Origin of the sequence: Flavobacterium sp. A45 (assembly GCF_002001005.1) — a bacterium.
GTDB lineage: Bacteria > Bacteroidota > Bacteroidia > Flavobacteriales > Flavobacteriaceae > Flavobacterium.
Map to the genome: position 1 here is coordinate 1 of NZ_MUNX01000124.1, position 57,671 is coordinate 57,671.

45 protein-coding genes and 1 tRNA gene (1 of these 46 running past the window's edge) are annotated in these 57,671 nt (G+C 34.4%); 24 read left to right on the forward strand and 22 right to left on the reverse strand.

All coding sequences use genetic code 11. The features are described from left to right. Window positions 1-548: 548 nt before the first annotated feature. From B0E44_RS15110 to menD, 3 genes are all read right to left on the reverse strand, one after another. On the reverse strand, window positions 549-1,403 hold the full coding sequence (locus B0E44_RS15110; protein ID WP_077377067.1) for a S1 RNA-binding domain-containing protein: 855 nt from the start codon (window positions 1,401-1,403) through the stop codon (window positions 549-551). A 135-nt stretch (window positions 1,404-1,538) separates the two neighbouring features. Next, the gene (locus tag B0E44_RS15115; protein WP_077377070.1) at window positions 1,539-1,880 is read right to left on the reverse strand and encodes a DUF2853 family protein; all 342 of its coding nucleotides are present in this window, start codon (window positions 1,878-1,880) and stop codon (window positions 1,539-1,541) included. Between the two features lie 174 nt (window positions 1,881-2,054). Then, a complete protein-coding gene (gene menD / locus B0E44_RS15120; protein ID WP_077377073.1) occupies window positions 2,055-3,716 on the reverse strand; it encodes a 2-succinyl-5-enolpyruvyl-6-hydroxy-3-cyclohexene-1-carboxylic-acid synthase in 1,662 nt (553 codons plus the stop codon). 139 nt (window positions 3,717-3,855) lie between these two features. On the opposite strand from menD, the gene B0E44_RS15125 reads away from it, so the two are divergent. From B0E44_RS15125 to B0E44_RS15145, 4 genes are all read left to right on the forward strand, one after another. Next, window positions 3,856-4,353: a GNAT family N-acetyltransferase gene (locus B0E44_RS15125; RefSeq protein ID WP_077377076.1), complete on the forward strand. Its 498-nt coding sequence runs from the start codon at window positions 3,856-3,858 to the stop codon at window positions 4,351-4,353. Window positions 4,354-4,564: 211 nt separating this feature from the next. Continuing rightward, on the forward strand, window positions 4,565-5,512 hold the full coding sequence (locus tag B0E44_RS15130; protein WP_077377079.1) for a tRNA-dihydrouridine synthase: 948 nt from the start codon (window positions 4,565-4,567) through the stop codon (window positions 5,510-5,512). 941 nt (window positions 5,513-6,453) lie between these two features. Beyond that, a complete protein-coding gene (locus B0E44_RS15140; RefSeq protein ID WP_077377085.1) occupies window positions 6,454-6,984 on the forward strand; it encodes an RNA polymerase sigma factor in 531 nt (176 codons plus the stop codon). Next, the gene (locus tag B0E44_RS15145) at window positions 6,984-7,772 is read left to right on the forward strand and encodes an anti-sigma factor domain-containing protein (RefSeq protein WP_077377088.1); all 789 of its coding nucleotides are present in this window, start codon (window positions 6,984-6,986) and stop codon (window positions 7,770-7,772) included. Before B0E44_RS15140 ends, B0E44_RS15145 begins: the two co-directional genes overlap by 1 nt. 103 nt (window positions 7,773-7,875) lie before the next feature. On the opposite strand, the gene B0E44_RS15150 is transcribed toward B0E44_RS15145, so the two are convergent. Together B0E44_RS15150 and ccsA are read right to left on the reverse strand one after the other, a co-directional pair. Beyond that, a complete protein-coding gene (locus B0E44_RS15150) occupies window positions 7,876-8,421 on the reverse strand; it encodes a glutathione peroxidase (protein WP_077377091.1) in 546 nt (181 codons plus the stop codon). A 958-nt stretch (window positions 8,422-9,379) separates the two neighbouring features. Continuing rightward, window positions 9,380-12,589 (reverse strand): cytochrome c biogenesis protein CcsA, encoded by a 3,210-nt coding sequence (gene ccsA, locus B0E44_RS15155; RefSeq protein WP_077377094.1) that lies wholly within the window; start codon window positions 12,587-12,589, stop codon window positions 9,380-9,382. 197 nt (window positions 12,590-12,786) lie between these two features. Between ccsA and B0E44_RS15160 the strand changes: the two genes are divergently transcribed. From B0E44_RS15160 to B0E44_RS15190, 7 genes are all read left to right on the forward strand, one after another. After that, complete coding sequence (locus B0E44_RS15160) at window positions 12,787-13,548, forward strand: Rossmann-like and DUF2520 domain-containing protein (RefSeq protein ID WP_077377097.1); 762 nt, start codon at window positions 12,787-12,789, stop codon at window positions 13,546-13,548. Next, window positions 13,532-14,059, forward strand: a complete 528-nt coding sequence (locus B0E44_RS15165; protein WP_077377100.1) for an HAD family hydrolase — start codon at window positions 13,532-13,534, stop codon at window positions 14,057-14,059. Before B0E44_RS15160 ends, B0E44_RS15165 begins: the two co-directional genes overlap by 17 nt. Before the next feature lie 331 nt (window positions 14,060-14,390). Then, a complete protein-coding gene (locus tag B0E44_RS15170; protein WP_077377103.1) occupies window positions 14,391-15,317 on the forward strand; it encodes a geranylgeranylglycerol-phosphate geranylgeranyltransferase in 927 nt (308 codons plus the stop codon). Then, entirely contained in the window at window positions 15,310-15,891 is a 582-nt protein-coding gene (locus B0E44_RS15175; RefSeq protein WP_077377106.1) for a Maf-like protein, read from the forward strand. The genes B0E44_RS15170 and B0E44_RS15175 overlap by 8 nt, the downstream gene beginning before the upstream one ends. 3 nt (window positions 15,892-15,894) lie before the next feature. Next, window positions 15,895-16,428: a mechanosensitive ion channel family protein gene (locus B0E44_RS15180; protein WP_077377109.1), complete on the forward strand. Its 534-nt coding sequence runs from the start codon at window positions 15,895-15,897 to the stop codon at window positions 16,426-16,428. 58 nt (window positions 16,429-16,486) lie between these two features. Then, window positions 16,487-17,020, forward strand: coding sequence for a hypothetical protein (locus B0E44_RS15185; RefSeq protein ID WP_077377187.1), 534 nt, complete (start codon window positions 16,487-16,489; stop codon window positions 17,018-17,020). Between the two features lie 241 nt (window positions 17,021-17,261). Continuing rightward, window positions 17,262-18,908: an LVIVD repeat-containing protein gene (locus B0E44_RS15190; protein WP_077377112.1), complete on the forward strand. Its 1,647-nt coding sequence runs from the start codon at window positions 17,262-17,264 to the stop codon at window positions 18,906-18,908. Between the two features lie 70 nt (window positions 18,909-18,978). On the opposite strand, the gene B0E44_RS15195 is transcribed toward B0E44_RS15190, so the two are convergent. Then, on the reverse strand, window positions 18,979-19,932 hold the full coding sequence (locus B0E44_RS15195) for an alpha/beta hydrolase (RefSeq protein ID WP_217341311.1): 954 nt from the start codon (window positions 19,930-19,932) through the stop codon (window positions 18,979-18,981). 297 nt (window positions 19,933-20,229) lie between these two features. On the opposite strand from B0E44_RS15195, the gene B0E44_RS15200 reads away from it, so the two are divergent. The 3 genes from B0E44_RS15200 (at window position 20,230) to B0E44_RS15210 (ending at window position 25,799) form a co-directional block, all read left to right on the forward strand. After that, complete coding sequence (locus B0E44_RS15200) at window positions 20,230-22,761, forward strand: PIG-L family deacetylase (protein ID WP_077377119.1); 2,532 nt, start codon at window positions 20,230-20,232, stop codon at window positions 22,759-22,761. A 121-nt stretch (window positions 22,762-22,882) separates the two neighbouring features. Continuing rightward, window positions 22,883-24,625 (forward strand): sodium:solute symporter, encoded by a 1,743-nt coding sequence (locus tag B0E44_RS15205; protein ID WP_077377122.1) that lies wholly within the window; start codon window positions 22,883-22,885, stop codon window positions 24,623-24,625. 172 nt (window positions 24,626-24,797) lie between these two features. Then, window positions 24,798-25,799 carry a hypothetical protein gene (locus B0E44_RS15210; protein ID WP_077377125.1) on the forward strand — a complete coding sequence of 334 codons (1,002 nt, stop codon included), beginning with the start codon at window positions 24,798-24,800 and terminating at the stop codon, window positions 25,797-25,799. A gap of 129 nt (window positions 25,800-25,928) precedes the next feature. Here the strand turns inward: B0E44_RS15210 and B0E44_RS15215 are convergent, their stop codons facing one another. The 5 genes from B0E44_RS15215 to B0E44_RS15235 all read right to left on the reverse strand — a co-directional run bounded on the left by B0E44_RS15215 (window position 25,929) and on the right by B0E44_RS15235 (window position 29,673). Then, window positions 25,929-26,774 (reverse strand): DUF2911 domain-containing protein, encoded by an 846-nt coding sequence (locus B0E44_RS15215; RefSeq protein ID WP_077377128.1) that lies wholly within the window; start codon window positions 26,772-26,774, stop codon window positions 25,929-25,931. 75 nt (window positions 26,775-26,849) lie between these two features. Beyond that, a complete protein-coding gene (locus B0E44_RS15220) occupies window positions 26,850-27,503 on the reverse strand; it encodes an HAD family phosphatase (RefSeq protein ID WP_077377131.1) in 654 nt (217 codons plus the stop codon). 128 nt (window positions 27,504-27,631) lie between these two features. Then, window positions 27,632-28,357 carry a ThiF family adenylyltransferase gene (locus B0E44_RS15225; protein ID WP_077377134.1) on the reverse strand — a complete coding sequence of 242 codons (726 nt, stop codon included), beginning with the start codon at window positions 28,355-28,357 and terminating at the stop codon, window positions 27,632-27,634. Window positions 28,358-28,408: 51 nt separating this feature from the next. Then, window positions 28,409-29,071: a TatD family hydrolase gene (locus tag B0E44_RS15230; RefSeq protein ID WP_077377137.1), complete on the reverse strand. Its 663-nt coding sequence runs from the start codon at window positions 29,069-29,071 to the stop codon at window positions 28,409-28,411. Further along, the gene (locus B0E44_RS15235) at window positions 29,071-29,673 is read right to left on the reverse strand and encodes a DUF1684 domain-containing protein (protein WP_077377140.1); all 603 of its coding nucleotides are present in this window, start codon (window positions 29,671-29,673) and stop codon (window positions 29,071-29,073) included. The genes B0E44_RS15230 and B0E44_RS15235 overlap by 1 nt, the downstream gene beginning before the upstream one ends. Before the next feature lie 245 nt (window positions 29,674-29,918). On the opposite strand from B0E44_RS15235, the gene B0E44_RS15240 reads away from it, so the two are divergent. The 3 genes from B0E44_RS15240 (at window position 29,919) to B0E44_RS15250 (ending at window position 33,774) form a co-directional block, all read left to right on the forward strand. Next, window positions 29,919-31,130 (forward strand): MFS transporter, encoded by a 1,212-nt coding sequence (locus B0E44_RS15240; protein ID WP_077377142.1) that lies wholly within the window; start codon window positions 29,919-29,921, stop codon window positions 31,128-31,130. A gap of 313 nt (window positions 31,131-31,443) precedes the next feature. Next, a complete protein-coding gene (locus tag B0E44_RS15245) occupies window positions 31,444-31,806 on the forward strand; it encodes a BlaI/MecI/CopY family transcriptional regulator (RefSeq protein ID WP_077377145.1) in 363 nt (120 codons plus the stop codon). 81 nt (window positions 31,807-31,887) lie between these two features. Further along, entirely contained in the window at window positions 31,888-33,774 is a 1,887-nt protein-coding gene (locus B0E44_RS15250; RefSeq protein WP_077377148.1) for a M56 family metallopeptidase, read from the forward strand. A gap of 63 nt (window positions 33,775-33,837) precedes the next feature. Here the strand turns inward: B0E44_RS15250 and B0E44_RS15255 are convergent, their stop codons facing one another. After that, window positions 33,838-35,187 carry a M28 family metallopeptidase gene (locus B0E44_RS15255; RefSeq protein ID WP_077377151.1) on the reverse strand — a complete coding sequence of 450 codons (1,350 nt, stop codon included), beginning with the start codon at window positions 35,185-35,187 and terminating at the stop codon, window positions 33,838-33,840. 242 nt (window positions 35,188-35,429) lie between these two features. On the opposite strand from B0E44_RS15255, the gene B0E44_RS15260 reads away from it, so the two are divergent. After that, window positions 35,430-35,570 carry an SsrA-binding protein gene (locus B0E44_RS15260; protein WP_077377190.1) on the forward strand — a complete coding sequence of 47 codons (141 nt, stop codon included), beginning with the start codon at window positions 35,430-35,432 and terminating at the stop codon, window positions 35,568-35,570. Window positions 35,571-35,693: 123 nt separating this feature from the next. On the opposite strand, the gene B0E44_RS15265 is transcribed toward B0E44_RS15260, so the two are convergent. Then, complete coding sequence (locus B0E44_RS15265; RefSeq protein WP_077377154.1) at window positions 35,694-36,206, reverse strand: adenine phosphoribosyltransferase; 513 nt, start codon at window positions 36,204-36,206, stop codon at window positions 35,694-35,696. Window positions 36,207-36,276: 70 nt separating this feature from the next. Here B0E44_RS15265 and B0E44_RS15270 point away from each other — a divergent pair. Then, window positions 36,277-36,350: transfer RNA gene (locus B0E44_RS15270), tRNA-Arg, on the forward strand. A 59-nt stretch (window positions 36,351-36,409) separates the two neighbouring features. On the opposite strand, the gene B0E44_RS18880 is transcribed toward B0E44_RS15270, so the two are convergent. Further along, complete coding sequence (locus B0E44_RS18880; RefSeq protein WP_165688816.1) at window positions 36,410-36,577, reverse strand: hypothetical protein; 168 nt, start codon at window positions 36,575-36,577, stop codon at window positions 36,410-36,412. A gap of 118 nt (window positions 36,578-36,695) precedes the next feature. Then, window positions 36,696-36,989, reverse strand: coding sequence for a hypothetical protein (locus tag B0E44_RS15275; protein ID WP_077377157.1), 294 nt, complete (start codon window positions 36,987-36,989; stop codon window positions 36,696-36,698). A gap of 452 nt (window positions 36,990-37,441) precedes the next feature. On the opposite strand from B0E44_RS15275, the gene B0E44_RS15280 reads away from it, so the two are divergent. Then, window positions 37,442-39,688, forward strand: coding sequence for a tetratricopeptide repeat protein (locus B0E44_RS15280; RefSeq protein ID WP_217341312.1), 2,247 nt, complete (start codon window positions 37,442-37,444; stop codon window positions 39,686-39,688). A 150-nt stretch (window positions 39,689-39,838) separates the two neighbouring features. Here B0E44_RS15280 and B0E44_RS15285 read toward each other — a convergent pair whose 3' ends face one another. The 4 genes from B0E44_RS15285 to B0E44_RS15300 form a co-directional block, all read right to left on the reverse strand. Further along, entirely contained in the window at window positions 39,839-42,706 is a 2,868-nt protein-coding gene (locus B0E44_RS15285; protein WP_124019353.1) for a glycosyl hydrolase 115 family protein, read from the reverse strand. 29 nt (window positions 42,707-42,735) lie between these two features. Next, on the reverse strand, window positions 42,736-43,902 hold the full coding sequence (gene uxuA / locus B0E44_RS15290) for a mannonate dehydratase (RefSeq protein ID WP_124019354.1): 1,167 nt from the start codon (window positions 43,900-43,902) through the stop codon (window positions 42,736-42,738). A gap of 19 nt (window positions 43,903-43,921) precedes the next feature. Next, window positions 43,922-44,659, reverse strand: a complete 738-nt coding sequence (locus B0E44_RS15295; RefSeq protein WP_077377160.1) for an SDR family NAD(P)-dependent oxidoreductase — start codon at window positions 44,657-44,659, stop codon at window positions 43,922-43,924. Window positions 44,660-44,933: 274 nt separating this feature from the next. Then, a complete protein-coding gene (locus B0E44_RS15300) occupies window positions 44,934-47,054 on the reverse strand; it encodes an alpha-glucuronidase family glycosyl hydrolase (protein WP_077377163.1) in 2,121 nt (706 codons plus the stop codon). A gap of 385 nt (window positions 47,055-47,439) precedes the next feature. On the opposite strand from B0E44_RS15300, the gene uxaC reads away from it, so the two are divergent. From uxaC to B0E44_RS15320, 4 genes are read left to right on the forward strand one after another with little or no spacing between them, the layout of a single operon-like run. Further along, a complete protein-coding gene (gene uxaC, locus B0E44_RS15305) occupies window positions 47,440-48,858 on the forward strand; it encodes a glucuronate isomerase (RefSeq protein ID WP_077377166.1) in 1,419 nt (472 codons plus the stop codon). An 11-nt stretch (window positions 48,859-48,869) separates the two neighbouring features. Continuing rightward, on the forward strand, window positions 48,870-49,880 hold the full coding sequence (locus B0E44_RS15310; RefSeq protein ID WP_077377169.1) for a sugar kinase: 1,011 nt from the start codon (window positions 48,870-48,872) through the stop codon (window positions 49,878-49,880). A gap of 49 nt (window positions 49,881-49,929) precedes the next feature. Beyond that, window positions 49,930-50,604 carry a bifunctional 4-hydroxy-2-oxoglutarate aldolase/2-dehydro-3-deoxy-phosphogluconate aldolase gene (locus B0E44_RS15315; RefSeq protein WP_077377172.1) on the forward strand — a complete coding sequence of 225 codons (675 nt, stop codon included), beginning with the start codon at window positions 49,930-49,932 and terminating at the stop codon, window positions 50,602-50,604. A gap of 37 nt (window positions 50,605-50,641) precedes the next feature. Then, a complete protein-coding gene (locus tag B0E44_RS15320; RefSeq protein ID WP_077377175.1) occupies window positions 50,642-51,943 on the forward strand; it encodes an MFS transporter in 1,302 nt (433 codons plus the stop codon). Window positions 51,944-52,003: 60 nt separating this feature from the next. On the opposite strand, the gene B0E44_RS15325 is transcribed toward B0E44_RS15320, so the two are convergent. The 3 genes from B0E44_RS15325 to B0E44_RS15335 form a co-directional block, all read right to left on the reverse strand. Then, window positions 52,004-53,044, reverse strand: coding sequence for a LacI family DNA-binding transcriptional regulator (locus B0E44_RS15325; protein WP_077377178.1), 1,041 nt, complete (start codon window positions 53,042-53,044; stop codon window positions 52,004-52,006). Between the two features lie 291 nt (window positions 53,045-53,335). Continuing rightward, window positions 53,336-55,282: a RagB/SusD family nutrient uptake outer membrane protein gene (locus tag B0E44_RS15330; protein ID WP_077377181.1), complete on the reverse strand. Its 1,947-nt coding sequence runs from the start codon at window positions 55,280-55,282 to the stop codon at window positions 53,336-53,338. An 11-nt stretch (window positions 55,283-55,293) separates the two neighbouring features. Beyond that, window positions 55,294-57,671, reverse strand: partial view of a TonB-dependent receptor gene (locus B0E44_RS15335; protein ID WP_077377184.1) — the 3' portion only. It continues 721 nt past the right edge of the window; the window shows 2,378 of its 3,099 coding nt (coding positions 722-3,099); its start codon lies off the right edge, out of view — the gene reads right to left on this strand; the stop codon is at window positions 55,294-55,296.

Sequence of the window (57,671 nt, forward strand, 5' to 3'; positions counted from 1 at the left end):
TCATAATTCTATAGTAAAACCAACGTTAGTTATTAATTCAGATTAGCAATGAGTTATTCACTGATTTATTAACCTAAAAAATGATTTTTTTGAGTGAATTTGAAATTATTGTCGCTTCCGTTTTTATGGTTTTAAATTATATAATTTATTCGAAAACCATTTTAAAACACAAGCTAATAGATAAGATATTTGCAGAAAATGGTAATTGACAAAAAGTAACACCTAAAGGTTAAGTAAAAGATTTACAATCCCGCTACTTTACACAAGTACAATAACAGATGGTAATCTTTAAATATATAATCAACCAATGGTTTTATTGTGAAATTTATATGTTACTACAAAAAGTAAATGTTTTAATTTATAGACAAACCATTTAATAAAGTAATTTACGCTTTGTAATTACTTGTATTACATATACGTTAAGTATATAAAGTGCTTGAATATACTTTTGAAAATGTTCGAAAATGTTTTATTTTTGTTTATATCTATAGGGTACAAACAAAAATAAAAAGAGAAAGGCTAATCAAAATGATTAGCCTTTCTTTTTTTTATTCCTTGACCAAATAGATTCCGTCTTCTTTAATCTCTATTAATTTTTCTTTGTACAAAGCCCCGATGGCTTTTTTAAAGGTTTTCTTGCTCATCTTTAAAACCGTTTTAATGTCTTCTGGATGCGAATTATCCGTTAGACGCAAAAAACCTCTACTAGCTCTTAATTCGTCCAGAATTTTTTCTGCATTAGGCTCTATGCTTTGATACCCCTGAATTTGCAAGGAAACATCTATCTTGTTGTCAGGTCTAATGTTCTTGATATAACCTCGCATACGATCTCCTGTACGGATTGCATCGTCATAAACTTCATCTTTATACAACAATCCTTTGTGTTGTTCATTGATGATTACATTGATTCCCAATTCTGTAATATGAGAAACAATAAGTTCCACTTCTTCTCCTTTTTCAACAGTAAGGTGATCGTTTTTCAAAAATTGGTTCAATTTACTGGACGCCACCAAACGATTGGTTTTTTCATCCATATAAAGATACACAAGGTAGCGTTTTCCTTTTTCCATAGGACGAGCCTGCTCTTTGAAAGGAACCAAAATATCTTTCTCCATTCCCCAATCCATAAAAGCACCAATCTGATTGATATAATTCACACGCAAAAGAGCAAATTCATTCAGCAAAATATAAGGCTCCAAAGTTGTTGCTACTGGACGTTCTTCGTGATCCAAGTACACAAAAACAATAAGCTCCTCGCCTATTTCAAATTCATTGGGTACATATTTATTGGGCAAAAGTATATCGTGTATTCCTTCTGGGTCTTTTTCTGGGTTACCCAAAAACAAACCCACTTTGGTATCACGCAATATTGTAAGCGTATTGTATTTTCCTATTTCAATCATTTTTATTGAGATTCTAAGTTGTATTTCCAACTAAGTTTAAGCCACAAAGGTACAAACTTTGAAAATGGGAATATAAAAACATTATCAATAAAAAAAGCGTCTTTGTGAGACGCTTATTAAATGCTTGGTAAATTTTTAATTATAAGCACTTTCTCTTCCAAAATGCAGCGCCAATAAATAATAAACCACCGCTCTATATTTACTTTTATTTGATGTTCCATATTTTTCCAAAACAGCTTCAATTCCTTTTAGAAGTTCTGGACCATCCTTTAAACCTAATTTCTTGATTAAAAAATTATTTTTTACGGTCGTAATTTCGGTTTGCTGAGTTCCGGCTATAATGGAAGAATCTGGATTATATATAGACGGGCCGCAACCTGTCGTCACTTTTGTCAATAAATCCATATCTGGAGTAATCCCACATTTCTCTTTCAAATCGGCTGCATATTTTAAAATCAACACGTCTTTTGCACTCATAAAAAATATATTTAAGGTTTTACTTTCTTTTATAACATCCTCAAATTTAGTAATTTATTATTAAAGTGTGCGATTTTTATTCAATATTTATTCATTAAATTTTGGCAACCAAATTAAAATTTAATATTATAGCGGAAATCCTTTCTCCCGCTTATTTAAGTCCCAATAACACAATCAGATCAGCTCTTTAAAATATTGCAATAAGATGGCATCATTATCCAATGTTGGTGTAAAAACTTCCAAGATACTTGGTTTATCATTTTGGCCATACAAAGAATTTAATCCTTTTAGTAAACTAACTTCATCATTGGCAGTAAAATAATCCAACCCATACATTTTGGCAAGATGTTCTGCTGTCAAATTATGGAACGTTTCGAAGAAAGTATTAAAAACTGGAGTTTCTGAGTGACCTGGCAAAATTCTAAAAATCCCCCCTCCTCCATTATTGATCAAAATGATTTTGAAATCTTTGGGAATATAATTGTTCCAAAGCGCATTACTGTCGTATAAAAATCCGATATCTCCAGTAATAAAAACCGTCGGTTTGGTATTACCAATAGCCGCACCAATTGCCGTCGAAGTACTTCCATCAATACCGCTAGTCCCTCTATTACAAAATACGTCGATCGATGGATATATCGGAATTAATTGGGCATATCGAATGGCCGAACTGTTACTTATCTGCAATTGGCTATTTTGCGGAAGACTCTCAATGACTTTCTCAAAAACCTTAAAATCCGTAAAGGGTATTTTGGAAAGATAGCTGTCGTGTTTTTCTTTGCGGAGTTTTCTAAGAACATCCAATTGAGAAAAATAACTACTTTCAACTTTTGCAGTTAATGGTAAAAAAGCTTTGAAGAAATTATTGGGATCAACCTCAAAATGTTTCGTCAAGCAACCAAAAGTATCATACGCTCTCAATGTATCAATATGCCAGTGGTGTTCGGGCTGGTACTTTCTCAAGAAAGCTTTAATACGTTTGGAAACTACCATTCCGCCAAAAGTGATTAAAATGCCTGGACGGTAAGCTTCAAAATCTTCAGCCGTAAAAGGTGTGATTATAGTATCTATACTGGTAATGAAGCTTTCGTGGGACACATTCGAAGTATTTTCGGTCATAACCGCTACTGATTCTTTTTGGGCTAAAGCTTCAATAGTGGCTTTAGAAATTGAATTAGGATCATTAACACCTATCAAAACCAATTTTCGGGTTGATTTGTTCCAAATATTCGCATATTGTTTTAACTCTTCTAGATCAACAGTCTGCGGTTCATTTGCGGAAGCAATAACCAAACTATTGACACTTAACTCCGAAACTGTTTCGTACAAAGGCTCTTCAAAAGGTGCGTTGATATGAACTGGTCCTTTTTTGCTAATCGCGGTATTAATAGCTTCATTTATTTTCAAGTCATTCTCCTCCGAAACTTCCTCTAATAAATTAGCATTGTACAAAGAATGATTGGCAAAAACGTTTTCTTGGCGAATGGTTTGTCCATCACCAATATCAATTTTACTCTGCGGTCTGTCTGCCGAAATCACAATGAGCGGAATCTGGCTATAGAACGCTTCCGCAAAAGCAGGATAATAGTTCAATAATGCCGAACCGGAAGTACAAACCAAAACGGTAGGTTTACGAGTTTGCTGGGCGATTCCCAACGCAAAAAAAGCCGCAGCACGCTCATCGGCAATACTGTAACACTGAAAAGCGGGATTACTGGCAAATCCAATGGTCAAAGGTGCGTTTCTTGAACCTGGAGAGATAATGATGTTGGTGATTCCTTTTGCTAAAAAAATTTGAAGTATGCTTTGTGCTAAAGGTATTTTAGGGTATGTCATTTAAAAGGTTTAAAAGTTTAACGTTTAAAAGTTTAAAAAACAAAACTTCTAAAATTGTTTTGCAAAGTTACAAAGTTGCCAAGCCATTTCTGCTGATTTTGGTCAGATTTTCATAATTTTGGTCAACAAATAATTACAGATGAAAATCAAATTAAGACCTTATCAAACCGAGGACACTCAAGCTATTTTAGACATTATCAATTATAATATTCTAAATTCGACTGCCTTATACGATTATAACATTCGGACTTACGAACAGCAAAAAGCAATTTTAGAAGAAAAAATCAACAAACATTTCCCCGTAATTGTTGCTGTAGAGGATGGAAAAGTGGTTGGTTTTGGGATGTACAGCGAATTCAGATTCCGAGAAGCATACAAATATACTGTCGAACATTCTGTTTATGTGGAAAATGCCCATCACGGAAAAGGAATCGGAAAACTATTGCTGTATGAATTAATCCAATTGGCAAAACAGCAAAATCTCCATACAATGATTGCCGTAATAGACGCCGAAAATCAAAGCAGTATAGATTTTCATGAAAAATTTGGTTTCAAAACCGTGGGAATTATCAAAGAATCTGGCTATAAATTTGACCGGTGGCTGCATTCGGTTTTTATGCAATTGATATTGGAATAAAACTTAATATATAAGTCTAAAAAAGTAAACACAAATTTTCATGAATTGCCACGAATTAATTCGTGAAATTATTACACGATGCAAATTACCGCATTGATTCGTGTAAATTAGTGCAATTCGTGTTCAAACTTAACCTCCACATCTCAAAACATAATTACGCTAACAAAACATTACCACATAAAGAATAGTATCTTTGCATTTTACAAATACTATGAGTTTCACACTGCTTTCTTCCCCTTTGCAAGGATTTACCGATTTTCGTTTTAGAAATGCCCAAAATAAATATTTTGGAGGAATAGACACTTTTTATTCTCCATACATCCGTTTGAACGGAAAATTGGTCATAAAATCATCTTACGAACGTGATTTGCTTCCCGAAAATAATTCTGAATTGGAAGTAATTCCACAGGTGATTACCAATGATGCAGAGGAGTTTTTATTTGTTGCCAAGTATGTGCAACAATTGGGTTATAAAGAACTGAACTGGAATCTGGGCTGTCCGTATCCAATGGTTACCAAATCCGGCATGGGATCCGGTCTTATCAGCAATACCGAAAAAATAAATCATATCCTGGACAGAGCACATTCTGAAACCGATATTATTGTTTCTATGAAAATGCGTTTGGGCTACGACACCACCGAAGAAATTCTCGATGTTCTACCTATTTTAGACCAATACCCAATTAAAAATATTGCCATTCATGCCCGCATCGGGAAACAGCTTTATAAAGGCGGTGTTCACTTAGATGCTTTTCAGCAATGCATTGACAATACTAAACACAAATTATATTATAACGGAGATATCACTTCGGTTACTAAATTTAAGGAAATGCAGGAACGTTTCCCTTCAATTGACCATTGGATGATAGGAAGAGGCTTGATTGCCGATCCTTTTTTGCCAAGTATGATCAAAAGCAATACTACAGAATATCCTAAAAACAAAATGGAATTGTTCAGTGCTTTTCATGATACACTTTATGAAGGATACAGCGAATCTTTGTCTGGACAGACCCATATTCTATTGAAAATGCATCATTTATGGGAATACTTTTCGGTCATATTTTCCAATCCGCACAAAGTCCATAAAAATATTAAAAAATCCAAAAGCATCAAGAATTACGAAGCAACCGTTAAGGAAGTAATCGCTAAAGAGAAGTAACCTACTTTTTTTAGTGTGTCTACTTTACAGTGTTCCGCACAAAACAAAAAAAAAAAGGAGCCTGTCGCTAGCAAAAACAGACTCCACAACAAACAAATTAAATTATAAAATTTAAAAGTTATCGATAATTAATCCTTTTGGGCAAAAAGGGGGTTGGGCGTAAAATGAATTTCTTCAACTGAGGTGAGTTCATTTTGTAATCTAAATTTGGTGCAGATTCATACAAAAAAATTCCTTTTTTAGTTTGAAAACCAATACAATCTACAGTATTATTTTTTTGCAAACATAATACCCTTACTTTTGAAAAATTTCTTTTCCCGTGTAATCGAAATAACTTCATTTGTAATTATAAACTCGATCTTTTTAAACACCAAAACTATTAACTATACTCGTTTTTTTATGTCAAAACACCCAATTTATTAGTATTCGCATGACTTTGAGTTGTGGTATTTAGCACATACGCATTTCAATTGGGTGTCCGTACACATCAATAATTTTCTCTTTACGGTTTAATCACAAACTTACAAGCTCATTAAAGCTGTTGTTATAATCCAGTCTTTACTGCTTTCCTTTCTGAAAGGTTTAGGGAAATAAAATGGACTATTTTATATTGTTTTTGGTATTAAATACTTGCCAAGCGCATTTTTGTATTAGGCTAAGAGAATTCTACAACCAAATGCCTTTTACTTACTTCTTAGGGAAGTCCAAATTTTGTTTTTTTCATTTTATTATAATTTAAAAGGTTACTAAGACATTTACGCAATTGGATTGCTTTTGGTTTCAAAAAAATTAAAAAAAACACAATTACCACAAATAGCTGATTTACAATATTTTAAATATTAAATCATAAAAAAAATACCTTTCTTCATTTCAATACATTTGAAAAATGTCAGTAATTAAGATGAATTGTATATGTTTGTACGACACTAATCCAAGCCATCATGACCCAAGAAGAGTTATTAGTTTTAATTTATGAAAAGGACGAAAAAGCTTTTACACATCTATACGATATGTATTCTAAAAGTTTGTTTGCTGTCATCAATACTTTAGTCAAAAATAGAGAAGAATCCGAAGATGTTTTACAAGAAGTTTTTGTAAAAATTTGGAAAAACATTGATTCCTATCACGAAAGCAAAGGGCGTTTTTATACCTGGATTGTCAATATTGCCCGCAATACTTCTATAGATAAATTACGGTCTAAGAATTTCAATAACAGTCAAAAAAACCTTTCTTCCGATAATTTCGTAAATCTATTAGACGACAGCAACAAGCTATCACATAAAATTGATGCTATTGGAATTCAGGAATTTGTAAAAAAACTGAAACCCAAGTGTATTCAAATTATCGATTTGCTATTCTTTAAAGGATATACACAGCAGGAAGCATCAGAAGAATTGGCTATTCCATTGGGAACTGTCAAAACGCAAAACAGAAATTGTATTAACGATTTACGTCTTTATTTAAAATTATAATGGATACAAAACAATACATAGACTCCGGAATTTTAGAACTTTATGTTTATGGTTTACTCAGTGAAACCGAAAACTTAGAGATTTCGGCTTTGGCAAAAGAACACAGTGAAATAAATGACGAAATTATTTCGATAGAGAAAGCTATTGTTGCTTTATCTTCAACTTTTTCTCCATTTCATTCGGTAGCCAATTATGAAAAAATTAAAGCCAAATTAGAGCTGAAACACGGGAAAGTAATTGATATCAAGCCAGAAAAATCAAGATATTCATACATTGGCTGGGCTGCTGCTTTAATTTTATTAATGGGAATTGGATACCAATACCAACAGCTTAATAAAACTAATAATCAAGTTGTTGAAATAAGTTCAGAAAAAGAAAATCTGATCAAAACAGTAGATTCATTAGGTATAAAAAACAAAACTATCGAAACGAGTCTGGCTGTTATTCGTGATCCAAAAAACACGGTGATAACATTAGGAGGACAAGCTGTCTCCCCTACTTCATCTGCAAAGATATATTGGAACAAAGAAACCAAGGTTGTTTATGTAGATGCTTCTGGATTACCTAAACCACCAAAAGGAAAAGTATACCAAGTTTGGGCATTAAAATTAGCACCTGTCCTAACACCTACAAGTATTGGTTTATTAGCAAATTTTGATGCCAATGACCAAAAATTATTCGCGGTTAGCGACACTGGTTATGCAGAAGCTTTCGGAATAACATTGGAACCAGAAGGTGGAAGCACTTCACCTACAATGGAACAATTGTACACATTAGGAAAAGTTTAAATTAAGACTTTCTTTTGGTAAGCTAATTTTGCTATTTTCATCACACAAAAAAAGAGTTTGCTTAGCAAACTCTTTTTTTTTTTAACTGATTAGATACTGAAATCTATGCCTTAATCCAATTTACCACTTCTGGATCAGTTGGTAATGTTTTTGGCGAAATTACTTTTTCCAATTCTCCTTTTTCATTGATAAGGTATTTTTGAAAATTCCATTTTACCTCTGAATCTTCCAGTCCGTTTTTAGATTTTTGGGTCAAAAATTGGTAAATGGTGCACATATCATCTCCTTTTACCGAAACTTTATCCATCATAGGAAAGGTAACTCCATAATTCAATTGACAGAAAGTTGCAATTTCTTCATTAGTTCCGGGTTCCTGCGAAGCAAAATTATTGGCTGGAAAACCAACAATCACAAAACCTTTGGCTGAATATTCTTTATACAAAGCCTCTAAATCCTTGTATTGGGGTGTTAATCCACATTTTGAAGCGGTATTTACAATCATTATTTTCTTGCCCTTTAGAGTAGCAAAATCAAAAGTTTTTCCGGATAAATCTTCTACTTTAAATTGATAAATGTTTTGTTTCACCTGTGCTTGAATTTGGATACTAAAAAGGAACATTGCGCAGATCGCGATTACTATTTTTTTCATAGGGTCTATTTTTTTATAAAATTAAACAAAAATCTTGTTCCCCGAGTAATATTATCAGATAACTCTAAAAAGAAAAAACGCTCCAAAGAGCGTTTTTTCTAACTAAATAACAACCAAAACTTTTAGATTCCCCAATCTAAACTAACTATAAATCTAACTAACCAAATAGATTCAAAAACAAATAATCAAACACCATGCCAAAACGCAATAAAAAACAGATTAAGTGTATATTTTAGCACAATACATACACTTAATATTACAAAAAAACATATATAAGAATATGCCTTTTTACTCCAATCAATATTCCAGCAAATGAAATATAGATTTTACATCTTTTTCAAACATCGAATATTCCTAATAGATTTATCATTACAACAAAAAAAGATGCCCCATAAGGAGCATCTTTATAACTAATTGCAACCGATAATTTTTTTATAGATATTTCCGCTTTTACTAACTTACTAGTCTAACCTACAAAACCTTAGAGTAATTAAACCTAATTAAATCATCAATTATTTAGACTTTCAAACACTGTGCCAACATTCTTTTAAAAACAAATTAAATCGCTTAAAAACAACATTATATACAAAAAATAAGTTTTATAATACTTTAAAAAAAAGTAAACTGAAATCTACAACTTAATTTATTCTATAAAAAAAAGATGCCCCAAAAGGAGCATCTTTCTAACTAATTGTAATTGATAATTCTAAAGACATTTAAGTGTAAACCAACCTACCAACCTAATTTACAATATCTTGGAGTATAAAATTATCTATTACCAACTTTTTCAAACATCGTGCCAAAACTCATTTAAAAGCGAAATAAATCTATTAAACGCTTGTTTTTCAACTAAATGTAAGTTTTATTTTATTTAAAAAAAGAGAAATAAACCATTTTGTCATAAACTAAAAAAGGCTCAATAATCTGAGCCTTAATTATATATGAATAATTCTAAAAACTACTTCTTATAAAACTTTCGGTATTTTGGATAAGTCACGGCACCTATTAATGAGATAGTTCCCAATGAATACCAAATCCAGCTTAAAGAATGGGCTTCACCACTTGCATAAGAATGCAATCCCACTAAATGGAAGTTTACCCCATAATAAGTAAACAAAATAGATATAAACGCAAACATACTCATCAGGTTAAATATCCATTTCCCTCTTAACGAAGGTACAAATCGAGCGTGAATCACAAATGCATAAACCATAATACTGATTAAAGCCCAAGTTTCTTTTGGATCCCATCCCCAGTAACGACCCCAGCTTTCATTTGCCCATTGCCCTCCAAGGAAATTTCCAATTGTTAACATAATCAAACCTATTGTCAATGCCATTTCATTAATATAGGTGATCTCTTTAATATTCAAAGACATTTTAGCTTTGTTCTTTTCATTGGTGAAAAAGATAAGAAGAAGTGATACAAAACCTAAAATCATTCCCAAAGCAAATGGCCCATAACTGGCCACAATGACTGCTACGTGAATCATTAACCAATACGAATTTAGAACTGGCTGTAAATTAGCTATCTCCGGATCAATCCAATTTTGATAGGCTGACCAAAGTATCATCGCAGTCACAAATGCTGCCGAAGCTACCGTTAATTTTGATTTTATATCAAATGCCAAACCAAAGAACATCGTCGCCCAAGCCACATAAACAATGGCTTCATAAGCATTACTCCAAGGTGCATGACCCGAAATGTACCAGCGCGCTCCTAATGTAATGGTATGTAATGCGAATAGAATTGCAATAATTACATGCATTGAATTTACTGCAAAACTCAAAAATTTAGTATTTTTAAAAATTTGAAGAATTGTGAATACAAACATCAAAATAGCTGCAAACATATACCAATAAAGCAAATTTTGAAGCAAATCATATTTATTGTACGCTATTTCAAGATCAATCTTATCCTCACTTGGTCTTACTTTGCTTCCAAACTTCTTTTGAAAACCGTTGATGCTCTCCAATAATTCATCGGAAGTTTTATAATTTTTTGATACAACAGCATTATTTAGTGTTCCAAAATAAAGCGGTAAAATGCTTTTGGTATAAGTAGAATCCATTCCTTTCATTCCAGCGTGTTCCAGTTCCAGATAGGAAATCCATTTATTACCAGGATCATTCGGAATTGGAAAAATTCTTAAAATGCTTCCGCTCAATGCCGATTCCATTATGTTTACTTTCTTATCTGTTTCGATAAAATCTTTTTCGAACTGATTTGGATTCCCAGCTTTGTAAGCAGCATCAAGATATGGCGATAATTTATAATTCCCTTTTTCGTCAAAGAAAGAGATAAAAGGTGCATATTTATCTTTAGAATCAATTCCGATAATTTTTCGAATACTGTCGTTTCCAGATTTGATATAAATAATCGGAATTTCAATCCACAATTGCGCACTTTGCGTCATCGACAAAAATACCTGATCGGAGTTCATTCCTTTATAGGTATTGGAATGGCTTACTTTTCGAAGCAATTCGGATGAAAAAGTGTTGATTGGCTTCATTCTTCCGCCTGCATCCTGAATAATCAGTCTGCCAAATTTTGCAGCATGTTCCGGAGACACCGTAAAAGCCGTCAATAGCGAATCCAATTGCTTTTGTGTTGGTTTTACTCTTACATGAGCTGTACTTTCAGAATGTGAATCACCAGCCTTCTCAGTAGAATGGTCATGGTCGTGATCATGTTCATGATCATGTTCCTGAGCAAAACCGCTCAAACTAAACAGCAACATCAAAACCGACAGTAGTTTTGCTTTTTTATTTTTCACCACTTCTAATTTTCTTTTTACATCAGCAAAACGCGAATGTTTGGTAAACATAATGGCCATCATACTAAAAAACAACATAAAATATCCTAAATAAGTAATTGTCGTTCCCCAATAATCGTGATTTACAGACAATACTGTTCCTTTTTCGTCCGGATCAAATGAAGACTGAAAAAATCGATACCCTTCGTGATCCAAAACATGATTCATATAGATTCTAGCATCAAATGGTTTTACAGAATCCAGAACAGTCACCTGACTTTCAAAAGAAGAATAGCTTTTCTCTGTTCCTGGGTATTTTTGGGCAATAAAATCATTCAGTTTGACCTTAAAAGGCAAAACATAGGCTTTACTTCCGTAGAAAAAACTATATTCATGCCCTCCAATTTTAACTGTTTTAGGCTCACCTGTTTTCCCTTTGGAACCTAACAATGTCACTAATTCTTCTTTTCCATTAGCCGAAAGTTTTACTATCAATGCATCCTCATGATTCTTTTCTTTAAAATCATTTTTGGTTTCATAATCGATAACGCCCTTCACTGCTGGCTCTGGGAAAACAAAACGAATCTCACCAATACTGTATAAAGAACGCATCATCAAGGGCTGTACAATATCTTTTGTTACTTTCCCCTGCAGCTTATCAGCCATTCGCATAAAATCACCTTCAAAAGGCATTTGAATTGTATAACTTTCTCCAGTAGTATTAATATTTATAGCTCCTTCGGTAAATTTATTCAAGGCAAAAAGTACATTGTGCACATTTTGAACTTCTCCCGATTTTAAGAAATGCTCTTCACGTCCGCCATCACCGGCTTCAACTAATTTTAAATACAAAGTTCCTTTTGAATCGGGCTTAATGTATTCTTTGGCTCCCATGATAAAATTATGATATTCCACTTTAAATGGGTTTCCTGCAAAATCACCTTTCATCGTAAAATCATTATCAGTAACTGGAGACAGCAAAAGAGGTTTCTCAAAAGCCCTGCGTTTCATTTCGCCTTTATATTCTCCGTCAACAAAAAGTGTCAGGAATGTTTTATCCGAATAAAATTGATTTTCGGCAGCACCTTCACGAATAGGCATCATTCCCTCATAACTAATATAGCGAGTTATAAAAGCTCCAGCTATAATAAATACAAAAGACAAATGCAGTAACAAAGTTGCCCATTTTTCTTTTTTTAGCAATTGATAACGCTTGATATTACCAATAAAATTAATCATAAAAAATCCCATAATAGCCTCAAACCACCAAGTATTGTATACTAAAATTCGTGCTGTATCGGTATTGTATTTGCTTTCGATAAAAGTTCCTGTTCCCATTGCAATTGCAAAAGTCAGAAATAATAAAGCCATCAATCGTGTAGAAAATAGAAAAGAAAATATTTTTTTATCCATTTGGAGTAAATTTCGTTTAAATAAAGTGTCGCAAAAGTACTTAAAATTGCACACTATATTTAGGGCTAAATTGTTAATTAAATCAAAAATTAAGTGATTTTTTGTATGCAAAAAACAATAAACGATACATCTCTCAGTTATATGAAGGATTAAAATTTGAATTCAACACTTCACTTTTTTTTCCTTAATTTTGCCAAATGATTAAAATAACGATTATCGGTTCCGGAAATGTTGCACAACACCTGATTGATGCTTTCGCAAAAAACGAAACGGTGGAAATCATTCAAGTATTTTCAAGAAACCAAAAAGAAATTTCGCCCCTGCTCGATTCCGGCAAAATTACCAATGACTGGAATACTTTGGCGGAAGCCGATTTGTATATCATAGCCGTTTCTGATGATGCCATTTCTTCGGTTTCATCACAATTACCTTTCAGTAATCGATTGGTAGTTCATACTTCAGGCAGTGCGCCTTTCAATTCAATTAATGACAAGAATCGACAAGGCGTTTTTTATCCTTTGCAAACTTTTACTAAAGGAAAAGAAATCGATTTTAAAACGATCCCTTTTTGTTTGGAAACCCAATTAGAAAGTGATTATACATTGCTTGAAAAAGTAGCCTCTTCTATTTCTGACAGTGTTCACAAAATTGATTCCCATCAGCGAAAAGCTTTACATGTTGCCGCCGTTTTTGTCAACAATTTCACCAATTATCTATACCAATTAGGAAATGATATTTGCATGGAAAATCATGTTTCTTTCGATATTTTGAAACCTTTGATTCTTGAAACTGCCGAAAAACTATTAACGCTTTCGCCAAAAGAAGCCCAAACCGGTCCTGCCAAACGCAATGATATTACAACTATCGAAGCGCATGAATCTTTTTTATCGAATGAAAATCAATCTACTATTTATAAAATATTAACCCAATCTATACAAAATCATGGCAAAAAGCTATAAAGAAATAATGAATGATATTACTACGTTTGTGTTTGACGTAGATGGCGTTCTTACAGACGGTTCTGTTTTTGTTACCAATGAAGGAGAAATGCTAAGAACTATGAGCATCCGCGACGGTTATGCAATGAAAGCTGCTGTAGAAAGCGGTTACCATGTATGCATCATTTCAGGTGGAAGCAACGAAGGCGTACGGGTAAGACTTCGCAATCTAGGAATTACCGATATTCATTTGGGCACTCCCGATAAAGTAAAAACCTTCAAAGAATACACCGATGTTTACAATATTAACCCAGAGCAAGTCTTATATATGGGTGACGATATTCCAGACTATCACGTCATGAAATTGGTGGGATTGCCTACTTGTCCACAAGATGCGAGTCCTGAAATAAAAGCAATTTCAAACTATATTTCACACATAAAAGGTGGTAAAGGCGCCGCTCGTGATGTAATTGAGCAAGTAATGAAAGTACAAGGAAAATGGATGACTTATTTTGATGGAAAACTTGACTAAAGATTGCAGAATTAAGAATTAAGATTGCAGATTTTAGAAAATAGAATAAAGAGAATAGATTGCAGTTTTGGGATTTTGGAAAATAGAATTGGGAGATTAGATTTTTTAAATTCATAACTTGATTATTATTGCTTTTTCTTGGAATGATGGCAAAAAAACAAAATATCTCCCCTTTAGCCCCGATAGAAGCGAAAATCCTTGTATGTCTCGTCTTTTGGGACGAGACTCATAAGATTGAAGCGGATAGCGGGACGATGCTCACTAAAAAAGCCTGATTTTTCTGCTCCAAAACTTATAACTCAAAACCAATACTCCACAACCAATATTGAATATGAAATACCTCAAACTCATACGTTACCAAAACCTGTTGATGCTTGCATTAATGCAATTGCTTTTTCGATATGGTTTTTTGAATTATCAAAATATTCCTTTGGCGCTTAATGACTGGCAATACTTTTTATTGGTATTTGCAACGGTTATGATTGCTGCTGGCGGATACATAATCAATAACATCATGGATCAGGCTACCGATAATGACAACAAACCCAATCAGGTCGTTGTGGGTAAAAGCATATCCGAAACCAATGCTTACAATGCTTATTTTGCCTGTACCGTTTTGGGAGTTGGCGCTGGATTCTATTTATCAAATGTGATCGAAAAGCCTGGATTTGCGGCTATCTTTATTATCATTTCGGCTACACTGTATCTTTATGCTACGAGTTTAAAACAAATGCTGTTAATTGGTAATTTCGTTGTAGCGCTTTTGTTGGCTTTTAGTGTGATTATCATTGGGATTTTCGATTTATTACCAATGATTAATCCCGGAAACCGAATCATTATGGCCGACTTGTTCTCCATTCTTTTGGATTATGCATTATTTGCATTTATCATTAATTTTATTAGAGAAATTGTTAAGGATCTTGAAGATGTTAATGGCGATTACAATCAAGGAATGAACACCTTGCCTATTGCGTTAGGGATTGGAAGAACATCAAAATTAGTATTGGTTTTGAGTTTGATTCCGTTGGTTATGGTCATCTTTTATATCAAAAACTACTTTTTTGCATTCAATTTATACATTGCTGCACTTTATGCTTTGATTAGTATTGTGGCACCTTTAATTTATTTTGCCATAAAAATGGTCGATGCCAAAAAAAGTCAAGATTTTCATCATTTGAGTACTGTTTTAAAACTGATTATTTTATTTGGATTATTTTCTATTTCGATTGTTACTTATAATATACTGCACCATGCTTAAAGAAAAACTCAAAAACTACAAACTTATATTAGCTTCAGGTTCGCCGAGAAGACAGCAATTTTTTAAAGATTTAGATTTAGATTTTGAAATTAGGCTGAAAGAAATTGAAGAAATTTTTCCGCCCGAACTGAAAGCCGAGGAAATCACTAATTATCTTGCACTCCTCAAAGCCAAAGCTTTTGAAGGAGAATTACTGGATAACGAAATCCTGATTACCAGCGACACTATTGTTTGGCATAAAAATTGTGCTTTGGGTAAACCGAAGGATCATCAGGATGCTTTTCAAATTTTAAAATCATTATCGAATTCTACACACGAAGTCATTACTTCGGTTTGTTTTAAGACTAATTTATCTTCTAATTTAATATTCGAAACAACAAAAGTTAGCTTTAACGCGTTAAGTGACGAAGCCATACTTTATTATTTGGAAAATTATAAACCGTATGATAAAGCCGGCGCATACGGAATCCAGGAATGGATTGGCTTTATTGGAGTTTCAAAAATTGAAGGTTCTTATGCCAATGTGATGGGAATGCCAACAGACAAAGTGTATGACTACTTAAATAATTTATAAAAAATGGAGTTCTTTGAATACTATCTAAAACAAGAAATCAGTACCGCAATTCTAGTGCTGGTTGTAATTTTGTCCCGAAAAGTAGTTTCGAAATTAGTAAAACGTTACGCAACCGCCAGCCAAATTATTGAAAAAAGAACCAATTTGGTCATCAAATACATCAACATTCTGATTACAATTTTGGCTTCAATCACCCTGATACTAATTTGGGGAGTGCAAACCAAAGATATTTTTATTACACTTTCATCCATTGCAACTGTAATTGGCGTAGCGATGTTTGCACAATGGTCCATCTTAAGTAATATTACTTCGGGTATTATTTTGTTTTTTTCGTTTCCGTTTAAAATTGGAGATGTAATATTAATACACGACAAAGATTTTCCCGAAGAAGGGGAAATAGAAGATATTGGTGCTTTTCACGTAACCTTAAGAACCAATACTGGAGAATTGGTAATCTACCCTAATAACTTATTCTTTCAAAAAGGAATTTCAGTTATTAAAAAACCTACTAACAATAGTAATGAGTTTACCGATTAGCGGTCGATTTATTATTATTATTATTTTAAAAATAAACCCAACTCTAAATTTAAATACAATGAAAACAATTAAATTATTTATTACTGGACTTCTGTTTTTTGCAGTGAGTTCTGCACAGGCCCAAGTATCGGTCAATGTCAATATTGGAACGCCTCAACCTGTTGTGATCGCCTCACCAAAAGTAGTCATTGCATCACCTCCTGAATGGGGACCTGTTGGCTATGATAATGCTGAATATTACTATTTACCAGATATTCAAGCATACTATGACATTCGATTGTCTCAGTATATTTATTTTGGAAATGGAAAATGGATTCGTTCCCGACATTTGCCAAGCCATTGCAGAAACTATGACTTGTATCGTGGATACAAAGTAGTTTTAACTGATTACCATGGCCATACACCTTATGCACATTACAAAACCCACAAAGTGAAATACCACAAGGGATATAAAGGAAAACCTCAAAAATGCAGAGGCGAATACCGTTCCCATTATGAAAATGATCATCATGATAACCATAACAACAATGGACATCACGATAAACATGAAGGAAAAGGAAATCATGGAAATGGCAAGGGAGGAAAACATTAATTCAACACTTCATTAATTCAAGAAAAGAGCGCTGTAAATTGCGCTCTTTTTTTTGTAGTGCATTTCTTTATTAAAAATGCAAAACAATTCAAATAATACATTTCATCGATAAAAAAAAGAATTTCATCGTCTTTTGGCATAGTTATTGGTATTAGCACACAAAATATTCTCCATGAGCATTAAAAGAATGTTCCGGCGACTAATTTTCAAAACTTTAAACAATAATCATACATAAGAAAACATGAAAAAACGTATTTTTTTATTTTCAATCTTAACTTTAGCTTTTATTACTTCTTGTTCAGATCAAGAAGATTCTAATACAGAAACTATTAGTTCTGATAAAAATGCTATCGTAATCAATGACAATCAAACGCAGTTAAACCAACGTTTGGATTTAAGCAATTCGGGAGTTATTTCGATTATAAATCCATCAACAAGAAAAGGTTTAGCTACGGAATCGGCTCAATTGCCATTGACACAAATAGCCGAATTCAATGCGCCAAAAGACAGTAATGGCCGAACCTTACAAGCTAATCACGTTGCAGTAAATGGTAATTATGCTTATGTAGCTTACACTTTACAAGGAAATGAGTATTCTGGTGCCATTGATATGATTGACGTCTCCGATCCATACAAACCAAAGTTAGTGATGTCGGCTTTAATCCCTGATACCGATATTACTTCATTAGTATATACAAATAACAAACTTATAATTGCGGGAGCTACCAATGCAGATAAAAATCCTGCGTTATTATCACCAGCTATTGTAATGAACATGCAACTTACTTCCAGTGGAGCACTGACAACAAGCTATACTACAAATGATATTGCAAGCTTTGTAACTACAGATGTTGCTGCCAATAACAATAATTATTTTGCTGTATCTGGAAATACTGGAAGTTTATTCAAATTTGACAATTCAACCAAAGAAGTAGTAAGCAGCAAAGCTATAGAGGATTTAAGAGCGATAGCAATCAGCAATGATAAAGTTGTTACCTTAAGTGGTACAAAAGGAATTAACATCTATAATGCATCTAATTTAGAATTGACCAAATCATTTTCTTCTTGGAGAGATGATGTTCAAGATGCCAAAAGAACTATCGATTTCATCGGGGACAAAGTATTAGTATCAGAAGGATATCAAGGGTTAGGAGTTTATAACATGAGTACGGGAACCAAAATTCAGACTATTTCATTAATTCCAACTGCAACTACAGAACCTGAGGATGTTGTTACTAATGCCGTTTCAGTAAATGGAGATTATGTTTTTGTTGCCAATGGAGGAAACGGACTAAATGTTTACAAAACAGGAGATCAATTAACTTTAGTAGGTACAGTAGGAATCAATGGATCTTCCAATTATGTAAAAAGTAGTGGAGATTATATTTATGTTGCCAGCGGTAAAGGCGGATTGAAAATCATCAAAATGGAAAAACCTACTCCACCTACATCAAATTCATGTACTGGACTTCCAGCTTTTAATTTAGGGAATGACTTGATTTTAAACTCAAACGAAACTAAAGGTTTTTATGGTTCTACAGCCATAAACTCAATCATCATAAATTCAAATTCAGTTCTTACACATTGTGGTTCTATCTCAATTCAAAACAATCTTACTGTAAACAGCAAGGGTAAATTCATAATGAATGGCTCATTGAGTCAAGGAAAATACCAACAAGCAAATCCAACTGTTTTAACGGTTAATAGTAATGCAACATTACAAATTGAAGGTTCAGTAGTGATATGGGGAGATTTGACTTTAAATAGCAATTCAAATATTGAATTCATAGGTTCTGGTTCCTCAATCACAATCTATGGTAAAGTTAATAAATCCTCAAATATTTCAATAACAGGAAACTACACTGATACTGAAAATAAATTAAAATAGTTATCATTAATTTTTTAAAAAGCTGCAACTCCTTAAAGTGTTGCAGTTTTTTTTTGCTTTTAGACTAAATTTATTTTTTCAAATATTTATCCAACCAATCAAATATAGCTTCAAACACAAAATTACGCACCGGCTTTCTGGACAATACCAAATCATGTATAGCTCCTCCAAAACCAATAACTTCTTTATGAGGAGAATCAATTAATTTTGCTTTTTCGGTAATATCATCTACGTTCAAAATAGCATCTCCCTCGAACATTTCTTCATCCCAATGCTTTGGATTTACTGATTTAATAGAATGCAAAATCAAAATAGGCTTATGAACCGAAATACCGCTTGCAATTTTCAAATGTCCATCATGTATCGCATTTATCCATCCAGCATTGATTGATGGTGCTACGTGGGGTTTCCATTGTAAATTGTAATCCCATTCCCCAAAATCATTCTTATGCAAACTTTTACCATAAAATTTTGAAAATCCGATAGGTAATGCAATATTTGGATTTAATCTCCCCAAAAAAGAAAGTACAGGGATAACTGTTTTCTTTTGAATCCAAGGCACATTAAAATCATAAAAAGGACTATTGCATACCAATACATCAAAAAGCGCTTCCTCTTTTCGATCCGAAGCATACAACGTTATAATCAATCCGCCTGTAGAATGGCCGTACAATACTATTTCTTGACTTCCTTCTTCTCTAATTATGACCAATGCACTATCAATATCTTCATAATATTCGGATAAGTTCCTCACATTATTTGCTCTATGATTTTGCAAAATAGATCTTCCGTATTTTCGCAAATCCAAGGCATAAAAATGATACCCTTTCTTCAAAAATTCTTCGGCTATAATATCTTGAAAAAAGTAATCATTAAAACCATGAATACATAAAATGGCTTTAGTAGCTTTTGAAGAACCTCTTTTTCGGATTAGTGTAGTAGTAACTTTGCCTTCGAAATCATTAGGCTGAATAATGGTCATTTGCTCAAAACCATTTTTCAAAACATCTTCCTCGTATCGCATATTCATTCAGATTGGGTTAACGGTAGACAAAAGGGCATTTTTCAAATTTAAAAGAATCTATAACATTCTCAAATTTAGCATTCTAATTTTAAATAATTGCCTTATAGAACTACTATTTTACATCAATTTTGTTAATATTCGTTTTTTTTCTAATTTAAAATTATATTGTAAATTCCAAACATTAACATAACTTTTGGAATTCAGGCTAAATTTTCCCATTATTTAATTACTATTTTTGAAGATGAACTAATAACATACTATTCTTCTTTTTTTTTTGAAATAATAAACCCCTGTTATATGCGAAAGCTTTTTTTTAAATCACTTTTAGTTTTAGTCCTTTCTATACAGATAACATACGCCCAAAAACCTCAAAAACCAAATTCAGCCGAAATCTATAATCAAATTCAGAAACTTAATTTTCTGGGGACTGTACTTTATATCGCCGCACATCCCGATGATGAAAATACTCGTCTGATTTCCTATATGGCAAATGACGCACATGCTAGAACGGGTTATTTATCACTAACCAGAGGCGATGGTGGACAAAATTTAATTGGTCCACAATTGCGTGAATTACTCGGCGTTATAAGAACGCAAGAACTTCTGGAAGCAAGAAAAATTGATGGTGGAGAACAATTTTTTTCAAGAGCCAATGACTTTGGTTATTCCAAAAATCCAGAAGAAACATTGCACATTTGGGACAAAGAAAAAGTGCTGGCAGATCTTGTTTGGACGATTAGAAAATTCCAGCCCGACGTAATTATAAACCGCTTTGACCATCGTTCACCCGGAACTACTCATGGACATCATACATCCTCGGCAATGCTTAGCATAGAAGGATTTGATTTGGCCAATAATCCTGCTTCTTTTCCTGAACAATTGCAATCAGTACAGCCTTGGCAACCCAAACGCGTTTTTTTTAATACTTCTTGGTGGTTTTATGGAAGTAAAGAAAAATTTGATGCAGCCAATAAGACAAACATGGTTTCTATCTCAACAGGAGTTTATTTCCCTAATCTGGGAAAATCCAATCAGGAAATAGCAGCATTAAGCCGAAGCAGTCATAAATCACAAGGATTTGGAAGCACTGGAACGAGAGGAGAAGATACTGAATATCTGGAATTTCTAAAAGGGGAACCATTAAAAGACAAATCATCGCTTTTTGAAGGAATCGATACAAGCTGGAACCGCGTAAAAGGTGGAAAGCCAATAGGCGAATTGATTACAACTATTGTCAATCAATACGATTTTAAAAATCCATCGGCCAGTATTCCAAATTTGGTCAAAGCTTACACTATGATTCAGTCTTTGGATGAAAATCATTGGAAAAAAGTAAAATCCGAAGAAATAAAATTAATCATCTCAGCTTGTTCCGGTTTATATTTGGAAGCTGTTTCCAACACGCAGGAAGTAACTCCCGGAAGCGTAGTAAAACTGAACCTTGAGTCTATTAATAGAAGTTCAACAGTAATGCAATTGGTAAGTGTTACGACTTTACCCGAACAAAAAACTACTGTTTTTAACACCGATTTAAAAAATAATTCAGTACAAAACAGCACAATCGATTTACAGCTACCACAATCGGTAAATTATACGCAACCGTATTGGTTAAAAGAAAAAGGAACTATAGGGTTGTACACTGTAGAAGATCAAAAAAATATTGGAATTCCAGATATCATTAGGGAAGCCAAAGTAATTTTTAATGTAAAAATTAATGGCATTGAAATCCCGTTTGAAAGAACCATTGTTTACAAATACAATGATGACGTAAAAGGTGAAATGTATAATTTCCTTGATATTGTACCAGTGGTTACCACTACAATTCAGGATAAAGTATTGCTTTTTACCAATACAAAATCCAAATATGTAGGGATAACAATAAAAGCAGGTAAAAATGACCTGAAAGGAAATCTAAAATTGGATTTGCCGAAAGACTGGAAAGTTTCCCCTCAATCTATTTCTTTTCAATTGATTAAAAAAGGAATGGAACAAACCGTTTATTTTGAGGTTACACCTCCAGCCCAAATGAGCGAAATTGTTGGAAAAAGCATCGCTACCATTGATGGAATTGCATACGATAAAGAACAAATCAACATTAATTATGATCATATCACAAAACAGCAGGTTTTAAAAACATCCGAAGTAAAATGCATCCGATTTGATTTGAAAACTAATGAAGAAAAAATCGCGTATATCATGGGAGCCGGAGACGAAGTTCCGAAAAGTTTAACCCAAATGGGTTACAAGGTAACCCTTCTAAAAGCAGAAGAAATAACGCCAGAAAAACTCGATTCTTTTGATGTTGTCATGACTGGAGTTCGTGCTTACAATACCGTTCAAGCATTAGCAAATAAACAGGATATTTTATTCGATTTTGTTAAAAGCGGCAAAACAATGATTGTACAATACAACACTACAGATGACTTGGTTACATCAAACCTTGCACCCTATCCATTAAAAATTTCCAGAGACAGAGTAACTGAGGAAAATGCCGAAGTTCGTTTTCTTGCCCCAAATCACCCAGCTTTAAATTTCCCAAATACTATTACCCAAAAGGATTTCAAAGGTTGGACACAAGAGCAAGGATTGTATTACCCAAAGGATTTTGACAAAGCCTTTACTCCTATTCTATCCTCAAATGACAAAGGTGAAAATGCCAAAGACGGCGCCTTATTGATTGCTCCCTATGGAAAAGGAAACTATATCTATACAGGTCTTAGCCTTTTTAGAGAATTACCGGAAGGAGTTCCCGGAGCCTATAAGTTATTGTCCAATATGATTTCGATTAAATCTTCTGAAACTATTCCCAATCAAAAAATGAAACCTTAAAACAAAAAATATGGATTCAAGAAAACCCAAAATCTGGTCAAAAAACTACACTTTAGTTCTAGTTGCAAATGCCCTGTTTATCATTATTTTTTATTTAATCATGAAATTATACTCTTAACCTATGCAATTATTTGACTGGATTGTACTGATAGTAACACTGTTATTCATTGTAATTTATGGAGCTTGGAAAACACAGGGCAGTAAAAACGTAGAAGATTATATCCTGGGTAACAATGAAACCCCTTGGTTTACCGTAGGACTTTCGGTTATGGCAACACAGGCCAGTGCCATTACTTTTCTATCTACACCAGGACAGGCTTACCATGACGGAATGGGATTTGTACAATTCTATTTTGGTTTACCTATTGCCATGGTTATTATCTGTCTCACTTTTATACCTATTTACCACAAATACAAAGTCTATACCGCCTATGAATATTTAGAAAAACGGTTCGACTTAAAAACCCGTTCTTTGGCTGCCGTTTTATTTTTGGTCCAAAGAGGCCTGGGAACCGGGATTACCATTTATGCTCCCTCTATCATTTTATCAGCTTTATTGGGTTGGAATCTTACCTATATGAACATCATCATTGGAATTTTGGTTATCATTTACACTTTCTCTGGAGGAACCAAAGCCGTAAATGTCACTCAAAAGCAACAAATGTTTGTAATACTGGCCGGAATGATGATTACTTTTTTCCTGATTTTTGATTATTTACCAAATGACATGACCTTTGATAATGCTATGCATATTGCGGGTGCCAATCAAAAAATGAATATCGTAAATTTTTCATTTGACTTAGATGAAAAATATACTTTCTGGAGCGGAATTACAGGTGGATTCTTTCTAGCCCTAGCCTATTTTGGTACAGATCAATCACAGGTAGGACGTTATTTATCTGGAAAATCAGTTCGTGAGAGTCAAATGGGATTAATTATGAACGGGCTTTTAAAAGTACCTATGCAATTCTTAATTTTATTGACAGGAGTAATGGTTTTTGTCTTTTTTCAATTCAATGAAACCCCATTAAACTTTAACCCAAATAATAAAACAACGGTAGAAAATTCAAAATACAAAGTCGAATATCAAAACTTGCAGAAAGATTTAGACAAAATCTCTGAAGATGAAAAAGTTGTAAATCTGCTATACATAGACCAACTCAATCAGGATTACGACAATCCTACCCTTCGAAAAGAGTTAGTCGATTTGGCACTCAAAGAAAAAGAATTAAGGGCCAAAGCAAGAGAAATAATTTCAAAAGCAGATAACAAAGCCGAAACAAATGACAAAGATTATGTCTTTTTCTATTTCATTCTTCATTATTTGCCCAAAGGTCTTATTGGTTTATTACTGGCTGTAATTATATCGGCTGCCATGTCCTCTACAGCTTCTGGTTTGAATGCATTGGCTTCTACAACTGCCATTGATATTTACAAACGCAATGTCAAAGAAGAAAAAACCGAAAAACATTATCTAAATGCCACAAAACTTTTTACACTCATGTGGGGAATCATTGCCATTGCATTTGCCTGTATTGCCTCCCTATTTGAAAATTTAATCCAACTCGTGAATATAATTGGTTCTATATTTTACGGTACTGTTTTAGGGATTTTCTTAGTTGGTTTTTACATAAAAAAAATACGCGAAAAATCGATCTACTATAGTGCTATAATTAGTCAAATAACAATTTTTATAATATACTATTTTACCAATTATATTTATCCAAGCGGGGCTGAAAAACTAGGGTATTTATGGCTAAATTTCATTGGGGCATTACTTACTATCGTATTGTCTTATTTATTTCAAATGACTGTATTTAAAGATGAAGAACAAACACCATTAATAGACAATGTAACTTCATAGAATCATTTGTACTGCACTTCAATTATAAAAAATCCTGTTTCATTAGACTGCCCCCAAAAAGTTAGACACTATTTGGGGGTTTTTTTATAGAAAAAATAATACAAATAGTATTAAAGTATAATTTAAAAAAATCTAAATTTGGTTTTTCAAATTATAACCAAACCATTTAGTAATGAAATCAATAAAACTTATTTACTTAGCCTTTTTTTTTCAATTTCTTTGCAGTAATACTATTTATGCTCAATTTGGTATTTCAACCGATTTATTAAAACTTGGTGCATCAACCCTTGGTATTGAGAAACTATTCAAAAAACCCGCAGCCATAACAACCGCTTTTGAAGATGTAAATAAAGAGGGGGCGCAAATGCCAAATTTTTTCAAATTAGAAGTCGCTCAGCCATTATATCTATTGCCCAAATCACCTAATGGAGGTTTTGTACTTTGTGCTGGTTATTATGAAATGACCAATAAAAGTTATTGTTTGCATGCAGGAACATTTGCACCTTCCAAAGGAGATGGCTACATGTATGCACCAACTAACGGATCAAAAAAGGAAATTGTTACAGCCATACTAAAAAGTGCAGAAAATCATCCTGAAATACACCAACATGATATCCAAATTTTATTATGGGCTATAATTGCTAAAACAAAATTCATTGATTTTAGCACTGAGGTAAAACTAACCGCTGTTACCCTACTTACCAAAAAACAATTAACACAACTAGAAGATGGTGCGCTAGGTTTCTTACCTGATGATGTTATCAATCAAGCCAAAGCAAAACTACCTGAAAGTGTGCAAACTGTATTTGAGGCCGAAAACAATATTCGTGGCTTAATAACTTCTGGAAACTATACCTATCAGGAAATGGAGAAGTATGCCATTCTTGCTGGTTTTGCACCTCCAAGAACTGATTATCCTAGCGGCGTTTGGACTTTACACCCTGACGGTTATTACATTCGATATATGCCTTCAGGTTATTCAGTTACCAAAGTTCAAATTTATGTCCCCAAAGAACTTATTATTAGCTTAAAAGGAAAAGGACTTATTTATGATGCAACCAATGATATTGCATGTCCAGCAAATACAGGTTCGCAAAGATTGGCACAAACCAACGAACCCTTAAATCCTGATTACACAATTGTATTAAAAACAGTATGTGACGGTGTAAATTAACATTAAAATAATAAAAATATTTATACAAAAAAATCCCGTTTCTATTTGAAGAAATGGGATTTTTTTCGATGTAATAGAGGTGAACTGCAGTGCATCTCTACAGAGTTCGTTTTTACAATGTGGTGTATTCTATTTTTTGCTCCACTCCGCAATGCTTTCTCTATTCATTTTTACGTAATCTTGATTTTTAGCTATTTCAGCTGCTTCAAGAGAAACTTTTGCAGTTTCGACAGCTCCTTTATAATCGCTTAATTTAGCTTGAATCAATGATTTTAAACGTGTGTACCAATATGGTTTTTCAGTACTCATATCCAAAGCTTTATCAACATAATTCAATGCTTTTGCATTATCGCCATTCGATTGATAAATGTATTGCGCTGCCGAAAAATAATCCGCTGATGTAGGGCCTGCCAACGCTTTTTCAATATTGGCCAATGTTACTTTTTGGGTAGGAACTTCAAATTTCATAGAAACCGAAGAGTTTTCCCAAGCCATATCCAAATAAGCAAAATTAGCATCCAAATTACTGATACCAATAGTAAAAGACTCCACAGGTTTTTGCAAGGCTTCTTCTTTAACAGTAGTTCTTAGCACTACATTCGCTTCATTCCACACTTCTGGATTTCCCCAATTGTTGGTTGCCGAATAAAAAATCACTTCCCAATTTTCAATTTTAGGAATTGTATACAAAGCATATTTTCCTTTAGGCAAAGTTTTACCATCAATTACAATATCCTCACTAAAAGAAATAGTCGTATTTTCATTGGCTCCAGTTCTCCAAACTTTTCCAAAAGGAACTAAATTTCCAAAAACAGCTCTGCCTCTAGCGGCAGGTCTCGAATAAACAATCTCTACATCTGTCAATCCAACAGTTTGGAAAACTGTTGCTTTTGGACTAGCTTGAGGTGTTTTTAACTGAGCCTCAGCAACAAAGGGTGCTATAATAAAAGCGAAAGCAATAAGAATCTTTTTCATATGTGTGTTTTTTTGTTAGTATTCAAATTTACAAATTCGAAAAATCAAAGATGTTAATATTTCCTTAATAGAAAATTAGTATTGCGATACAATTTCGTAATTCAATTCATTAAAATGATTGACTATAACATCTGCTAATGATAAATCCTGGTCTTTCGAATGGAAGCTGTTATACCCCACGCAAAAAATGTCTGCTGCTTTTGCTGCTTTCACTCCATTAGTACTGTCTTCAATTACGATGCAGTTTTCTCTTGGTGCAATTGACAAAGAAGCCGCATGCATGAAAATTGCAGGATGCGGTTTTGAATTTGGAAAATCTTCCCCGCTTACAATATGTGAAAAGTATTGGTGCAGATCAAATCGTCGAAAAACTCTATCTATTGTAACTTTTGAAGCCGATGAAGCCACAATCAGCTGCATACCATTTTTATGAAAATCTTTAATTAAATTTTCCACTCCTTCCAGTAAAGCCAAATCTTCTTTACTATCGAAAGCATCATTAAAAATAGATCTTTTTCTCAAAATCAAATCTTCTACTTCCTGTTCTAATTGAAAATGATCTTTTATTTTCTGAAAAGTATTGCGGGTTGACAATCCAGTAAATGACGTGTACATTTCCTCTGGAACCTCAATATTGAGTTCCCCAAATTGTTTGAAATATGCATAACGGTGTACGAGTTCTGTATCGACAATTACACCATCCATATCGAAAATTACGGTTTGTATCATTTTTTTCTAAAGTTTCTGAGATGCTGAGTTTCTAAGATACTGAGCAAAATTATAGTTATAGTTTGAATTGGTTTAACTTTGTTTAAAATGGTTTAATAAAATGCCAAACAGTTTAAACTCTTAAACATTTAAACCCTTCCTTCTTTTTTAAGCAAATATCGGATAACGGTTTCTGCAGCATGAAGCCCAAATAATCCCGGCATATAACTGTTAGTTCCGTAAAATGATTTTTTAAAATTTGAACCGTCAGTCATGCGCAGACTGCATTCATCTTGAATTTCAGAAGAAAAAACTACTTTCACTTTATTTATCTTCTCTTTTTTCAAACGCTTTCTGATCGTTTTAGCCAAATGACAATTTATGGTTTTTGAAATATCTGTAACTTTCACTTTAGAAGCATCCATTTTTCCTCCAGCACCCATACTGCTTATGATTCGGACTTTTTTTCTTCTGGCCGAAATTATCAGATTCAGTTTTGGCGTTACACTGTCTATGCAGTCTAAAACATAATCATATTCATTAGAAACAATTTCATAAGCACGTTCCGGCGAAAGAAATTCTTTTACTCGAATCAAATTCAATTCAGGATTAATATCCATCAGACGATCCCCTACAACATCCACTTTAGGTTGCCCTACCGTAGAATGCAAAGCAGGCAATTGTCTATTTATATTGGTAATATCCACTACATCTCCATCCACAATGGTCATTGTTCCCACTCCTGCCCTTGCCAAAAATTCGGCAGCAAAAGACCCAACACCTCCAAGTCCTACGACCATTACGTGAGCATTTTGCAAATTTTGTAATCCTTCTTTTTTAAATAATAGTTCGGCTCTTTCTGTCCACTCTGCCATATTTCTTTGTTTAATTTTTTAAAAAGTTTAATCGTTCAAAATTCTCATTATCTAAACCGATAATTCATAACCTCTAAAAACTGCTGCAAAATTACTGTTTATTTGCTGTTTAAGTTCATCCATGCTCCACTTTTTATATTTAGCTGCTAAAGCATATACTTCTTCGATTCCTTCTTCGACAGTATCTGTTTCCAAGAAAAAACGGTCATTGGGAATACTTTGAAAAACGGTTTCCAGTTGAGGATTTAACAATAAATATTTTCCAAACGAAATATAAAACCCGTTATCGATAAGTTCCTTCGCCACCTGCTTATTCTTTGAAAAACCGTGAATCAGCATTGGAACGGTAATTTTCAAGCGTTTCTTGGTGGCAATTACCTCTTGAAAAGCGGCAACACAATGAATCACAACAGGCTTATTGTATTTTTGCGCCAAAAGCAATTGCTTTTCAAAAACTATTTGCTGCAAATCAAACGGCATTTCAATGCGTTTGTCCAATCCGCATTCGCCAAGAGCGAGGCAATTCGGTTCCTGCAGTTTACTTTCAATAATCTGAAAATCAAGTTCCAACCTTTCTTCATTGATATACCACGGATGAATTCCAATGGAATAATTTGGAATTGAAGCATCAAATTCCTGCGGGTATTGATTGACGAGTTCCAAAACAGTTTTCTGATCCGTGAATTTGTGAGTATGCAGATTAAAAAACTTCATTAATCATGAAATTTCTTTACCCCCGCATTTATTTCGATAGCCAAGTCATTTTCCAAAGGTACTTTTGGACACGAATATTTATGATTATAAGCACAATAAGGATTGTACGATAAATTAAAATCAATCACAATCGTATTGCCTGTTGGAATTTTTAAATCAATGTATTTTCCGCCAATGTAACTCTCTTTACCCGAGGTCAAATCCGAAAACGGTAAAAACAAATGGTCTTTGTATTCTTCTTTTTTGGAAAGTTCAATATTGCGATAAATATTCAGTTTGAGCTCTTTTCCTTCCAGCTGAAAATGTGCTTCCCCGTATTTTACATACATTGGTTTTCTGGCGGTTGAAGTCGGCATTTCAAATGGTTTTTCATTCTCAGTTCTTATGAATTGAGCCACCACAAAAGCTTTTTCGTTTATTGGATAAAAGTCTAATGACTTAAATTTTGCCAAATCATCAGCAGTCAAAGGACTTGTCTTTGCATCGGCATATTCGGAATTGAGGTCTTTTTGAAATTTTTCGACAGCTGTGACATCAAATTTTTCTTGCCCAAAACCTAGATTAAATAATGCTATCAGAAGCAAAGTCAGTGTAACTCTCATATCTTTAAATTTTAAGCAAAAATAGATTAAAGTTAGAAAGCCACAAAACATCACATCAACTAAAAAAAAAACAAACACATGAGTTGATTTTACCGCAAATTCGCAAATTAAATTATTGCATAGATGAATTTTAAGAATTTGCAGATATCAATTTCTGCTTAAAAAAATAAAATCTGCGAATCTGCGGTAGTTTCAATTAGCTCCAAAAAAAACTTTGTAGATTTGCCTTCATAGAATTTTTTCCCATGCTCAAAACTGCCCTCGGTCGTTACATTAATAATTTCAAAGGATTCACTCGCGAAGTTTGGATACTTGCTTTAATCACTTTTATAAATAGAGCTGGAACAATGGTTCTGCCTTTTTTATCCAAATATTTAAAGGAAGATTTGAATTTTAGCTACAGTGAAGTAGGATGGATTATGGTTGCCTTTGGATTGGGTTCTATGTTAGGCTCTTGGATTGGAGGTAAATTGAGCGATAAAATTGGGTTTTATAAAATCATGATTTTCAGCCTTTTTACGAGCGGAATCCTGTTCATTCTACTGCAGTATATTACGAGTTTTTGGGGATTATGCATTGCGATGTTCATCATCATGGCAATTTCAGATATGTTTCGTCCGGCCATGTTTGTATCGCTGAGCGTATATGCCAAACCCGAAAACCGGGTTCGCGCCTTGTCTTTGGTGCGATTAGCGGTTAATCTTGGGTTTACAGCAGGCCCGGCATTGGGCGGACTTATAATTATTGGTATGGGATACTCGGGCTTGTTTTGGATTGACGGAAGTTCCTGTATCATCGCAATTCTGATTTTTGCTTTATGCATTAAAGAAAAAAAGAAAACTCCAATAAACATAGCAGATAACACCATATCAAGTGTCCCAAAATCCATTTACAAAGACAAAGCTTTCTGGTTACTGCTCTTTATCAGTTTTGTGACTTTTATGGTTTTTCTGCAAATATTCTCGACTTTGCCTTTATATCACAACGAAAAATTTGGTCTCAGCGAATTCCAAACCGGAATGCTCCTTTCAATCAACGGTCTGTTAGTTTTCCTTTTAGAAATGCCAATCGTAAGCACTTTAGAAAGAAAAAAAACGAATAAAATAAAGAGTATCGCCATTGGCTCACTGTTCATTACGCTTGGGTATTACATTTTATTACTCGATTCATGGGTAGGCATTCTCACCATCAGCATCATATTTCTCACTTTTGGAGAAATTTTTTCGTTCCCTTTTGTCAATGCCGTTGCCCTCAACCGCGCGCCAAAAGGTCAAGAAGGACAATATATGGGCTTCTACACCATGAGTTTCAGTCTGGCGCATATTGTCAGTTCCAAAACGGGTCTGGAAATCATTGCACATTATAACTATCAGGTCAATTGGCTTGTCATGGGAACTTTGGGTGCATTATCCCTACTTTGCTGTTTTTGGCTCAACAAAATGATACGCAACGAGTAAATAATAATGAGGGCGTGCCACCATTAAGAAAAAGGGACAGCTTATAGCACCGCATATTTCGTCCCTTTTCCTTAATGCTGTCGTGCTATCAGCGCTACTTCGGTAGCCAGCTTCTATCACTCACGCGACACAACAGCAGTTTTTCAGAAGATATATATTGTATACAAATCCTAACAGATTTTGAAAATCTGTTAGGATAAACAGCCATTCAACCCAGTAAAATCATTATAAAACTAAAATTTTAGTTAAATAACTATATTTTTAGTTTGTAAACTACAAATATAGTTGTATGTTTGTTTCAAATTAAATCATCATGCAAAAACTAACAAACAAAGAAGAAGAAATCATGCACATTTTATGGAAGCTCAAAAAAGCATTTGTAAAAGAAGTCATGGCCGAAATCACCGAAGAACAACCACATTACAATACGCTGTCCACGATAATCCGTAATCTGGAGGAAAAAGGATATGTAAATCATAATGCCTTTGGAAACACGCATCAATACTTCCCAATTGTAAGCATCGAGGATTACCGAAAAGGTTTTATGAGTACGGCAATCGATAATTATTTCAACAGTTCTTATAAAAACATGGTTTCCTTTTTTGCCAAAGAAGAGAAAATTTCGGCAGCCGAATTACGTGAAATCCTTTCAATGATCGAAACCCCAAAGAAATAAAACTATTCCTTTAAAAAAAATGGGGTTCATGACAACCAAAACAAAATAAAGGCTTCGGAATAAAAAAACAGTAAATACAAAATGGAAACACTATTCATATATATAGCAAAATCAAGCGGATTAATAGCACTGTTCTATTTTGCCTATTACTTCCTGTTGCGAAAAGAAACTTTCTTTACCGCAAACCGCTGGTATCTTTTGGCAGGCTTATTCACATCTGTAATTTTGCCATGGATAGTTTTTACCACTATTGTTTGGGTCGAGCCTACTCCAACTAATTTTGACTGGTCAAGACTTCCAATGAGACCTGTTAAGGATGAAAGTTTAGAAATCAACTGGTATCTGGTTTTGGCTGGAGCCTATATCATCGGAATAGCGTTGTTATTAATCCAGTTTGCCTTTGACTTTTATAATCTTAACCGCGTTTTAAAAGGAAAATCCATTCAGCGACAAGCCGATCACAAATTCATTGACCTCAAAGAAAATATTGCTCCTTTTTCTTATTTCAACACTATTGTTTACAACTCATCACTGTACAGCGAAGCCGAAATGGAAAGTATCCTAGAACACGAAAAAGTACACAGCGAACAATACCACACGGTAGACGTCTTAATCACGCGTTTCTTTTGCATCCTTTTTTGGTTCAACCCTTTTATGTGGCTTTACAAAAAAGCCATTCTGCAAAACTTAGAATTCATTGCCGACAGTGAAGCAGCCAAAAACATATCCGACAAAAAAGCGTATCAATTAACGCTTTTAAAAATAACAACACACGAGAATTGCGTTGTGCTTACCAATCATTTTTATCAATCATTAATCAAAAAACGAATCGTTATGTTAAACAAAAATCAATCAAAAAAATGGAATTCCTGGAAGTATGTACTGATACTTCCAGCATTAATTGCCTTTGTGTTTTTATTCCAAATGGAAGTTATTGCAAAGGAGAAAAATTTGAGTCCGAAAGTAGAGCAATCAGTCTCAGAGGATGTTGATATCTATAAAATTACCAAAAACACAACAGAAGCCGAATTAAAAGAAAAAGCCGAAATTCTAAAAGAAAAATATGACATAAAAACCACATTCTCTAAAATAAAAAGAAATTCAAATAATGAATTAATTGGTTTAAAAATCAAACTGCAAAAAGGAAAAGAAGCAGAGACTGTTACGGAAGTGAATAGTAGTGAACCCATAAAAGATTTTGCAATAGCCATTTCTAAAAATGAAAATGGAACCACAAATATTGGCATCGTTACTGAAAAAAACAAAGGAAACGATAAATTAACCCTAAGCAATAACGTAATATCTCCTAATACCCGAATTTCAGCAGACACTCAAATTTACATTGATGGAGAAAAATCAGAAAAAGCCGAAATGGATGAATTAGATCCTAAAGAAATTGCAACTGTAAATGTCACAAAAAATGATGAGAAAAAAGAAATCCGAATAATTACCAAAAATTTTTCCACAATAGGAGACGAGAATGAAATTTACATCAATGGCAAAAAAGTCACTCAAAATGAATTAGAGCAATTAGAACAAGGCTCAATTGATAGAATAGATATCAATAATAATTCTGGAAAAAAATCAATGAGGATTGTAACAAAAAACGGAACGTATTATCAAGACAAAAATATGCCAGTTCCTCCTGTCCCTCCTACTCCTCCAACTATGAAATTTAAAGCTCCTAAATCTCCTGCGTTCCCAAAAGCGCCAAAAGCACCGAAAGGTGATCCTATAACCGGAGATAAAAAAGCCTGGAAAGATTTTGAAAAGAAAATGGAAGAGTTTGACAAACAAATGAAAAAACTAGAACCTCAAATGGAAGCTTTCGACAAACAAATGGCTGAATTTGACAAACAAATGGAACCTTTCAATAAAGAAATGGAAGCTTTTGATGAGAAAATGAAAGTTTTTGACAAACAAATGGAAGAATATATGTCTAAGGTAGAAAAAGAAAACAAAAAATAATTCTGCAATACCATACAAAAGACGGTCTCTCATCAAGACCGTCTTTTTTTATAGTTGTATTTTTTATTTAATTGGAATTGGAAATACCGGAATACTAGAATGTCCAAGTGCATCAACTGTTTGTACGGCAAAAAAATAATTATCTTTAGAATAAGGTATTTCTGCTTTAGTATCTTTTACAAAAAAGGTCTTTTCCCAATGCGAGGAAGAAGTTTCTCTCATCAAAATCTGGTAACCAAATTGCGCTTTATCTTCTGGGGCACTCCATATTAAATTCGATGAATTAGAAAGATTTTTAACTTCAATACCTACATTTACAGGAGCTTTTGGTGACCATGCCAAATTGGCCAAAACAGCTAAATTAGCACAAGCATTTTTTCTTAAATAATCAAAATCCATAAATTCAGGAAGATCTCCAAATTTTGTATTGTTTTCTGTTCTCAAATCCTGATGCTGATGATCAAAATTTTCATTCATTTCGCAAAAACGAACCGCTGTAAATCCATTTTGGCTAAAAGGAGTATGATCACCACCACGCAAGAAACGGTCATTTCGATACACTAATTTAACGCTCAATTGATCAACGTACTGCTCCGTAGTTGTTTTTATATAACGTGCCAATAATCTTGAAGGGCTGTCGTTATCACGATTCGTCGATTTGCGCATTTTTGCTTCCTCTTCAGTCTCTAAATACGGAATTGTTTCACTAAAAACTCTTACTTGCGTATTGTCTCGCAAATTAGTTCCGCTAGATAAACTGTTGCCAATCATATCATTATTCAGCATGGCAAGAATATTCCAGTTATTAGCTTTTGCAAATTCTGCAAGATGCCTAGAGCCATAAAGTCCTTGTTCTTCACCAGTAACTGCGACAAAAATGATTGTAGCAGAGAACGATCTTTTGCTCATTATTTTTGCCAATTCCATAACAGCCGCAACTCCCGAACCATCATCGTTAGCGCCTGGTGCGTCAGACTTCACATTCATAACATCAGAAACACGCGAATCAAGATGTCCGCTTATTATGAGTACGCGATTATCATTCGGATTAGTTCCTTTTAAAGTAGCCATTACATTTCCAATCTGGCTGTCGACTTTTATACGTTTTCCGTCAGCCTTAACGGTAAAATAATCTATTTCAGAAGTTAATCTTCCGCCAGATTCAATAGCATATTTATCAAATTCAGATTTTACCCATTGTTGTGCAGCACCAATTCCTGTTGTTTTGCTTTTGGTATCACTTAAAGTATGTCTGGTCCCAAAAGTAACTAGTTTTCGAACAGTTGCTTCAAGATTTTCGGCTTTGACTTCCGAAATCATCTTCTTAATTTCAGGATCTTCAGCAACTTGTGAAATACCGATCTGTGAAAATAATAAAAAGGCAAAAACGAAGTAAAAAGTAGTTTTTTTCATTGATTTGGAGTTAATTTTGAATCTCAAATTTAATTAAAAAGGATAAACCATTATAAGTTGTCTGTTTCTTTTTTTATCAAAAAAAAATTTCGGCTTCCAATTTTCAAACTTCGTACATTTGCAGCTTAAAATCTCAATATTACCAAAACGTGTATTAGTGGTAGTAATTTTATAAAGCAAACATTTCATTTTCTGCTTCATCAACAATGTCGGATTCACTTGGATATCTTAAAAAAAAAATTATGTATAAAATTTTAGCCCAAATCAACAAACTTATTTTACCAAGCTTCACCAAACAAGGATTGGATGTTACGAAAGCCAAAAAATGGCAAATGGCGATTATTGGGTATCGTTATTATGTAACCAAAAGAGCTTTAGACTAAAGATTGTCAAAAGTTTAAAAAGTTTAAATGTTCAACGCTGTTTAAAATTATTTGATTGACTTACCGCAAAAAAAGTTTTGAAACGTAAGTACCATATAGACAACTTTAAACTTTCAAACAATTTCAATACGTTATTGCTGCAAAAATCTCGTTTCCCGCAATCTTTTCCCTACCATTCAGGAAAGTAATTTCCATTAGGAAATTGCACTGTACAATTACACCTCCCAACTGTTCTACTAATTCACAAACCGCCTTCGCAGTTCCTCCAGTGGCCAAAACATCATCGTGAATCAAAACTCTATCTCCTTTTTGGATAGCATCAATATGAATTTCAAGCGTATCAGTACCATACTCTAAATCATAAGACGCCGAAATAGTATCAAAAGGCAGTTTATTAGGTTTCCGAACCGGAACAAAACCCACATTTAATTCCTGCGCCAAAAGCATCCCAAAGAAAAAACCCCTACTTTCTACCCCAATTACCTTATCTATATTTTTATCTTTTACTGATGAAACCAGTATTTCTAAGCATTCTTTCCTTGCATTTGCGTCAATTAGCAACGGAGTGATGTCTTTAAATACAATTCCTTCTTTTGGAAATCCCTGAATATCACGTATATATTTTTTTAAACTCATTTTTTTTAATTTTAATGTAAATTCATGCTTGCAAGATACATATTTATTCCTATATTTGCACCCGCATTAAGGCCTCGTGGCGCAACTGAATAGCGCACTTGATTACGGCTCAAGAGGTTACTGGTTTGAATCCAGTCGAGGTCACAAGCTTAAAAGCCCATTTCTTACGAAATGGGCTTTTTTTTATGCCTTTTTTTGACTTTTTACTGAAGGATATATTTTGGAGCATGTACTATTCCCTGAGTATAATAAGCAAAGAACGGCTTTTGAGACTGAATCCATTTGATAGCGTGATCGGCTAAATTACCAATGGTAGCAACACCTTTTGGCACTAAACTATTATAACCCGGAAAGGGAGTTGAAAATTCCATAATTATACCTGTAGCGGCTGTATGATGATTTCTACCCGTTATAAGTGCCGCTCTTAACGGCTAACAAACTGCTGTGGCATGAAAACGATTTTACTTTATTCCGTTTGTGGCTAAAGCATCAAAATTTGGAGTAGGAATAAGGATATCCAAAAGCAAAAGTTCCTCCAAAACCAACATCATCAATCATAATCAAAAGTAAGTTAGGAGCTCCTTCTGGTGCACTAATTTCTTTAGGCCTGTCAATTTTATCTGAATTCTTAATGGCAGGAGCTATTTTACCTACTTTTTGATACGGCTCAATAGTCAAAACAGTTCTGTCTGGCCAATTTTGTGGCGTCTCTTTTTCCTTTGCATTCACTACAGAAAATGAAAATAACACGATTAATCCTCCGAGTAAAAAGTTGCTTTTCATTATATCAATAGTTTTTAATTATTTTAAAAATAGATAAAAAACAATTGGCTATACAAAGTAAGAAATAACCAATCGTTAAACACCTAAGTCAAACAATAACGACTATATAACCCTATCAATTAACTGCATTAAATATTTATCAAAAAAAAAACATCAAATAAGTTTTAAAACCAAACAAATCAATTTTTAATCATCAACTAAGTAAATAAAATATTACAAAATGTACTCAATACGGCTTAATTGCTATCTTTTTTCTAGCATTAACAATATGATTTTTGGAGTTTACTGCTTTTGCAACATTAACCAAAAAAACTATCTTTACAGAATAAGCATTTTAAGGGCTTCTAATAAGGTTAGTTAAAAATAAATAGTGTTGCTTTTTTTTTAAATTTATTAATCCTGATTCAAGTTTCCTTATTTTTAAAAAATTCATTCTAGTAAAACTTGTTTTTATGCAGCGAAAGTTCCTCTTCCTGATATTTTTTATCATTGTATTGTTTGTTGTTTTCAGAATTTTTATTGTAGAAAGCAGTACCACCAAAGACATAAAATACACTATGATATCTAATAACAGTAAAACTTATGTTGGCGACCAATCCTGCAAAGAATGCCACAAAGGCGAGCATAAAGAGTGGACAGAATCGCATCATTTTATGTCTATGCTGCTCCCTTCGGAAAAAACAGTAAAAGGAAATTTTGACAACATAACTCATACTGCTGACGGCGTTACCAGCCGATTCTTTAAAAAAGGAAACAAATATTTTATCAATACACAGGGTGAGGATGGCAAAAATCATGATTACGAAGTAAAATACACCTTTGGTTTTACTCCATTGCAGCAATATTTAGTTGCATTTCCAGGAGGGAGACTGCAGGTTCCAAGAGTGAGTTGGGACTCTAAACAAAAAAAATGGTATAATCAATATGCCAAACAAACTGTCTCTTCCCACGATTGGCTGCATTGGACTGGTAATTCCCAAAACTGGAATACTATGTGTGCTTCCTGCCATTCGACCAACTTGCAAAAGAATTACGATGATAAGACAGACACTTACAAGACTACTTATAGTATTATTAATGTGAGCTGTGAGAGTTGTCATGGTGCTGGAAAACAGCACAGCGATTACATCAAGGGTGAAGATTATAAAGACGGTGAAAAAATTAAAGGCAGTTTCCTAAAATTGGTTAAAAATGGCAGTCAGCTTGAACAAATCAATACTTGCGCGCCATGTCATGCCCGAGCATCAGAAATTAGCAACAATCATATTCGGAGCAATGAAATTATGGATAATTATATACCACAAATTCCAGACAGCGAATATTTCTTTGCCGATGGACAAATTGATGATGAAGATTATATCTACACTTCATTTCTACAAAGTAAAATGTTTAGCAAAGGGGTAAAATGCAGCAATTGTCATAATCCACATTCCACAAAACTAAAAAAAATAGACAATCAGACCTGTTTGCAATGTCATATTCCACAAAAATATAATGTACCCACCCATACTTTTCATCCTGTGGGAAGCCAATCTTCACTATGTGTGAGCTGTCATATGCCAGGAAAAATATATATGGGCAACGATTTACGACACGACCACAGTTTTAGAGTTCCGAGACCTGACCTATCGGTAACTTATGGAACTCCAAATGCCTGCAACAACTGCCATCAAGATAAATCAAACAAATACCTGACTGATGCTATAGTAAAATGGTATGGCCCGAAAAGAAAATATCATTTTGCAGATGATCTTATACCGGGAAGCCAATTGAATTCACAAAGTGAAACTCATCTCAAAAAATTAATCAACTACACACAAACACCAAACATAATCAAAGCAACTGCCGCTTTTTATCTTGGTAAAATTCAAACCCAAACCAGTTTAAACACACTGCTAAAATGTCTTCATAATAAAGATGCACAAGTAAGATACAGAGCATTGACTAGTCTTGCCAATTTTCAGCCAACAAGTTGGGTTGATGCAGTAGGCCCGCTACTTTCCGACAAGGTCAGAGCTGTGCGTATAGCTGCTGCAGATTTATACATTACAATTCCTTCAGCACAAATAAAAGACCAGTACAAAGAAGCTTTTTCTGAGGCTCATACAGAGTTAAAAACATATTTGCACTATCAAACCGATTTTTCTGTTGGAAACATAATGTTAGCCGATTACTATCTAAAATTACAAGATTATTCTAATGCCGAAAAATATTACAAGAAAGGATTAAGAAAAGACTCCCAGATGAATTATGCCTGGCTTAATCTATCTTCGACCTATAATTTACTAGGCAAAAATGAAGAGGCATTGAAATCATTAGAATTTGCCTTAAAAAACGATTCAAAAAACGATCGTATTCATTACAATATGGCTTTGTTGTACAACGAAATGGGGAACAAGCCAGCTGCTAAAAATTCTTTTGCAAAGGCGGTCGCACTGAAATCATTGAATCCGAGGGTCTATTATAATTATGGATTACTTTTGAATGAAGCTAAAAAATTTAAAGAAGCGGAATTAATTTTGACTAAAGGAATTACACTAAATCCATCAGCATCTGAACTTTATTATGCATTGACATTTGTTTACATCCAAACCAACAATACTATTAAGGCGCAGAATACGGCAATGCATTTAAAGAAATTGGATCCAAACAATCCAGAATATCAAGAATTATTTAGAAATATGGGAGTTTCACAATAAAAAACAAATTACCCCGAGGCAAAGCCATCGAGGTAAAAATTGAAAAAAAATCGTTTTTTTTTTTAAATTTAGGTTTTCAAACTTTCCTCTCTAATCCTAGGGAAAGCCTCTAAGAATTCAACTTATTAAGGTTTAAGATTTGGGTAAATTTTATTTTTTAAAACTTTCGGGAGCTCCTAGATAAGTTTGTTTCAATTCCCCTTTTTGAGTTTCTATCACAATTTTCTGCAAAACTAATCCGCCATTCATTGCATAAAACTTTAATGCATGTTTTCCTGGGGTAATGATAGCATGGCTTGATTCTAGTATTTTAATGTTATTGGCTACAGAAGTGTTCCAGTTTCTATCGGAACTGTCTTGATGTACATTAATAATTTGAGGCATTTCATCGTCTATCGAAATTCCATATTTTAATCCTTCTCCTGTGGCATAATTAATTGTTGGTGAAAAATACGCCTGTACCTTAACATCCCCTTTTTCGAAAAAATAGGTATCGAATTCTAGCATTGGGGAAGTTTTGGAAATTTCCAAAGGAGCACTATTAGAAGGTTGCAAACTTACTCCCGAAGCCGTACGACCAAGATTTGGAATTGTAACCCATTTATAAGGTTCAGAAGCAATTGCTTTGGTGTAGTTTTCAGCTTCCATTGAAATGTATCCGTTACTTTCAATAAAACCGTCTTCTTTTTTCAAAACAACATTTTTCGAGTGAACAAAAACAGGAATATTTTTTTTATTTGCGGAGACAATAAATGATGTTTTAAAATCTCCTTTTGGTGCTTTTTCCCAATCAATCTGCACTGTTATTCTCTCCTCTTTATTAATGGTTCCCTGAGTTTTAGAAAACTTTATCCAGTTTGATTTGGAGCTTATTTTAAATTGAAAAGGTTGTGTTCCTCTATTGAAAATATCAAAATAATAGCCTTTATTTTCATAAGAAGTAAAGATTGGCAATAGAGATTCTGCTGTGGAATTTGGCCACCAATTTGTTGAACCTTCAACGGCTATACCCATCTCTGAGCTAGCTTTGTTTTCAATGATTTTGGTTTTTGGAATACTATTTTCATTTGGCTGTTGCCAATAGGTGTATCCAATATGAGTTTGTGACATCATGTGATTCCACTTTCCATTTGCCATCTTTTTGTGATAATAATCGGTAAGTTCTGCATCTTTTTCAAATAACTCTTTTACTTTTTTGGCATACTCATTTGTGGAAGCTCTCCCTTGATTGGCATACAAATGATTTTTTGCCGTTGCAAGGTATAGCTCGTTTAGATTTGCACTTGCCAGAACAGGATACAAAATCAGTTGATAATAGGCATCTTTATATTCCGGTTTCAGCTGATTATTAATCTCTTGTGCTTTTTTAGCCAATTCATTATAATCACTCACCACTTTTTCGGCTTCATTATAATGGGTCAAACTATAAGTAGATGCGTCCAATAATTCTGGTTTTCTGCGTGCATTGTATTTGGTATACAGCTTCAAAATGTGCGCAATATCTTCGGTATAATGACCGTCAAAATTTTCTTTTGCCCATTGCAAATAATAATCTCCCAAGTTACTTGCATCCCAATTATCAGGATTCCAAGCATAGTCCAAAAAAAACTCGGTTGGAAATTCCATTGGCTTGATATCTCCAACATTTACAATCCATACTCGATCTACCCCATATTGATAGGCCAAATGCATTTGTTCCCAAGTGCGCTCGATTTGGTTGGTGTTTATCCATTTATAATTTCTTGGTCCACCCACATAATCAAAATGATAGTAAATACCGTAACCTCCTTTACGGGGTTCTGAATTTAAATTCGGTAATTTCCTGATGTTTCCCCAGTTATCATCACAAAACAAAAGGGTCACATCGTCTGGAACACGCATCCCTTTGTCATAATAATCCTGAACCTCTTTGTACAAAGCCCAAATTTGAGGTGTTTGCTCTGCCGGTTTTTTGGTTACATTACTAATAATTTCACGCTGTGTTTTTACAATATTTTCCAATAAATTTATTGCAGTTCCTTCGGTCATAGGCTCATCTCCATCACCACGCATACCAATAGTAACAATGGTCTCGGTAGTACCCATTCGTTTTATTCCGTCTGCCCAGAATTGTTTTAACTTTTCAGAATTGGTAGTAAAGTCCCATTTCCCATCTATCGATTTATCCCATTCTGCATGAGCACGAGTTAGCGGTTCATGGTGCGAAGTTCCCATTACAATTCCATACTCATCCGCCAAAACTGCATTTTGGGAATCCTCCACATAAAACTTCTTACCCCACATCGCCGGCCATAAATAATTGCCTTTCATTCTAAGGATTAATTCAAAAACTTTGTCGTAAAATTTGGCATTGAAACCTCCATATTTTTCAACAGCCCAACCAGTGAGTGCAGGAGCTTCATCGTTTATAAATATTCCTCGGTACTTAACTTTTGGTTCTCCCAAGGTGTGAGTACCCGGAATAACGTGCAATTCCGACTGTTTTTTAACTGGTACATCAGCCCAAAAAGCCAAAGGAGAAACACCAATTTGGTTCGAAAGATCATAAATACCATAAATGGTTCCTCTCTTGTCCGATCCAGCAATAACCAATGCTTTCTGAACTCCAGCGATGGGATTTTCGACAATCTGAGTGATAAATTTTTCCCATTTCCCCTGAAGTTGAGTCAAGTCAATTTTGCCCTCTTTTACTAATTGATCAATGATTGGACTTTTACCCAGAGTGCCAATAATAACCAAATAGTTTTCATTTGCAGATTTGTTTTTTATAATGCTTGGCGAAATATTGGTAACGGCTTGTATGTCCTTTTGAAGATGTCCAACAACACGCAATACTCCTGAAAAATCGCTATCACTTACCCATATTGAAGCCACTTTTCCATTTGATGCCAAAGGAAAACTTCCTTTTGTTGCTTGGTTAGTTACATACTTATTTGGGTTTATGGCATAGCCAATGTTTACTGTTACAAACAATAGTAATACAGTTATGACAACTATTTTTCTTTGGATTAATTGCACCTTTTTTAATTTTTAAATTCTGAATTATTTTACGACTGTTTCATTTTATACAAAATACCCATTTCCAATCCTCTCAATTCGGCTAATCCTTTGAGCCTTCCTACCAATGAATAACCTGGATATTGTTCTTTTCCTTCTTCAATTGAATGGAGAAAACCATGGTCGGGACGCATGGGCAAGCTCAAGTTTCTTTTTTGCATCAGCTGAATCAATTTTTCCATGATGCTTTCCATAGGATTATCACCATGAAGATGTTCGGATTCTCTAAAAACTGCTTTACTGTCTCTTATTACATTTCTTAAATGCAAAAAATGGATTCGGTTTCCGTGGTTTTCAATTATTTTTTCCAAATCATTATTGGGCTCTGCACCCAATGAACCTGTACAATAACACAATCCATTTGCATTTACGGGCACTGCTTCAAAAATCTTTTTCAAGTCTTCTTCTGTACAAACTATTCTTGGCAAACCCATAACAGATAATGGTGGATCATCAGGATGTATGGCCATTTTTACGCCTAATTTTTCGGCGACTGGAGCTACTTCTGATAGGAAAAAAATTAAATTTTCTCTTAATTTATCGTTGTCAATATGTTTGTAATTATCCAATAATGCCAAAATTTGTTCTGCTGTAAAATTTACTTTACTACCCGGTAATCCAAGCAGTACATTTTTAAACAACAATTCTTTTTCAGTTTCAGAAAGAGTATTTCCGTAGTCTAATGCAGTTTGTTTATCTTCCTCTGAATAATCATTTTCAGCATTTGGTCTTTTTAACAAATAAACATCAAAATAAGTAAATGCAACTTGACTGTAAAGTAACGCTTTGGAACCATCCGGATTTTCAAAATCATGATTGGTACGTACCCAATCCAAAATCGGCATAAAATTATAAGTGACCACTTTAATACCACATTCAGCTACATTTTTTAAGCTGATTTTATAATTTTCAATGTATTGCAAATAGTGGCCATTTGCTTTTTTAATATCTTCATGAACTGGTAAACTTTCTATTACCGTCCATTCCATTCCTGCATTTCGGATGGTTTCCTGACGCGCTTTAATCGCATCGATTGTCCAAATTTCTCCTACCGGAATTTCATGTAGTGCCGTAACGATTCCTGTTACGCCACATTGTCTAATATCTTTTAAAGCGATGGTGTCATTTGGACCAAACCAACGCATTGTTTGCTGCATTTTTATCATTTGTCGAAAATTAAAATCCAATACTGTTTCCTCCGTCAACTGGGAGAATCGTTCCTGTTACAAATTTTGATTCGCTGGAAGCAAAATAATATACTGCATCTGCGATATCATCTGGTTCTCCCAAAATTCCCATTGGAGTTCTGGAAAGTACTTTGTTTTTTCTTTCAGGATCACTGTCTAAAGCTTTGGCAGACATTTTGGTCTTAATAAAACCTGGCGCTACACAATTTACCCGAATACCATACTGTGCCAATTCTACCGCCATTGCTCTTGTCATTGCTTCGATAGCACCTTTACTTGCCGTGTAAGCTATTACTTTTGGCAAACCATATTGAGATGCCATCGAACTAATGTTGATAATAGCTCCTCCCTCGTGATTTTTCATCACTTTCACCACTTCCCTACTGATGGCAAAAACACTTTGTATATTCGTATGAATAATGGATTCAAAATCATCATCGGTTACTTCGATAAAGTCTTTTTTTGAGTTTATACCCGCATTATTTACCAAAATATCAATATTCCCTTCTTTGGCAATACTTTCGATCATTTTTGGAATTCCTTCTAAATCATTCAAATCAAAAATTACAGGAATTGCATTTGGTCCTATTTCACTACAAGCTTCTTCCGTTTTGTCTTTAGACCTTCCAATGATAAAAGTCTTGATTCCATTATCACATAATTTTTTTGCCGTTGCAAAACCCAAACCGGAATTACCACCCGTAACAATTGCTGTTTTTGTATTCATTTTTAAAAAAGTTTAATCGTTTAATTGTTTAATCGTTTAAAATGTTTAATTGTCTAAAGCCTGAGCTATTAAACAATTAACCAAATCAACTATTCCTTTAACCCAAAATCTGCATTAGAAATCTACTGCATCTGAATTCTTCTTCAAAACCAAGTACTTACTCCTATTTATAAAATCAAAATACAAAAGTATTCCTCATTAAAAAATAGTCCGTGAGCACTTGCTTTTATTGAATAATTCAGCTTCGTTACGAAGTCTAATGCAGATTCTGGGTTTAATTGTTTCCTGGTGCAAATGGAAATTTCAAGGATTGGAAATAATCTAATGTCTGAGTTGGTTTTTCAACTCCTTTAGGCAACTCCTTTCCTGAAAATTGTTGAAAATACAACAGACAAGCATCGCGCCACCATTGTGCTTCTTTATATTGAATGTTCAACAGCATTTTGACTTCATTAAATCGCTGTTTGTCAACGTGTTTTTCCATTTTATCCCAAGTAGAAGCCATTTTTCCAACTTCATCTACACCCTCTTGGTATTTTAATGCCATACCATTCCAAAGCGTTTGGCCATTTTTTAATTTATAATCCCAAGAAAGGTGGTGAAACCATAATAAATCTTTTTCGGGGCAGGTCGCTACATTGTCAAACATTTTGGCAACCTCAGGAGCATATTGTCCAGTTGCATTACTCCCTGTTTTGGAACGGTCAAATCCTATTCCGTTTTTATCCGCTTTATGGTAATAAACAGGATTCCATTCTGGGCGAGATAAATTACTTACCCACGGACCAGGTCCATAATGATGCCCTGTATCCATAATATGATGCAATCCCAAAGGTGTCATGTAATTGACAACTGCTTCTCTAGATTGCAGCATCATTTCTTTCACAGGATAGACGAAATTTTCATCATTCGAAAAAGTGGAACGCAACCATTCTTCCGCTATTTCCCCAGAATCTAAATACGGATTCCAAGCCAATCTTCCAAAGCCGTACCAATTCGCTTGCGCAAAAGGATGTCCCGTCCAGTTGATGTCATTTCCAATATTGGCTACTCCGGCTATACCGGTAATTTTATGATGGTCTAATGATCCATCAATAATTTTGGCCACTGAAGAACCTTTGCCTAGTCTGTAAGTGTCCGATTCCAAAACCTCCTGATATAATTTTGGCAGATAAACCAAGTGTGTGCTGAAGCCCAAATATTCCTGGGTGATTTGAAATTCCATCATCAAGGGTGTTTTTGGCATTGCTCCAAACATGGGATGAAAAGGTTCTCTTGGCTGAAAATCAATCGCCCCATTTTTCACCTGAACAATTACGTTATCTCGAAACTTCCCATCATAAGGAACAAATTCGTTATAGGCTTGTTTGGCTCTATCATCAGCATCATGCTCGGAATAGACAAATGCTCTCCACATCACGATTCCACTAAAAGGAGCTAACGCATCGGCCAGCATATTAGCACCATCAACATGGTTTCGTCCATAGTTTTGTGGTCCAGGCTGTCCTTCGGAATTAGCTTTTACTAAAAATCCACCAAAATCAGGAATCCTCTTGTATATTTCTTTTGCTTTTTCTTTCCACCAATTAATCACTTGGGCATCATAAGGATCGGCAGTTTTCAAGCCGCCTATTTCGATTGGAGCTGAAAATCGGGCGGTCAAATACACTTTGATTCCATAAGGTCTAAAAACGTTTGCTAAAGCTTCGACTTTTTCTAAATAGTGTGGTGTCAAAATCAAAGCATTCGCGTTTACATTATTTAAAACTGTTCCATTGATTCCTATTGAAGCATTGGCACGGGCATAATCAATGTAACGCTGATCAATAAAATCAGGTAATTTTTGCCAGTTCCAAAGCGAAAAACCCGCATAACCACGTTCCACTGTTCGATTTAAATTATCCCAATGGTTTAATATCCGCAGATTAATTTTTGGAGAATCAACTATTCTTAGCTTTTCAATTGCTTTATTGGTTTGAATCAATCTCAAAAAATTAAAAACACCATATAAAACCCCTACATCGGTTTTTCCCGTAATTAAAATGTGATTTTTATTATTGAATGAAATGTTTTTAATAATGTAGCCTTCGTCATTAATTTGCTCCAATTCACTTTTCAGGTTTTTCAGAATATCCTCTTTTAAAGAAGATTTTGAGCCAATAATAAGCGTATTTTCTGTCGCAATATTTTGATGAACTCCAATAGTTGTACCCAACATACCCGAAAGTCCTAATTGCAGCTCCTTTGATGCCACTTGGATCGTTTCAGAATTACCAAAAGTGACTATTCCATTGATTTTTGATTTATATGTTGCAATCAATTCAGAATCTTGAAGTTTTCTGTATTGAAGCCATAATTTATAGTCCTCCTGTGCCGATGCAGTCAACGACAACATCAATATCGAAAAATAAACTAGTAAATATCTCTTCTATAAATACATCATAATTAATTAGTTCTTTATTTATAGCACCTTTAAAAAAAATGATCCGTTTTATCGTAAAAACTTTGTAATTTTTAATTTGTGTAATAATTTATTTTATATTTGCAACCGATTGCGTAAAAGTATATCAATGAAATCTAAGAAAAAAATTTTCATTCGATTTTTTTTATATTTTTTAAATTTACTAGCCATTTATTTACAAATAAATGTTCTAGAAAAGAACTTAAAACCCTTGAATTACCCATTAATCTTGGCTATAATTCATTAGAAAAAGAAAATAAAAAAGAAGATCATAAACTTCTTAGCCCCTAAGTAAATCATTCATAAAAAACACAAATTAATGAAGAGTTTTATAGATAATAACTTCCTATTGGAAACTGAATTCGCCAAAGAACTTTATCATGATTATGCTAAAGACCTCCCAATTATAGATTACCATAATCATCTTCCTCCTAATGAAATTGCCGACAACCGAGCTTTTGAAAATATATCAAAACTTTGGCTAGAAGGAGATCATTATAAATGGAGAGCAATGCGCAATTTAGGCATTGAAGAAAAATACATAACTGGACAAACTTCAGATAAAGAAAAATTTGACAAGTGGGCTTTTACGGTTCCCTATACCATAAAAAATCCATTATATCATTGGTCACACATGGAACTTCAAAGGTATTTTGGCATTGCAGAAATGTTGAATCCTACTACTTCATCCTCAATATACAATCATTGCAATGAGTTGCTGAAAACTTCCGATTTTGCCACACAAGGACTCCTGAAAAGCAGAAATGTAGAAGTGATTTGCACCACCGATGACCCGTTGGACAATTTATCCCATCATCAAAAAATTGCAGGTTCTGATTTTAAAACAACAGTCTTGCCTACATTTAGACCTGATAGAATTATTAATATAGATAAAGTTGATTTTGTTGATTATTTAAATGACCTCTCAACGATAAGCCAAATAAAAATATCCGATTTTGAATCCCTTTTGCAAGCTATAAAAAGTAGGATTGACTATTTCCACACCAATGGATGCAGATTGTCTGATCATGGATTACCACATGCTTATGCATACGACTTTACAGAGAAAGAAGTGAATGTCATTTTAAAAAATAGATTATGCGAAAAAACAATTACTGATAGTGAAATATTAAAATTCAAGTCGGCTATTCTATTCCATTTAGGCAGGTTTTATGGCAAAAATAAATGGACTATGCAATTGCATTTGGGACCAATAAGAGACACCAATACATCGTTATTGAAAAGCATCGGTATCAATGCAGGCGTGGACAGCATTGGTGATTTCCAACAAGCAATTCAGCTTGCCCGTTTTTTAAACAAATTAAATGAAAACGGTAGCCTTCCAAAAACAATTATATACAATTCAAATCCAGCAGATAATGATCTTTTTGCAACTATGGCCGGTAACTTTAGTGAAGACGGAATAAAAGGAAAAGTACAGTTTGGAGCCGCTTGGTGGTTTTTGGATCAAAAAGACGGCATCACAAATCAAATCAAATCCCAATCCAACATGGGACTTTTAAGCACATCTCTGGGAATGTTGACCGATAGCCGTAGTTTTTTATCTTTTCCAAGACATGAATATTACAGACGCATTGTGTGTAATATTTTTGGGAATGATGTAAAAAACAGCGAATTGCCCAATGATATGGAATGGATCGGAAAAATTGCACAAGATCTTTTTTACAATAACTCAAAAAATTATTTCAATTTTCCAGATAATAAGGTGTCCAATTAAAAGAATTACAATTGAAAAAAATAATCACGTTTGGAGAAGTCTTGCTAAGACTTTCAACTAAAGAATATCTAAGATTTTCACAAGCAACTGACTTCAATGCCGACTATGGAGGAAGCGAACTTAATGTAGCTACCTCATTGGTTAAATTTGGAATGAATGCCGAATTTGTATCTAGAGTCCCGGATAATGATATTGGAAAATGTGCCATCAGCGAAATGCGCAAAAATGACGTTTCCACCAATTTCATGGTAACCGGAGGAGAACGTTTAGGAATATATTTTATAGAAAAAGGAGCCTCAGTACGAGGAAGTAAAGTGGTTTATGACCGCGCCTATTCTTCTTTTTCCTCCATAAAAAAGGGAATGATTAACTGGGAAGAAGTCTTTGAAAATGCTAATTGGTTTCACTGGTCTGGCATTACACCCGGAATATCACAAGATGCAGCTGATGTATGCCTAGAGGCTATTGAAGTTGCCCACAAATTAGGCTTAACAATTTCTACCGATTTCAATTATAGGGCAAACCTTTGGAATTATGGAAAATCACCCGGTGAAATCATGGAAAAAATGGTTTCCCTATGTGACATTATTCTCGCTGGAGATTATGCCTCAAAACAATATTTTGGCATTGAACCGGAAGGAAATTCTGAAACGGAATTAAAAATCTCATTATGCAAAAAGTTAATGGAGCGGTTTCCTTATGCCAAGAAAATAGCTGTAACCAATAGAGTTGACCTCAATGCCTCGCAAAATAAGTGGTCGGCGATTTTGTATGACGGCGCTACATTACACCAATCAAAAACCTATGACATTACCCATATCGTGGATCGAATTGGGACAGGAGACAGTTTTATGGGAGCGCTTATTTACGGTTTGAACCATTTTGAAGACCAAAAAGCATTGGATTTTGCCGTTGCTGCATCCTGCTTAAAACACACCATTTACGGAGATACCAATCTGGTGACAGTGGACGAAGTTGAAAAATTATTAAATGGAGACGGTTCAGGCAGAGTAGTTCGATAAAACACTAGCAGAATCGAGTTTACACACTAATCAACAAAAAAACAAAACTATGAGTATATTTTCTAGAATAGAAGTCGCATTAACAATGGAAAAAACGGGTTTGGTAGCCTTATTTTATCATCCTGATCCCGAAATCGCAAAGAAGGTTGTAAAAGCCTGTTATGATGGTGGCGCACGACTATTAGAATTTACCCATCGAGGCGTTTATGCTCAAGAGGTTTTTAATGAATTAAGTAAATACTGTGACAAAGAATGTCCCGAAATGATATTGGGAGTAGGTTCGATAACGGATGCCGCTACTGCTTCTTACTACATGAATATAGGTGCACAATTCATCGTTACACCGGTTTTTAGGGAAGACATTGCGATTGTCTGTAATAGAAAAAAAATATTGTGGTCCCCAGGCTGTGGCAGCCTTACTGAAATTGCTAAGGCAGAGGAATTGGGCTGTGAAATTGTAAAACTTTTTCCAGGTGAAATATATGGTCCAAAGTTTATAAAAGCTGCAAAAGCGCCGCAACCTTGGACAAAAATAATGCCTACTGGTGGAGTTGACACTTCGTATGAAAACCTAAAAAGTTGGTTCGATGCCGGTGCTACCTGTGTAGGTATGGGATCCAAACTTATTACCGACGAAATTATCAAAAATCAAGATTATACCCTATTACAAGAACAGGTTAGAGCAGTCATCAACAACATCCAAAGCCTTAAGAAGAATAAGTAATTGAACATACGAATTTTCTAAATTAACAAAAAAAGCAATGAATAATCAAAGTATTGGTCAGTATAGATGGACAATTTGTTCTCTAGTGTTTTTTGCAACAACAGTAAATTATCTGGATCGAAATGTCATCAGCTATTTAAAACCTTTTTTGGCAGAAGCTTTTCATTGGACAGCTGAACAAGAAGTGCGGGATTATTCCAATATTGAGATTGCATTCAAATTATCGTATGCGTTTGGGATGCTCTTTGCTGGTGGATTTATTGATAAATTTGGTTCAAAAATCGGTTATGCCATAGCTACTGGTTTATGGAGTATTGCCACAATTTTTCATGCTTTTGCTACAGGAACTGGAGGTTTTATTATTGCTCGAATTTTTCTAGGAATCACTGAAGCCGGAAATTTTCCTGCCGCCATCAAAACAACATCCGAATGGTTTCCTCAGAAAGAACGCGCTTTAGCTACAGGTATTTTTAATTCTGGGAGCAATATAGGCGCAATTCTTGTACCTCTTACTGTACCATACATTGCTGTAAACTGGGGCTGGCAATGGGCTTTTATTTTGACTGGAATTATCGGTTTTGTTTGGTTGTTCCTATGGTTTATATTATTTGAAGTGCCCGAAAAACAAAAACGTTTATCACAGGCAGAGTTTGATTACATTCACTCCGATACCGTTGAAGAAGTCAGCCAAGAAAAAATATCATGGCTAAAATTACTGTCATTTCGTCAAACTTGGGCTTTTGCAGTAGGCAAATTTTTAACCGATCCCGTTTGGTGGTTTTATTTATTCTGGCTGCCTGATTTTTTAATGAAACAATATAAACTTTCCATAAATGAAATAATCTGGCCATCGGCATTAGTCTATTTTATTGGAAGCATAGGAAGCATAGCCGGAGGTTGGCTGCCGATGCGTTTAATCAACGCGAATTGGCCAGCCTATAAAGCCCGGAAAACAAGTATGCTTTTGTATGCCTTACTAGTTCTTCCTGTCCTTTTTGCACAGTATTTTGGTTCTATCAGTATGTGGTTGGCCGTATTGGTTATTGGTCTCGCAGCTGCGGCACATCAAGCTTGGAGTGCTAATATTTTTACAACAGTTTCGGATATGTTTCCTAAAAAAGCAACGGCTTCGGTTACAGGTATTGGAGGAATGTTTGGGACTTTGGGAGGTGTATTACTGACTTGGTTGGTACAAAAAAACATGTTTGTTTATTACACCAGCATTGGAAAAATTGAAACAGGTTACTTTATTATGTTTTCAATTTGCAGCACCGCTTATCTTATAGCTTGGTTAATCATGCATTTTCTAGTCCCAAAAATGAAAAAAGTAGAACTATAATTATCAATCTATACTTTGAAATTAAAACAAACAGACATACAATTAAATATAAAATCTTAACTATTTTTCTATACTATGTCTGTTTGAAGATTCCCTTACCACCACTTCAGTGTTTAAAAAAGTAATTTCGGTGATATTGTCCTTTTTTGATGATTTTAGATGGCTTATAATTTTTTTAGCAGAGGTTTGCCCCATTTTAACGGATGGATGTGTTATTGTGGATAATCCCGGATCGATTATCGAGGCGATTGGATCGTCATTAAAACCAATTATAGCGATGTCTTGAGGGATCTTTAATCCTCTTTTTTTAGCACATTGAATAACTCCAACAGCCGCTGAATCATTCGCGGAAAAAATACCATCTGGAGGGCTTGCCAGATCAAATAAATAATTACTTGCCTTTTCTCCTTCTTCAAAAGTTAAATAGGTACAATCTACAATCAACTCTTCATCAACGGGTAAATTAAATTCGATTAAAGCATCTGTATATCCCCTTTTACGTTCGCTATAGGTATTTCTATGTTGTGATCCAGTTAAATGCGCAATACGTTTACAACCTTGCTCAATTAAATGTTTTGTTGCTTTGTAGCCTGCCGAATAATTATCGATCATTACTCGATAGGTTTCAAATTCTCTAGGAACCCTATCCACAAAAACTAGTGGGATATTTTTGTCTATAAATTTTTGAAAGTGAGATACATCTTTAGTTTCCATTGCCAAGGAACAGATAATACCACAAACTCTACTGCTGTATAATGCTTCAGCCAAATTCACTTCATCAGTATAAGAATCATGACTTTGAGTAATCATTACACTATATCCTGCCTTTTGTGCCGTTTCTTCAATACCGCTAATAAGCGAAGAAACAAAGGGTCTATTAATTCGTGACACTAGTACCCCAATTATTTTGGTATTATTGCCACGTAAACCTGCAGCTAAAGTATTGGGGCGATATCCCATTTCTTCAGCCACTTTTTTTACTTTCTTAATCGTTTTGTCACTGATTGTAGGATGATCTTTTAAAGCTCTTGAAATAGTTGAAGTTGCAAGATTCAACTTTTCAGCTATGTCGTATATAGTAACATCTTTATTATCCTCCATAAATTAAAAAAATAAATTAATCCACAAATATACAGTTTTTAAACAAACAGTAACCTTCCCAATACCAAGAACCATTCTCAAATAGAGATATAGCATACAAATCACAATAATTCAACTTTGATATCGTCAAACTACCAAATAGTATATTATGCCAAAAAGCCGAGAGTAAATTACTCTCGGCTTTAACTAAGCAAATTTAAAAACCAACCAATGAAGGTATATTCTGTAAAAACTACACTTCAATGTCAATAAAACCAAAATTTCAAATTTAAACTTGCTTATAATTATAATCTAATATCCAGGATTTTGATATGCCAATTTTTCAGCGGCTGTCATTTCCATTCCATCCAACTGGCCAGTAGGAATTGGTCTTAAATAATGATAAGGCTGGATAGTTCTTGTTACTGTTACTGGAGTATGATTACCATAATTAGATCCACCAATTTTGTAGGATCCTGCTAATTCATTCCATTTTTGAGTACGAACTAAATCATACCAGCGGTATCCTTCACCAAAATATTCACGTGAGCGCTCTGCAAGAATGTAGTTTATATCTATAACTGCTGGAGTTGCAGCTGTAAGTGCTGCACTATTATCTGCAACTTTTGCTACATTACCATTATTATCCCAACGCCATTTCCCTGCACGTGCACGGATAACGTTTATAAGACTTCTAGCCGTCATAGAGCCTGTTGCTCCTTTTACAGCAGCTTCAGCAGCTACAAAATAAAGTTCTGAGAATTTAGCAATTGGAAATGGTCTTGTGCTCGCAGCATTAGGCTGTCCTAAAGTACCAGCATTGTCTGTACGGTATGGACCTAATTTCCAGAATCCTGGATACACAATTCTACTGATACCATTAGGCGAAATAACATAATCAGCTCTGCCCGGTAAAACCCCAGCACCAACACCACTTGCACCTCCTCCAGAAGGATATGTTATAGCAGTAGCTGGTTCGTCATTTAAAAACGATAGTACGGCATCATTTGGACCTATAGGTAATGAATTTGCATTATACAATGTTGCAACATCTGTTAATCCAGTTCCTTTTAAATTCCAGTTACCGCGATAAACAGTTGTAAAAGTACCATCATAACGGGAATCATTTGTTTTGTCAGCAAAAGTATTTGTGAAAACTTCAATAGGCGGAGCCATACGAGTCCAAGGGCGCCCAAGGGCTTGAGCCGCTTCACGCTGAACAGGAGATACTAAACCACCAGCTGCATTTTTACTTTTGATAGCTGTATAATTCCAAGTAGCCATCCATCCTGAAAAATTATCTGCACCACCACCATTAGCATAAGTAAGGCTAGATCCGTTATAATACTCATCTGCTTCAGTATGGTCTGCATAAAGCAACATTTCTTTGTTACGATCGTTGGATCCTAAATTAACATCATAGAAATTTGCTTGCAAAGCATAATTTGATCCAGCATTATTAATCCCTTCTAAAGCAACATTATAAGCTTCTTGAAAATACCATTGTGCATTATGCCCGTCAGGGTCAGTTCTTGGAGTATCTGGAAAAGTAGGAATATTATTTGGATTTTGTAGCCACCAAGCATACGTTAAATACGCTTTTGCCAAAAACAAACGAGCCAATGTCTTAGTTGCAGTTCCTGTCAATCTAGGAGCGTCTGGTAATTCAGCTACAGCTGCTTTTAAGTCAGGAATAATTCCTTTAGTATAAACCTCTGCAACCGTATTACGCACTGAGAATCTTGTAGGCTTGTTATTAAACATTAAGTCGCCCGACCCCAAATCTAATGGCACTCCTCCAAAAGTCTGCACCAATAAAAAATAATCAAAACCTCTAAAAAACTTAGATTCTGCAATCAAACTTGGAGAAACGCCAACGGCTGCTCCATTTTCAATAATACCACTAGCTGTATTAATATCCGAAAAAGAATTATTCCATAATACATCTGAACGGCTGGAATTCGGAGTGATTGTTCCAACACCTGACAAATCATGATCCTTAAAATTTCCATCTGCACTTTGTGCATAGGTGGCCTCATCAGTACCTGTTTGTAATGAATTATAAAAATAAGCATTCCCGTACAGCCAGCGTAAATGAGCATAATGAGATGTTAACCCTTGAAGTACACCTTGCTCAGTTTTAAAGTAACCAGGCTCATAAAAATCATGAGGTTCCTCTTCTAATAGGTCCGAACAACCAGCCAAGCTAAACAAAGCAACTGATCCTATAATTATATTTTTAAATATATATCGTTTCATATTTCTATTTATTAAAATGTTAAGTTAAGTCCCATTAGGAAGTTACGACTTGATGGTGTATTAGTACCAATAACTAAAATTCTGCTAGGGTAAGAAGATACAGCCTGATTTTGATCACCCAAAGAGTTTGTTTCCGGATCCATACCAGACATATCATGATAAGGAGAAAAGAAAACAAATGGATTCTGAACAGAAGCATATATTCTTAATTTATCGATACCAACTGTTTTCATGAAATCCTGCTGAAGCGTATAACCAAGAGTTATTGATCTAATTTTCAAGTAAGAAGAATCAAAATACCCCATAGTTGACATGTATTTTGGATTATCACCGCTTCTAACACCATTTGGATTAGGGAAATCTGCACCCGTATTCGTTGGTGTCCAATAATCTACGTCCACATTACTGCCACGACCATTAAGCAAGTTTAAATAACTGGCGCTACCATAAAGTGTACTTACTAAAATTCCACCACTTTTAAATGCTCCAACAGCATTAAAATCAAAACCTTTATAGGTTAAGTTGGTATTGAAACCTCCTTGAAAGTCAGGATCGGTATCAAGAATTTGTCTGTCTGTTGCATCTATTCTGCGTGTAGGAGAACCATCAGCATTAAATTCTCCAGTATATTTTACTTTTATAGATCCTACAACAGTTCCTGGCTGATTAACACCCGTTGGTCCTGCTTCGTATTTATCCATAAAAGCATCGCCGTCTTGCCAAAGCCCTACTTTTTCATAATCATAAATAGAAGCTATATTATGACCGACAAACCATAAGTTACCTTCATCTCTATCCTTTCCAGAAGCAAGAGAAGTGATTTTGTTTTCATTAGCATAGAAGTTGAAACCAACTGTCCAGGTTAAACCATTAGGATTGTCCAATATCACTCCGTTTAATGAAATTTCATACCCTTTATTTTCTGTTGCACCAACATTTGCTGTATAACCGCTAACACCTGATGTTGTTGGAAGTGCTACTCTTTGTAATAAATTTTCCGTTTGTGTATTGTAATATTCTACAGTACCTGTCAAACGGCTGTTAAATAATCCAAAATCAATACCATAATTCATAGTGGTAGAATATTCCCAACCTAAAGACGGGTTAGGCAATTCTGTAACATAAACTCCTGTAGAATTGGTAGTACCAAAATTATAGGGCCTTGTACTCAAAGCTCCTAAAGTAGCATACGGACTAACTGACTGATTCGAAGTCTCTCCATAACCTGCGCGTAATTTCAAAGAATTAAGCCAAGTTATATCTTTCATGAAAGACTCATTAGAAATTGTCCATCCTGCAGAAACAGCTGGATAAGTAACCCATTTTTCTCCTTCTGCCAATCTGGAAGAACCGTCAGAACGTAACGTACCTGATATAAAATAGCGATTATCATAAGAATACATCATCCTTGCCATATAAGAACGTAATCCCCATTTTGTATAATCCTGCTCAGATGGTGTTATAGTGATAGGTTCCTCACTTTGCCCCAAATTATAAAATTGAAATGCATCAGAAGTGATTCCGTTTCTTGCTATTCTCGAATTATTACCCGTATAACTTTCATTAGAATATAATCCAACAAAATTAACCGTGTGTTTTTCGGCAAAAGTCTTATCATAGGTAATTAAATTCTCAAGCAGCCATTGCGTTGACATAAAATTACTAATTGAAGCATTAGATAAAGTCGCCGCATTTACATCAAAAACACCTTGACCTTCATAATAACCATTGTTGCTTGAACGAAAATTTAATCCAGAATTCAATCTGTATTTCAATCCATCAACACCAGGAATTTTTAGCTCGGCAAAAATATTGTTATATGAACTAAATGCTCTGTTTAGATTAACATATTTATCTCCTAAAGCATTGATAGACTCTCTTGTATAAACCCATTTATCATCTATTAATCCTTGATTTACAACTCTCTTTAAATTCCCATCAGCATCATAAGGGTTTACTAATGGAGACATACTCAAAGTGGTTCCTGGGCCTATATTATCACCATTGGTAATTGCATAGTTATTATTGGTAGTAAATCCTATGCGGAATGCAGATCCAATTTCTTGATCAATTGAAGCTCTAAGACTAAAACGCTCATAAGATTGACCAGGCAAAACGGACTCTTCTTTATAATACCCAAGTCCCCCTGTATAAGAACCGCCTTCACTTCCACCTGAAACACCAACATCATGACTTACTATTTGTCCTGAATCATACAATAAACCTTGCCAATCAGTATTAGTCCCTCTTACTTCGTCTCTACCATCTGAATATAGCTTGGTAACATCACGAAGTGTTGCAAACTGATTACCGTCCATCATATCATACTCTCCAAAAACATTCTTTACTCCACCAAATCCATTATAAGTAAATTTAGCTTTTTGACCTT

What these genes read in the sequence shown, in the direction of transcription:
- B0E44_RS15115 (WP_077377070.1), bottom strand. Translation starts at nt 1,880, where the DNA reads ATGAGTGCAAAAGACGTGTTGATTTTAAAATATGCAGCCGATTTGAAA.
- B0E44_RS15190 (WP_077377112.1), top strand. Translation starts at nt 17,262, where the DNA reads ATGAAAAAACGTATTTTTTTATTTTCAATCTTAACTTTAGCTTTTATT.
- B0E44_RS15175 (WP_077377106.1), top strand. Translation starts at nt 15,310, where the DNA reads ATGCTTAAAGAAAAACTCAAAAACTACAAACTTATATTAGCTTCAGGT.
- B0E44_RS15320 (WP_077377175.1), top strand. Translation starts at nt 50,642, where the DNA reads ATGAATAATCAAAGTATTGGTCAGTATAGATGGACAATTTGTTCTCTA.
- B0E44_RS15250 (WP_077377148.1), top strand. Translation starts at nt 31,888, where the DNA reads ATGGAAACACTATTCATATATATAGCAAAATCAAGCGGATTAATAGCA.
- B0E44_RS15230 (WP_077377137.1), bottom strand. Translation starts at nt 29,071, where the DNA reads ATGAAGTTTTTTAATCTGCATACTCACAAATTCACGGATCAGAAAACT.
- B0E44_RS15130 (WP_077377079.1), top strand. Translation starts at nt 4,565, where the DNA reads ATGAGTTTCACACTGCTTTCTTCCCCTTTGCAAGGATTTACCGATTTT.
- B0E44_RS15215 (WP_077377128.1), bottom strand. Translation starts at nt 26,774, where the DNA reads ATGAAAAAGATTCTTATTGCTTTCGCTTTTATTATAGCACCCTTTGTT.
- B0E44_RS15315 (WP_077377172.1), top strand. Translation starts at nt 49,930, where the DNA reads ATGAGTATATTTTCTAGAATAGAAGTCGCATTAACAATGGAAAAAACG.
- uxuA (WP_124019354.1), bottom strand. Translation starts at nt 43,902, where the DNA reads ATGCAGCAAACAATGCGTTGGTTTGGTCCAAATGACACCATCGCTTTA.
- B0E44_RS15140 (WP_077377085.1), top strand. Translation starts at nt 6,454, where the DNA reads ATGACCCAAGAAGAGTTATTAGTTTTAATTTATGAAAAGGACGAAAAA.
- B0E44_RS15245 (WP_077377145.1), top strand. Translation starts at nt 31,444, where the DNA reads ATGCAAAAACTAACAAACAAAGAAGAAGAAATCATGCACATTTTATGG.
- B0E44_RS15125 (WP_077377076.1), top strand. Translation starts at nt 3,856, where the DNA reads ATGAAAATCAAATTAAGACCTTATCAAACCGAGGACACTCAAGCTATT.
- B0E44_RS15185 (WP_077377187.1), top strand. Translation starts at nt 16,487, where the DNA reads ATGAAAACAATTAAATTATTTATTACTGGACTTCTGTTTTTTGCAGTG.
- B0E44_RS15255 (WP_077377151.1), bottom strand. Translation starts at nt 35,187, where the DNA reads ATGAAAAAAACTACTTTTTACTTCGTTTTTGCCTTTTTATTATTTTCA.
- B0E44_RS15240 (WP_077377142.1), top strand. Translation starts at nt 29,919, where the DNA reads ATGCTCAAAACTGCCCTCGGTCGTTACATTAATAATTTCAAAGGATTC.
- B0E44_RS15225 (WP_077377134.1), bottom strand. Translation starts at nt 28,357, where the DNA reads ATGGCAGAGTGGACAGAAAGAGCCGAACTATTATTTAAAAAAGAAGGA.
- B0E44_RS15275 (WP_077377157.1), bottom strand. Translation starts at nt 36,989, where the DNA reads ATGAAAAGCAACTTTTTACTCGGAGGATTAATCGTGTTATTTTCATTT.
- B0E44_RS15295 (WP_077377160.1), bottom strand. Translation starts at nt 44,659, where the DNA reads ATGAATACAAAAACAGCAATTGTTACGGGTGGTAATTCCGGTTTGGGT.
- B0E44_RS15210 (WP_077377125.1), top strand. Translation starts at nt 24,798, where the DNA reads ATGAAATCAATAAAACTTATTTACTTAGCCTTTTTTTTTCAATTTCTT.
- B0E44_RS18880 (WP_165688816.1), bottom strand. Translation starts at nt 36,577, where the DNA reads ATGGAATTTTCAACTCCCTTTCCGGGTTATAATAGTTTAGTGCCAAAA.
- B0E44_RS15205 (WP_077377122.1), top strand. Translation starts at nt 22,883, where the DNA reads ATGCAATTATTTGACTGGATTGTACTGATAGTAACACTGTTATTCATT.
- B0E44_RS15220 (WP_077377131.1), bottom strand. Translation starts at nt 27,503, where the DNA reads ATGATACAAACCGTAATTTTCGATATGGATGGTGTAATTGTCGATACA.
- B0E44_RS15150 (WP_077377091.1), bottom strand. Translation starts at nt 8,421, where the DNA reads ATGAAAAAAATAGTAATCGCGATCTGCGCAATGTTCCTTTTTAGTATC.
- B0E44_RS15325 (WP_077377178.1), bottom strand. Translation starts at nt 53,044, where the DNA reads ATGGAGGATAATAAAGATGTTACTATATACGACATAGCTGAAAAGTTG.
- B0E44_RS15235 (WP_077377140.1), bottom strand. Translation starts at nt 29,673, where the DNA reads ATGAGAGTTACACTGACTTTGCTTCTGATAGCATTATTTAATCTAGGT.
- B0E44_RS15330 (WP_077377181.1), bottom strand. Translation starts at nt 55,282, where the DNA reads ATGAAACGATATATATTTAAAAATATAATTATAGGATCAGTTGCTTTG.
- menD (WP_077377073.1), bottom strand. Translation starts at nt 3,716, where the DNA reads ATGACATACCCTAAAATACCTTTAGCACAAAGCATACTTCAAATTTTT.
- B0E44_RS15145 (WP_077377088.1), top strand. Translation starts at nt 6,984, where the DNA reads ATGGATACAAAACAATACATAGACTCCGGAATTTTAGAACTTTATGTT.
- uxaC (WP_077377166.1), top strand. Translation starts at nt 47,440, where the DNA reads ATGAAGAGTTTTATAGATAATAACTTCCTATTGGAAACTGAATTCGCC.
- B0E44_RS15180 (WP_077377109.1), top strand. Translation starts at nt 15,895, where the DNA reads ATGGAGTTCTTTGAATACTATCTAAAACAAGAAATCAGTACCGCAATT.
- B0E44_RS15280 (WP_217341312.1), top strand. Translation starts at nt 37,442, where the DNA reads ATGCAGCGAAAGTTCCTCTTCCTGATATTTTTTATCATTGTATTGTTT.
- B0E44_RS15160 (WP_077377097.1), top strand. Translation starts at nt 12,787, where the DNA reads ATGATTAAAATAACGATTATCGGTTCCGGAAATGTTGCACAACACCTG.
- B0E44_RS15110 (WP_077377067.1), bottom strand. Translation starts at nt 1,403, where the DNA reads ATGATTGAAATAGGAAAATACAATACGCTTACAATATTGCGTGATACC.
- B0E44_RS15265 (WP_077377154.1), bottom strand. Translation starts at nt 36,206, where the DNA reads ATGAGTTTAAAAAAATATATACGTGATATTCAGGGATTTCCAAAAGAA.
- B0E44_RS15200 (WP_077377119.1), top strand. Translation starts at nt 20,230, where the DNA reads ATGCGAAAGCTTTTTTTTAAATCACTTTTAGTTTTAGTCCTTTCTATA.
- ccsA (WP_077377094.1), bottom strand. Translation starts at nt 12,589, where the DNA reads ATGGATAAAAAAATATTTTCTTTTCTATTTTCTACACGATTGATGGCT.
- B0E44_RS15165 (WP_077377100.1), top strand. Translation starts at nt 13,532, where the DNA reads ATGGCAAAAAGCTATAAAGAAATAATGAATGATATTACTACGTTTGTG.
- B0E44_RS15260 (WP_077377190.1), top strand. Translation starts at nt 35,430, where the DNA reads ATGTATAAAATTTTAGCCCAAATCAACAAACTTATTTTACCAAGCTTC.
- B0E44_RS15170 (WP_077377103.1), top strand. Translation starts at nt 14,391, where the DNA reads ATGAAATACCTCAAACTCATACGTTACCAAAACCTGTTGATGCTTGCA.
- B0E44_RS15195 (WP_217341311.1), bottom strand. Translation starts at nt 19,932, where the DNA reads ATGCGATACGAGGAAGATGTTTTGAAAAATGGTTTTGAGCAAATGACC.
- B0E44_RS15300 (WP_077377163.1), bottom strand. Translation starts at nt 47,054, where the DNA reads ATGTTGTCGTTGACTGCATCGGCACAGGAGGACTATAAATTATGGCTT.